This is a genomic window from Streptomyces sp. NPDC057950 (genome assembly GCF_042887295.1).
Classification (GTDB): Bacteria; Actinomycetota; Actinomycetes; order Streptomycetales; family Streptomycetaceae; genus Streptomyces; species Streptomyces kaempferi.
The window spans coordinates 477795-534698 of the sequence record NZ_JBHVPP010000001.1 but is presented as its reverse complement, the minus strand read 5'-3'; the positions used below and the strand labels follow the sequence as shown (position 1 = coordinate 534698).

At 71.2% G+C, this 56904-nt stretch carries 47 protein-coding genes and 3 pseudogenes (1 of these 50 cut by a window edge); 28 read left to right on the top strand and 22 right to left on the bottom strand.

What is annotated here, in order from left to right; translation table 11 throughout:
• Together ACFVTC_RS02420 and ACFVTC_RS02415 are read right to left on the bottom strand one after the other, a co-directional pair.
• A protein-coding gene (locus ACFVTC_RS02420; protein ID WP_390123086.1) for an MFS transporter crosses the window boundary here: on the bottom strand, positions 1 to 270 show its beginning. The gene continues 954 nt to the left of window position 1, outside the view; the window shows 270 of its 1224 coding nt (coding positions 1-270); it begins with the start codon at positions 268 to 270; the stop codon falls past the left edge of the window.
• Positions 271 to 863: 593 nt separating this feature from the next.
• A complete protein-coding gene (locus ACFVTC_RS02415) occupies positions 864 to 1616 on the bottom strand; it encodes an SDR family oxidoreductase (protein WP_390123084.1) in 753 nt (250 codons plus the stop codon).
• 90 nt (positions 1617 to 1706) lie between these two features.
• Here ACFVTC_RS02415 and ACFVTC_RS02410 point away from each other — a divergent pair, with 90 nt between their 5' ends.
• The 7 genes and pseudogenes from ACFVTC_RS02410 to ACFVTC_RS02380 all read left to right on the top strand — a co-directional run bounded on the left by ACFVTC_RS02410 (position 1707) and on the right by ACFVTC_RS02380 (position 9851).
• A complete protein-coding gene (locus tag ACFVTC_RS02410) occupies positions 1707 to 2303 on the top strand; it encodes a TetR/AcrR family transcriptional regulator (RefSeq protein WP_390123082.1) in 597 nt (198 codons plus the stop codon).
• 193 nt (positions 2304 to 2496) lie between these two features.
• Positions 2497 to 2691 (top strand): annotated as a pseudogene (locus ACFVTC_RS02405) (SDR family NAD(P)-dependent oxidoreductase); the annotation flags it as partial.
• A 733-nt stretch (positions 2692 to 3424) separates the two neighbouring features.
• Entirely contained in the window at positions 3425 to 4915 is a 1491-nt protein-coding gene (locus ACFVTC_RS02400) for an FAD-dependent monooxygenase (protein ID WP_390123080.1), read from the top strand.
• A gap of 416 nt (positions 4916 to 5331) precedes the next feature.
• Positions 5332 to 6777, top strand: a complete 1446-nt coding sequence (locus ACFVTC_RS02395) for an aldehyde dehydrogenase family protein (RefSeq protein ID WP_390123743.1) — start codon at positions 5332 to 5334, stop codon at positions 6775 to 6777.
• A gap of 292 nt (positions 6778 to 7069) precedes the next feature.
• A complete protein-coding gene (locus ACFVTC_RS02390; protein WP_390123078.1) occupies positions 7070 to 8041 on the top strand; it encodes a TDT family transporter in 972 nt (323 codons plus the stop codon).
• 340 nt (positions 8042 to 8381) lie between these two features.
• On the top strand, positions 8382 to 9293 hold the full coding sequence (locus ACFVTC_RS02385) for a pirin family protein (protein ID WP_390123076.1): 912 nt from the start codon (positions 8382 to 8384) through the stop codon (positions 9291 to 9293).
• A gap of 210 nt (positions 9294 to 9503) precedes the next feature.
• Complete coding sequence (locus tag ACFVTC_RS02380) at positions 9504 to 9851, top strand: VOC family protein (protein WP_390123074.1); 348 nt, start codon at positions 9504 to 9506, stop codon at positions 9849 to 9851.
• A gap of 156 nt (positions 9852 to 10007) precedes the next feature.
• Here ACFVTC_RS02380 and ACFVTC_RS02375 read toward each other — a convergent pair whose 3' ends face one another.
• The 4 genes from ACFVTC_RS02375 to ACFVTC_RS02360 form a co-directional block, all read right to left on the bottom strand.
• Complete coding sequence (locus ACFVTC_RS02375) at positions 10008 to 10808, bottom strand: alpha/beta hydrolase (protein ID WP_390123072.1); 801 nt, start codon at positions 10806 to 10808, stop codon at positions 10008 to 10010.
• Between the two features lie 34 nt (positions 10809 to 10842).
• On the bottom strand, positions 10843 to 11898 hold the full coding sequence (locus ACFVTC_RS02370; RefSeq protein WP_390123070.1) for an MBL fold metallo-hydrolase: 1056 nt from the start codon (positions 11896 to 11898) through the stop codon (positions 10843 to 10845).
• Between the two features lie 35 nt (positions 11899 to 11933).
• A complete protein-coding gene (locus ACFVTC_RS02365; protein ID WP_390123068.1) occupies positions 11934 to 12476 on the bottom strand; it encodes a carbonic anhydrase in 543 nt (180 codons plus the stop codon).
• A gap of 96 nt (positions 12477 to 12572) precedes the next feature.
• Positions 12573 to 13088: a carbonic anhydrase gene (locus ACFVTC_RS02360; protein ID WP_390123066.1), complete on the bottom strand. Its 516-nt coding sequence runs from the start codon at positions 13086 to 13088 to the stop codon at positions 12573 to 12575.
• A gap of 60 nt (positions 13089 to 13148) precedes the next feature.
• On the opposite strand from ACFVTC_RS02360, the gene ACFVTC_RS02355 reads away from it, so the two are divergent.
• A complete protein-coding gene (locus ACFVTC_RS02355) occupies positions 13149 to 13610 on the top strand; it encodes a winged helix-turn-helix transcriptional regulator (protein ID WP_390123064.1) in 462 nt (153 codons plus the stop codon).
• Between the two features lie 176 nt (positions 13611 to 13786).
• Here ACFVTC_RS02355 and ACFVTC_RS02350 read toward each other — a convergent pair whose 3' ends face one another.
• Positions 13787 to 14674 carry an NmrA family NAD(P)-binding protein gene (locus ACFVTC_RS02350; RefSeq protein WP_390123061.1) on the bottom strand — a complete coding sequence of 296 codons (888 nt, stop codon included), beginning with the start codon at positions 14672 to 14674 and terminating at the stop codon, positions 13787 to 13789.
• Between the two features lie 564 nt (positions 14675 to 15238).
• Between ACFVTC_RS02350 and ACFVTC_RS02345 the strand changes: the two genes are divergently transcribed.
• The 4 genes from ACFVTC_RS02345 to ACFVTC_RS02330 all read left to right on the top strand — a co-directional run bounded on the left by ACFVTC_RS02345 (position 15239) and on the right by ACFVTC_RS02330 (position 20862).
• Positions 15239 to 16132 carry an NmrA family NAD(P)-binding protein gene (locus ACFVTC_RS02345; RefSeq protein ID WP_390123059.1) on the top strand — a complete coding sequence of 298 codons (894 nt, stop codon included), beginning with the start codon at positions 15239 to 15241 and terminating at the stop codon, positions 16130 to 16132.
• 508 nt (positions 16133 to 16640) lie between these two features.
• Positions 16641 to 17210, top strand: a complete 570-nt coding sequence (locus tag ACFVTC_RS02340) for a TetR/AcrR family transcriptional regulator (RefSeq protein ID WP_390123057.1) — start codon at positions 16641 to 16643, stop codon at positions 17208 to 17210.
• An 884-nt stretch (positions 17211 to 18094) separates the two neighbouring features.
• The gene (locus ACFVTC_RS02335) at positions 18095 to 18982 is read left to right on the top strand and encodes an NmrA family NAD(P)-binding protein (protein ID WP_390123055.1); all 888 of its coding nucleotides are present in this window, start codon (positions 18095 to 18097) and stop codon (positions 18980 to 18982) included.
• A 494-nt stretch (positions 18983 to 19476) separates the two neighbouring features.
• The gene (locus ACFVTC_RS02330; RefSeq protein ID WP_390123053.1) at positions 19477 to 20862 is read left to right on the top strand and encodes an MFS transporter; all 1386 of its coding nucleotides are present in this window, start codon (positions 19477 to 19479) and stop codon (positions 20860 to 20862) included.
• A 45-nt stretch (positions 20863 to 20907) separates the two neighbouring features.
• Here the strand turns inward: ACFVTC_RS02330 and ACFVTC_RS02325 are convergent, their stop codons facing one another.
• The 4 genes from ACFVTC_RS02325 to lnt form a co-directional block, all read right to left on the bottom strand.
• Positions 20908 to 22830: a helix-turn-helix domain-containing protein gene (locus ACFVTC_RS02325; RefSeq protein WP_390123051.1), complete on the bottom strand. Its 1923-nt coding sequence runs from the start codon at positions 22828 to 22830 to the stop codon at positions 20908 to 20910.
• Positions 22831 to 22989: 159 nt separating this feature from the next.
• Complete coding sequence (locus ACFVTC_RS02320) at positions 22990 to 23808, bottom strand: 3-hydroxybutyrate dehydrogenase (protein ID WP_390123049.1); 819 nt, start codon at positions 23806 to 23808, stop codon at positions 22990 to 22992.
• A 61-nt stretch (positions 23809 to 23869) separates the two neighbouring features.
• Positions 23870 to 24343: an NUDIX domain-containing protein gene (locus ACFVTC_RS02315; RefSeq protein WP_390123047.1), complete on the bottom strand. Its 474-nt coding sequence runs from the start codon at positions 24341 to 24343 to the stop codon at positions 23870 to 23872.
• A 9-nt stretch (positions 24344 to 24352) separates the two neighbouring features.
• Positions 24353 to 25969 (bottom strand): apolipoprotein N-acyltransferase, encoded by a 1617-nt coding sequence (gene lnt / locus ACFVTC_RS02310; protein ID WP_390123045.1) that lies wholly within the window; start codon positions 25967 to 25969, stop codon positions 24353 to 24355.
• A gap of 291 nt (positions 25970 to 26260) precedes the next feature.
• Between lnt and ACFVTC_RS02305 the strand changes: the two genes are divergently transcribed.
• Positions 26261 to 27334, top strand: coding sequence for an O-antigen ligase family protein (locus ACFVTC_RS02305; RefSeq protein ID WP_390123043.1), 1074 nt, complete (start codon positions 26261 to 26263; stop codon positions 27332 to 27334).
• 64 nt (positions 27335 to 27398) lie between these two features.
• Here ACFVTC_RS02305 and ACFVTC_RS02300 read toward each other — a convergent pair whose 3' ends face one another.
• Together ACFVTC_RS02300 and ACFVTC_RS02295 are read right to left on the bottom strand one after the other, a co-directional pair.
• Positions 27399 to 27944 (bottom strand): hypothetical protein, encoded by a 546-nt coding sequence (locus tag ACFVTC_RS02300; RefSeq protein WP_390123041.1) that lies wholly within the window; start codon positions 27942 to 27944, stop codon positions 27399 to 27401.
• A 105-nt stretch (positions 27945 to 28049) separates the two neighbouring features.
• Positions 28050 to 28835: a glutamate racemase gene (locus ACFVTC_RS02295; RefSeq protein ID WP_390123040.1), complete on the bottom strand. Its 786-nt coding sequence runs from the start codon at positions 28833 to 28835 to the stop codon at positions 28050 to 28052.
• 58 nt (positions 28836 to 28893) lie between these two features.
• Between ACFVTC_RS02295 and ACFVTC_RS02290 the strand changes: the two genes are divergently transcribed.
• A complete protein-coding gene (locus ACFVTC_RS02290; protein ID WP_390123038.1) occupies positions 28894 to 30069 on the top strand; it encodes a glycosyltransferase in 1176 nt (391 codons plus the stop codon).
• 4 nt (positions 30070 to 30073) lie between these two features.
• On the opposite strand, the gene ACFVTC_RS02285 is transcribed toward ACFVTC_RS02290, so the two are convergent.
• Entirely contained in the window at positions 30074 to 31438 is a 1365-nt protein-coding gene (locus ACFVTC_RS02285; RefSeq protein ID WP_390123036.1) for a TerD family protein, read from the bottom strand.
• A 293-nt stretch (positions 31439 to 31731) separates the two neighbouring features.
• Here ACFVTC_RS02285 and ACFVTC_RS02280 point away from each other — a divergent pair, with 293 nt between their 5' ends.
• The 4 genes from ACFVTC_RS02280 to ACFVTC_RS02265 all read left to right on the top strand — a co-directional run bounded on the left by ACFVTC_RS02280 (position 31732) and on the right by ACFVTC_RS02265 (position 36454).
• Positions 31732 to 32175, top strand: coding sequence for a DUF6643 family protein (locus ACFVTC_RS02280; RefSeq protein WP_385087591.1), 444 nt, complete (start codon positions 31732 to 31734; stop codon positions 32173 to 32175).
• A gap of 44 nt (positions 32176 to 32219) precedes the next feature.
• A complete protein-coding gene (locus ACFVTC_RS02275) occupies positions 32220 to 33047 on the top strand; it encodes an MOSC domain-containing protein (protein ID WP_390123034.1) in 828 nt (275 codons plus the stop codon).
• 213 nt (positions 33048 to 33260) lie between these two features.
• Positions 33261 to 33866, top strand: a complete 606-nt coding sequence (locus ACFVTC_RS02270) for a hypothetical protein (protein WP_390123032.1) — start codon at positions 33261 to 33263, stop codon at positions 33864 to 33866.
• Between the two features lie 158 nt (positions 33867 to 34024).
• Positions 34025 to 36454, top strand: coding sequence for a right-handed parallel beta-helix repeat-containing protein (locus ACFVTC_RS02265; protein WP_390123030.1), 2430 nt, complete (start codon positions 34025 to 34027; stop codon positions 36452 to 36454).
• On the opposite strand, the gene ACFVTC_RS02260 is transcribed toward ACFVTC_RS02265, so the two are convergent.
• On the bottom strand, positions 36424 to 38823 hold the full coding sequence (locus ACFVTC_RS02260) for a hypothetical protein (protein WP_390123028.1): 2400 nt from the start codon (positions 38821 to 38823) through the stop codon (positions 36424 to 36426). The genes ACFVTC_RS02265 and ACFVTC_RS02260 overlap by 31 nt on opposite strands.
• Positions 38824 to 39103: 280 nt before the next feature.
• Between ACFVTC_RS02260 and ACFVTC_RS02255 the strand changes: the two genes are divergently transcribed.
• Positions 39104 to 39934, top strand: coding sequence for a DeoR/GlpR family DNA-binding transcription regulator (locus ACFVTC_RS02255; protein ID WP_390123026.1), 831 nt, complete (start codon positions 39104 to 39106; stop codon positions 39932 to 39934).
• A 110-nt stretch (positions 39935 to 40044) separates the two neighbouring features.
• On the top strand, positions 40045 to 40524 hold the full coding sequence (locus ACFVTC_RS02250) for an SRPBCC family protein (protein WP_390123024.1): 480 nt from the start codon (positions 40045 to 40047) through the stop codon (positions 40522 to 40524).
• A 178-nt stretch (positions 40525 to 40702) separates the two neighbouring features.
• On the opposite strand, the gene ACFVTC_RS02245 is transcribed toward ACFVTC_RS02250, so the two are convergent.
• Positions 40703 to 41827, bottom strand: coding sequence for a PLP-dependent cysteine synthase family protein (locus ACFVTC_RS02245; RefSeq protein ID WP_390123022.1), 1125 nt, complete (start codon positions 41825 to 41827; stop codon positions 40703 to 40705).
• Between the two features lie 363 nt (positions 41828 to 42190).
• Between ACFVTC_RS02245 and ACFVTC_RS02240 the strand changes: the two genes are divergently transcribed.
• Positions 42191 to 42514: a hypothetical protein gene (locus ACFVTC_RS02240; protein ID WP_168526651.1), complete on the top strand. Its 324-nt coding sequence runs from the start codon at positions 42191 to 42193 to the stop codon at positions 42512 to 42514.
• A 262-nt stretch (positions 42515 to 42776) separates the two neighbouring features.
• Positions 42777 to 43301, top strand: a complete 525-nt coding sequence (locus ACFVTC_RS02235) for an ATP-binding protein (RefSeq protein WP_390123020.1) — start codon at positions 42777 to 42779, stop codon at positions 43299 to 43301.
• 65 nt (positions 43302 to 43366) lie between these two features.
• On the opposite strand, the gene ACFVTC_RS02230 is transcribed toward ACFVTC_RS02235, so the two are convergent.
• Genes ACFVTC_RS02230 through ACFVTC_RS02220 form a run of 3 tightly spaced genes read right to left on the bottom strand, consistent with a single transcriptional unit; the run spans position 43367 to position 46988 of the window.
• The gene (locus tag ACFVTC_RS02230; RefSeq protein WP_390123018.1) at positions 43367 to 45928 is read right to left on the bottom strand and encodes an ABC transporter permease; all 2562 of its coding nucleotides are present in this window, start codon (positions 45926 to 45928) and stop codon (positions 43367 to 43369) included.
• A complete protein-coding gene (locus ACFVTC_RS02225; RefSeq protein ID WP_390123016.1) occupies positions 45925 to 46683 on the bottom strand; it encodes an ABC transporter ATP-binding protein in 759 nt (252 codons plus the stop codon). The genes ACFVTC_RS02230 and ACFVTC_RS02225 overlap by 4 nt, the downstream gene beginning before the upstream one ends.
• Positions 46680 to 46988 carry an SHOCT domain-containing protein gene (locus tag ACFVTC_RS02220; RefSeq protein ID WP_390123013.1) on the bottom strand — a complete coding sequence of 103 codons (309 nt, stop codon included), beginning with the start codon at positions 46986 to 46988 and terminating at the stop codon, positions 46680 to 46682. The genes ACFVTC_RS02225 and ACFVTC_RS02220 overlap by 4 nt, the downstream gene beginning before the upstream one ends.
• Positions 46989 to 47223: 235 nt before the next feature.
• On the opposite strand from ACFVTC_RS02220, the pseudogene ACFVTC_RS02215 reads away from it, so the two are divergent.
• Both ACFVTC_RS02215 and ACFVTC_RS02210 read left to right on the top strand, forming a co-directional pair.
• Positions 47224 to 47534 (top strand): annotated as a pseudogene (locus ACFVTC_RS02215) (DUF4865 family protein); the annotation flags it as partial.
• Positions 47535 to 47545: 11 nt separating this feature from the next.
• Positions 47546 to 48081, top strand: a pseudogene (locus ACFVTC_RS02210) (phosphotriesterase); the annotation flags it as partial.
• 191 nt (positions 48082 to 48272) lie between these two features.
• Here the strand turns inward: ACFVTC_RS02210 and ACFVTC_RS02205 are convergent.
• Both ACFVTC_RS02205 and ACFVTC_RS02200 read right to left on the bottom strand, forming a co-directional pair.
• Entirely contained in the window at positions 48273 to 49514 is a 1242-nt protein-coding gene (locus ACFVTC_RS02205) for an ROK family protein (RefSeq protein ID WP_390123011.1), read from the bottom strand.
• A gap of 58 nt (positions 49515 to 49572) precedes the next feature.
• Entirely contained in the window at positions 49573 to 50277 is a 705-nt protein-coding gene (locus ACFVTC_RS02200) for an alpha-ketoglutarate-dependent dioxygenase AlkB family protein (protein ID WP_390123009.1), read from the bottom strand.
• A 216-nt stretch (positions 50278 to 50493) separates the two neighbouring features.
• Here ACFVTC_RS02200 and ACFVTC_RS02195 point away from each other — a divergent pair, with 216 nt between their 5' ends.
• A complete protein-coding gene (locus ACFVTC_RS02195) occupies positions 50494 to 51630 on the top strand; it encodes a methyltransferase (RefSeq protein WP_390123007.1) in 1137 nt (378 codons plus the stop codon).
• Positions 51631 to 51898: 268 nt separating this feature from the next.
• On the opposite strand, the gene ACFVTC_RS02190 is transcribed toward ACFVTC_RS02195, so the two are convergent.
• On the bottom strand, positions 51899 to 53992 hold the full coding sequence (locus ACFVTC_RS02190; RefSeq protein WP_390123005.1) for a GH92 family glycosyl hydrolase: 2094 nt from the start codon (positions 53990 to 53992) through the stop codon (positions 51899 to 51901).
• Between the two features lie 292 nt (positions 53993 to 54284).
• Here ACFVTC_RS02190 and ACFVTC_RS02185 point away from each other — a divergent pair, with 292 nt between their 5' ends.
• The 3 genes from ACFVTC_RS02185 to ACFVTC_RS02175 are packed head-to-tail and all read left to right on the top strand — an operon-like array spanning position 54285 to position 56799.
• The gene (locus tag ACFVTC_RS02185; RefSeq protein ID WP_390123003.1) at positions 54285 to 55424 is read left to right on the top strand and encodes an ABC transporter ATP-binding protein; all 1140 of its coding nucleotides are present in this window, start codon (positions 54285 to 54287) and stop codon (positions 55422 to 55424) included.
• On the top strand, positions 55421 to 56128 hold the full coding sequence (locus ACFVTC_RS02180) for an ABC transporter permease (protein WP_390123000.1): 708 nt from the start codon (positions 55421 to 55423) through the stop codon (positions 56126 to 56128). Before ACFVTC_RS02185 ends, ACFVTC_RS02180 begins: the two co-directional genes overlap by 4 nt.
• Positions 56125 to 56799 (top strand): ABC transporter permease, encoded by a 675-nt coding sequence (locus ACFVTC_RS02175; RefSeq protein ID WP_390122998.1) that lies wholly within the window; start codon positions 56125 to 56127, stop codon positions 56797 to 56799. The genes ACFVTC_RS02180 and ACFVTC_RS02175 overlap by 4 nt, the downstream gene beginning before the upstream one ends.
• The last annotated feature ends 105 nt before the right edge of the window (positions 56800 to 56904 follow it).

Below are 56904 nucleotides of genomic sequence, written 5' to 3'. Positions count from 1 at the left end.
GGCGACGGTGAGCACAGGCGCGGTGACGGCCGCCGCCAGGCCGGGTACGACCACGACCAGGCCCACGGTGCCGACGGAGACGTGGAGGCTGGATCCGATGACGGGCAGGAGCCCGATCGGCAGGAACTCCGAGAGCACCAGCACGAAGGACATCAAGGCGACCGAGGCGACGGCCGGCCAGTTGCTCCGCGGCGAGGGTGTGGCGTGAGCTGCTGCTCGTAGCGGTTCCGGCCGACCGACGACCGTTGCCGTGCTGGAGTGGTCACTCATGCTTTTTCTCTCCTGGAAGGATCGGGGGCCGCGGGTGGCCCGTACCGCGTTGTCGCGCGGCGGCTGTGCCGCGGCCATGGCGGGGAGCGGCAGGGGTCACAGCGGCGTGACCTGAGAAGGGGGCGAGCGCTGGGCCGGTGGATCGCCGGGCGGCTCCACTGCTCGATGTGACGTCCTTGATCACATCGAGAATTCGAGTGGGCAGGGCAGCTGGGTAGGAGCGGGGACGGCGTGGCCGGTGGGTGCTTCCTCCAGCCCTGAAGGAAGCAGGGGCCACGGTTTCGGGCGGCTCTCGTGCCGGGCCAGGAGCTTGGGCCGAGCAACTTCGCCTCACAGCGATGAGGCACTGCGTTCGCGTCTCCCGCCCGGCGCAGCATCCGTCCGGCGGCCGCGTGGAGGGCCACCCGAGCGGCGAACCAGAGCGAACGTGATCGATATCGCCGGCCGGGTGTCGCGTAACGCGGCGGCGATGGCGACCTTCTTCGTCGTTCGGGCAGCATCTGCCCAGGCCGACGAGGTCACGCGGCGGGCGGATCCTGGGATCCTGCGGGTGGGGACCCGCTTCGGCCCACCGTCGCGGGGCGCAGGGTCACTCAGATCTGGTTCAGGCCACCGTCGACGTAGAGCTCGGTCCCGGTGACGAAACTGCTCTGGTCGGACGCGAGGAAGAGGGCTGCCGCAGCCGCCTCCGCGGGGTCGCCCATGCGGCCGAGGGGAACCTGCTGCGCGAAGAAGGCGTGGAGCGACTTGGCCTCTTCCTCACTGGGTGCCAGGCCGGTGATTCCCGGGGTCTTGATCGGTCCGGGCACCAGGGTGTTGACGCGGATGCCACGGCCGCGCAGCTCGTTGGCCCAGGTGCGGGAGAAGGAGCGGACGGCGGCCTTCGAGGCGGCGTAGACGCCGAACGCCTCTCCGCCGGTGGTGGCGGCGGTGGAACCGGTCAGGATCACCGAGGCGCCGTCGTTCAGGAGCGGCAGCGCCTTCTGCACGGTGAAGAGCGTCCCCCGGACGTTGGTGTTGAACGTGTCGTCGAAGTGCTGCTCCGTCACGTCCTCCAGGGTCGCGAACTCCCCGCCGCCCGCGTTCGCGAAAAGCACGTCGATGCGGCGGCCCTGCTCGGCGACGACCGCGAAGAGCCCGTCGAGGTCGGCGGGATTCGCTATGTCTCCGCGAACGGCGGTGACGTTGTGGCCGATCTCGGCCGCGGCCGCGTCCAGCGCGTCCTGACGCCGACCAGTGATGATCACGTGAGCGCCCTCAGCGGCGAAACGCTGCGCGGCGGCCAGTCCGATTCCGCTGTTCGCACCGGTGACCACGGCCACTTTGCCTGCGAGTACTTCCGTCATGGCGTGCTGCTCCTCGATAGTTATTGACCCGTTCGTCCATAAAGTTAGCCGTTGTGGACGAATGGGTCAAGTAAGCGTAGGCTCGCCGGCATGGGGCGACCTCGGAAGTTCGACGAGCAGCAGGTACTGGACACGGCCCGGGAGCAGTTCTGGGCGGGTGGATACGCCGCCACGCGCATGGACGACATCGCGGCGGCGACGGGCCTCGGCAAGGGCAGCCTGTACGGCGCGTTCGGCGGCAAGCAGGATCTCTTCCACCGTGTGTTCGACGACTACTGCAGGTCGGTCGTCGATGCCACCGCCCAGCAGCTGCGCGGCGACGACGAGCACGCGTACGCACGGCTGTCCGCGCACCTCCACGCGGTGGCCGCGGCCACGGCCGCGGACACCGCCCAGCGCGGGTGCCTGCTGGCCAAGGGCGCCGCCGAGCTGGCCGAACACGACAAGACCGTGGCCGAGCGGGCACACGCGGCCGTCGAGGCACTGAGCGCGCTGCTGGAGGACGACATCGCCGCCTGCCAGCGCAACGGCGACCTCGCCCCGGACGCGGACCCCGGAAAGCTGGCCGCGCTGGTGCTCGCCGTACTGCGCGGCATCGAAGCACTGGGCAAGGCCGGGACCGACGAGGAGACGCTGACGGACATCGCCAGCACCGCCCTCGCCGTACTGCCCCGCCCCACGGACTGACGGTCCCACCGGACCACTCCGTCGGTCACGAGGAGGACGAGGGGTCTAACAGTTCGACCACATGGACGTCATTCATTGGGTGAGTCCGCGCCGCTCATTGGGTGAGTCCGCGCCGCGTGGCCGATGACGAGCGGGCCGATGGCGTCGGCGCCTCGCCTGCACCGCAGCATCGCGGCGTGTCGCCACCTCAGGCGCAGAAGCCTTCGGCGTCCACGCTGCCTCGAAGGCCGCGATCCGCTCCTTCTCCCGTGCCTGGGCCAATGAGTCGCGTGACCGAGGCATCCCGGTCGACACTCTGGTGCCCGGACCGATCAAGGCCCCGGGAAACGCCGGCATGGCGCCCAACACAGCCGGGGCCAAGGCGCCCCACGACGCGACGGTGGCCTGAATCAGGTCTCAGGCCTGAGTGATTCTCCGTTCCCGATCGGTGTTCAACGAGGCGAGCTGGACATTGGACGCCTCCGCGCGGACTCTGCGTGGTGCGTCGGAAATGGCGCGGAGGTGCCCAGTTCTGTCCGCTCCTGCTGCCGGGGCCGGGGCCGTTGCCGGGGAATTCACGGCGCGCCGATGCGATGCTTCTCGGGTAGCGTGGGTGAGTCGAGGCGCACCGTCCGATCGCATTGCCCCGAGGGAATCAGCCGCCGAGGAAAGGCCGTCCTCCGCTGGTTCGAACGGATTCCCCGGTGACGATGGGAAGGAACGGGCATCTTCCATCAGGACTGGGCATCCGAGGACTCCACGCTCAATGTGCACCCGGGGCGTCCCGCACGGTTTGGCGATGGTCTGCGCCGACCGGTTCAACGCCACGCCGACCTGGGGGAGTTCGCCCGCGGATGAGCCACACGGAGCCCCTCGTCCGGCCCGGGTGACGACACGCGCAGAGAGCCGAGCGGGAATCCGCGCCCCTGTATGTCGCTGAGGTTCTCACCAGCCGGCGGACAAGAGACTCAACACTCGAACCAGTGGACGGCGGATCCAAACGAAACCGTCCACTGCCACGCAAGACGACGGGAATGGAAACGCGCTCTGTAGGACTCGAAAATCGAGGAGGGTGAATGTCGCCGAGCCCGCCGAGGCGGCCCCACTCCTGAATTCCCAGTCGATCGATGCGGAGGACGCACATGGGCTCCGACGAAGGCGTGCTGATCGTGGGGGCAGGCCCTGCGGGGCTGATGCTCGCGGGCGATCTGGCCGAGGCAGGGATCGCCTGCACCGTGGTGGAGCGACGTGAAGGGGAGTCGAAGCTCACCCGGGCGTTCGCCGTGCACGCCCGGACGATGGAGCAACTCGACGCCCGCGGGATCGCCGACGACCTGCTCAAGACGGGGCTGCGCAATCCGGTTCTGCAGTTCTTGCAGATCGACCTGTCGCGGCTGCCCACCCGCTACCCGCACGTGCTGGTGACACCGCAGTACAACACCGAGCGGCTGCTCCGCTCCCGCGCCCTCACCCACGGAGTGGACATCATGAGCGGCTGCGAGGCGACCGGCCTCCGGCAGGACTCCACGGGCGTCGACGTCGAGGTACGCGCCGCGGACGGCACCGTACAAACCTTGCGCGCCGCCTACGTGGTGGGCGCCGACGGCCGAAACAGCAAGGTGCGTGAGTCCCTCGGCCTGCCCTTTCCCGGCCGGTCCGCGGTTCGGTCGATGATGCTTGCCGACGTACGCCTGGCCGAGCCGCCGAGAAAACCTCCCACCGTCGGGGCGGTCGGGGACGCCTTTGCCATCGTCGTACCCTTCGGCGACGGCTGGTTCCGCGTCATGGCCTGGAACCGTCGCCACGACATGCCTGACAACACGGCCGTCGATCTGGACGAGATCCGCGCGGTCGCCCAACGCGCGCTCGGCAACGATTTCGGCATGCGGGACGCACGCTGGCTCTCCCGGTTCCACAGCGACGAACGCCAGTGCCCCCGCTACCGCGTCGACAGGGTATTTCTCGTCGGCGACGCCGCGCACGTTCACTCGCCTGCCGGCGGGATGGGCCTCAACACCAGCATCCAGGACTCAGCCAACCTCAGCTGGAAACTAGCGGCCGTCCTGCGCGGCCGGGCTCCGGACGCCCTGCTCGACACATATGAGGCCGAGCGGCATCCCGTGGGCCGCCGGGTGCTTCGGATGAGCGGCGCCCTGCTGCGCGGGGTACTGACGACGCCAAAGGCGATGTGCGGATTCCGTGACCTCTTCGCCCGCACGGTGCTGCGCATTCCGCCCGTGGCTCAGCGGGCGGCCCGGGCGATCTCCGGTATCGACATCGCCTATGCCGCTCCGAGTGGAGCACCCCCGCTGGTCGGCAAGCGCGTTCCCGACCTGCCGCTGACCGACGGAAGGCGGCTGTACGAGGTTCTTCGCACCCGGCGCTTCGTGCTCGTCACCGCCGCGGATACGGCGCTCCCCGCCGCGGTGGCTGAAGGCTGGGCCGACGAGGTCGAGTTCGTGTCCGCGCCGGGCCTGACACGAAAGGCCGTACTGGTCAGGCCGGACGCGTACATCGCGTGGACCACCTCCGAGGAGCACGCGGAACGCCGGGCCGAGGACGTCCGACGGGCTCTGACGGACTGGTGTGGTGCGGGCACTCCTGCCCATCAGGGCACCCCCACCTTCGGATAGGCCGGCCCCTGACACGGCGCGACGCGGCCGCCGCCCCTCCGGCCACGGTCCGGTGCCCACGGCTGCGACGGAACAGCCACTCGCCGCCACGCCACTCCCCCGGCTCGGGCGTGGTCGCGGGTGCGCGCTGGTCCGGACACCACGCCACCGCCCGGACGAGTGCTCGTGCCCGCTACGGCCGAGGCGTCTGACGCGAGTCCACGAAGGAATTCCCCGGCAGAGGCCACAGCTGGCGTGCCGAGAGCACCCGATCAACAGGTCGGCAAGCAGACGCGAGCTGAAACCTCTTCATACCAAACAGGAGCGTGCCATCAACCCACTCCGACAGGTCGCACAAACCAGGGCGGCTGGGCACGCACCTACGGTGAATGACACGCCGTTCGAAATTCCATTGCGCGAAAGAGCCGGAGCCCCCCATGACTTCTATCCATTCCTTCTGGCTCGCAGGACGCTCAGCCGAAGGCGACAGCGCCTTCGACGTGACTTCTCCGTGGGACAGCCGCCTGGTCGGAAGGGTTTCCGTGCCGACCGACGCACAGATCGAAGAGGCTGTCGCCACCGCTTATGCGGTGCGGAACGAGTTTGCCGCCACTCCGGCGCACCTGCGGGCCGCCGCCCTGGACCATGTGGCCAAGCGCCTGGCCGAGCGAACCGAGGAGATGGCGCAGCTGATCTCCGCCGAGAACGGCAAGCCGATCAAGTGGGCGCGAGGCGAGGTCGGCCGGGCCGTCTCCGTCTTCCGCTTCGCCTCTGAGGAGGCCCGGCGCTTCAACGGTGGCGATGCCCAGCGCCTGGACACCGACGCGGGCGGCCGGGGGCGCCTCGCACTGACCCGCCGCTTTCCCAGGGGCGTGGTACTCGGCATCACCCCGTTCAACTTCCCGCTGAACCAGGGCGCGCACAAGGTGGCCCCCGCCATCGCCGCCGGTGTGCCGATCATCCTCAAGCCCGCTCCGAACACTCCTCTTTCCGCGCTGGTACTCGGCGAGGTGCTGGCCGAGACCGACCTGCCGGCCGGCTCCTGGTCGATCCTGCCGGTCGACAACGACCGTATGCCCGCACTGGTCCAGGACGAGCGCCTTCCGGTGATCTCCTTCACCGGCTCGGAGAAGGTCGGCTACGCGATCCTGGACTCGGTGCCGCGTAAGCACTGCACCCTGGAGCTCGGCGGCAACGGCGCAGCGGTCGTCCTGGCTGACTACGCCTCCGACGAAGAGCTGGACTGGGCCGCGACCCGCATCGCGACCTACTCCAACTACCAGGGCGGCCAGTCGTGCATCTCCGTGCAACGCGTCATCGCGGATGCCGCCATCTACGACCGCCTGCTGCCGCGGATCGTCGCGGCCGTCGAAGCCCAGGTCACCGGTGACCCGTCGGACGCCGCCACAGACGTCGGCCCGCTCGTCAGCGAAGGGGCCGCCATGCGTGTCGAGTCGTGGGTCGACGAGGCAGTGACGTCAGGCGCCAAGCTCCATACCGGTGGCACACGCGAAGGCGCGTCCTACGCACCCACCGTGCTCACCGGCGTCCCGACGGACACCACCCTCGCCTGCGAGGAAGTGTTCGGCCCGGTCCTGACCGGGCCGAAGGTGAATGGCGAGGCAGAGGCGTTCGCCGCGGTCAACGATTCCAAATACGGCCTCCACGCGGGGGTGTTCACCCGCAATGTGCAGGTCGCCTTCCGCGCGCAGCGCGCGCTCGAGGTCGGCGGCGTGATCATCGGTGACGTCCCGTCCTACCGCGCCGACCAAATGCCCTACGGCGGCGCCAAGCAGTCGGGCGTAGGACGCGAAGGCGTGAGGTTCGCGATGGAGGACTACACCTACGAGCGAGTCCTGGTTCTCACCGACCTCGAACTCTGACGAGTCGGTGCGTGCCGGCAGGGATCGCCCGGCCGGCATCCCGCAGAGCGTTGACCTCGGGGTTTCACATGCCGGGGATTCACAGATGCCGGGGTTTCGCACCTGCCGCGAGCTGCACCGCACTGCGCGGGCGGTGCGGCTCCTATCGATGCAGACTCGATAGAGCCAACGGATTCGGGGACGGCATTCTGCGGCGGCGAACGCGTCGTGGGGGCCGTCCCCGCCTGGCCGGGTCCCGCACGACGGGACACGGCGAAGCCCGTCATGATCCTTGGAACCAGGGGTTTTGGATATGGCCGTGCCGCGCATACCTCTCGCCTTCTTCGGAATATCTCTGGGCCTCGCGGGCCTGGCCGGCACCTGGCTCACGGCGGCCCATGAAGGCCACGTGCCGATCGACGTGGGCCGTGCCCTGGTCGCGCTCGCCGCAGCCGTCTGGTGCGTGACGCTGCTGCTGTATCTGCGATACGCGGTGTCTGTCCGGGGAGCCTTCGCGGCCGACATGCTGGACAGTGTCGGGAGCCCGTTCGGCTCACTGGCGGTGATCACGCCGATGCTCCTCGCAGCGCAAGGCATAGCCCCGTACGCCCCCGACGCCGGCCGCATTGTGGTGGACGTCTTCATCGTCCTGACGCTGCTCGTGGGCGGCTGGTACACCGGGCAGTGGATATACGGCCCGCTCGAGCTGGACCAGCTTCATCCGGGCTACTTTCTGCCCGCTACCGGCGGTGGTCTCGTTGCCGCCTTCTGTGCCGTGCAGGTCGGGCAGGAGCGCGTGGCCGAGGTCATGTTCGGTCTGGGCATCATCTCGTGGGTCGTCCTGGGCTCCATGATCCTGGCCCGGCTCTTCTTCCGGCCTCCGATGCCGCCGGGCCTCACGCCGACGCTCGCCATCGAGGTAGTGCCGGCCTCCATGGCGAGCGTCGCCTGCTTCGCTCTCAACCACGACCGTATCGACCGGCTCTCGGCCGTGCTCGCCGGCTATTGCCTGCTGATGATCCTCGCCCAGGTACGTCTGCTCCCCTTGTTTCTCCGCCTGAAGTTCACGCCTGGCTTCTGGGCTTTCACCTTCTCCTGGTCGACCGTGGCAACCACCGGACTGCACTGGACCAGCACCGGCCACCCTCCCGGCGAACTCGTTCTCTCCTACCTCATCCTGGCCGCCGCGACCGCACTCGTGGGAGCCATCGCGGTACGGACGCTGGTGGCCATGGCGCGACACCAGTTCCTGCCCCCGGCGGCGCCACCGCTTCCCTCTGCGTAGGGGCGGCCCACTGGATCAGGGGAGGACGGCACGGGGCCGCGGCATCCGCGGACGTCCGAGGGACCTGAGCCGAGCCCTCCCCGCGCGCGGTTCATGAACGAGCCGAGCGAGGCGGAGCCTCGCGGTTCCGCACCAGGCATCATCGCGCGCACGGTGCCGGGAGCGGCCGCGAAGGTGACCTGCACGACAGCGCCGACCCATTCTTGACCCGATCGTCCATATGTGTTTTCCTGATCGTGAGGCCGAGGCGCTTATGCCCCGGTATGCGGTCCCCGCATCGCTGAATCCGGCGAGCTCCGACCGGGCCGTAGGTAAGCCCCACGCGAATGACGTCGCGTTCATGACCACACGTGCGGTCGCCGTGGACGCACCGGAGCCCTACCAGGACCGACTCAGAGCCCGTCCCGAAATCGAGCAGTGGCCGCCTGACGCCCCCGCTCCGCAATACATCCACGAGCAGCCCCTGTCCTCACCCTCCAAGGAAGCCACCTTGCGCGCCGCCATCGACATTCGTCGCTCCCCCTCCCGCCATCTCGCGCGCACCGAGTGGCTGCGATCGCTCAACTCCTTCTCCTTCGGCGCTCACTCCGACAGCGACAACACGCACTTCGGGCTGCTGCTCGTGTCGAACGAGGACACCGTCGAGCCGGGCACCGGATTCGACACCCATCCCCACCGGGACATGGAGATCGTGACCTGGGTCCTGGAGGGAGCCCTCGTCCACAAGGACTCGACCGGCCACAACGGAATCATCTATCCCGGGCTGGCCCAACGCATGACGGCCGGTTCCGGCATTCTGCACAGCGAGAAGAATGACTCCTGGACACTGACTGGTGACCAGGAACACGCGAATCCAGTGCACTTCATCCAGATGTGGGTACTCCCGGACACGGCCAACGTGACTCCGGGGTACGAGCAGTTGGACATCAACGCGCCGCTCGATCAGGGCGGATGGGTGACCCTGGCCTCAGGTATGCCCAAGCACTCCGGCGCCCGCGCCATCTCCATCCGGCAGAAGCACGCGGCTCTGCACGTCGCCCGGCTCCGCCCGGCCGAGACGGTGCAGGTGGCTACGGCACCGTTCGTACACCTCTTCATGGCTCACGGCAGCATCTCCCTCGAAGGCTCCGGCGCCCTCGCCCAAGGGGATGCGGCACGCATCACGGGCTCCGAAGGCCGGCGGATCAGTGCAGGCGCTGAAGGCGCGGAGGTACTGATGTGGGAAATGGACACCACCCTCAGTTTCCGGTGACCCCATCTCCATGACGCTGTCACGTGCGGCCGGCCCGGAGACGAAAGACCCGATTCCCGGCGCACGAATAGCACCGGACTCGCTCGACCAGGTGAGCGTCGTCCAGGGATTCCAAGTTTCCACCGCCAGGCGATCAGACATGCCGCTGCACGCCAAAAGTGCACCGGCGGTGCCACCATCCAGAACCGTAACCAAAAAGGGAGCAACACTATGAGCAGCAACATCCACGCAATGGTCGCGAACGTCGAGGTAGAAAACCTTGAGGACGCGATCCCTCTGTACCAGGAATTGACCGGAGAGACGGAAGTCCGCCGATTCCCGTACCGTGAGCTCGAGCTGGCACTCGTAGGGCCCTTCCTGCTCTACTCGGGGCCGCTCGAGAACTACGTCTCACAGAACGCCACCGTGATCGTGGGCTCCCTCGCCCCCGTTCTCGAAGCCCTCGGCAAGGCGGGCGCCGAGATCCTCGAAGCGCCCAACGAAGTTCCCAACGGCACCAGGATCGTCGCCCGCCACCCGGACGGCTCCGTCTTCGAGTACATGCAGCTTCGCGCCTGAGCCCTGCGCGTCCAGCACCACTGCGGTGCTCTGGGGACGGCATCAGGCCGGCCGCAGAGCACCGCCACCAGTAAGCCTGGGCGAACGCCTTGGAGTTGGTGGCGAGTGTGCTGCGGGCCGTTCGGTCCGGGCGTGGCGCCCTGGAGTGATGAGCTGTCAGAAGCCCTTGTTCTGCAGCCACTTGAGGGAGTACTCGGCGATCTCGCGCCATCCGTGGTCGATGGTGAGGGAGTGGCCGCGGTCGGAGAATTCCTTGAGGTCGGTGACGGCCCTGGAATTGCGGTACCGCTTGAAGGTGGCTTTCGAGATGGCGGGCGGTACGGTGCGGTCCTTGCCGCCCATGATCAGCAGCAGGGGGCCGCGGCGGTCGTTGCGGGTGTCGACCTTCAGGGGAGAGTTCGGCGAGAAGTTCATCACCGACGCCTCGAACAGCGGCTTCGCGGGGCCGGGAATGCTCCACTGCTCATACAGCGCGTCCGACTCCTGTGCGCTGACGGCGTTCCCGAAGCCGTAGCGGAACTGCTCCCGCGTCAGGGAGACGGCGCGTTGGCTGTTCGCCGGGTTCCTCAGGCCGGGAAGGGCGCTGCGCAGCATCGTGAGGGGTACGGGCAGGACGCCCTTGATCTGTGCGGCGTCCACCGCGACGGCCGCGGCGGCTCGGTTGAGTCCCAGGAGCTTCTCGGTGACGGCCCCGCCGAAGGAGTGTCCGATGAGGATCGGCGGTGTCTCCAGGCTGTCGATGAGCCGCTGGTAGTGGGCGACGACGGTGCCGAAGCTGTGGCCCGCCAGGTCTTCGGGGCGAAGCCTGCTCTCTTCGACGGTGGCGGCCTGGCCTGGCCACCCAGGTGCTATCGGGTCGTAGCCGGCGTTCTGAAAAAGTTCTGTCCAGGGTGTCCAGGACGTGCTGTGCAGCCAGAGTCCCGGAACGAAGATGACGGGGGTGCGCGGGGAGGACATGGAGAGCTCGTTTCGGTGAGGGGTGCGCCTGGTGTCAGGCGGAGGTGAGGCGGTGAGTGGTGCCGCTGCTGCTGGCACTCCAGGCTTCGGGCATCGCCGCCGCCAGGGCGTGCTGGGCCCGCCAGCCGGTGCAGTGGCCCGGGGCGATGAGGTGGGGGGCGAGGTCGGTCAGGGTGGCGACGGTGGGGGCGATGACGGGTTCGAAGGTGGGACCGCTGAGGTGGAAGCCGCCCAGCAGAGCGTGGAGTGACGCGACGCCGGTCAGTCGTCGGGCATGGCGGACGATGTTGATGACGCCCGCGTGACCGCATCCGGTGAGTACGACCAGGCCGCGGCCCTCGAGGTGCACCACGAGCGCCTGGTCGTCGATGACCTGGGGATCGTGTTGCCACTGGCCGTCGTGCCATGCCTGGTGTCCGGCCGGCATGCCGCGTTCGAAATCGGTGGTGCGGTCCACCTCTCCGGTGATCAATACGCTGTTGTCGACGAGGAGGGAGGGCTGCCTGCGCTCGATGATCTCGAATCCCTCCGCGTTGAGGGCCTTCTTGCTGAGGGTGGGCATGTCGAAGGTGTCGTGTGGAGCCCGGATGCGGCGTCGCGTCCAGGCGTGGGGGTGGACGACCATGGGCATCCTGCGGGGGCCGAGCCTGTCGGCCAGGCCGCTGAGCCCTCCCGCATGGTCGAAGTGGCCGTGGCTGAGGACGACGCCCCGCAGGCCTTCCAGCGCGATGCCGAGGCGGTCGGCGTTGGTGATCATGCCGGTCGGCGACAGCCCGGCATCGAACAGCAGTGTGGTCTCCTGCTCGCCACGCCGGACCGTGACGAGGGCGGAGAACCCGTGTTCGGCCAGCAGGCCCACTGCTGTTCGTCCCGTCTCGAACTGGGCGGCAGCTGTGGCGGCGGGCTCGAACCCGGTCCTGGTCGTGTGTTCGTCGCCGGTCAGCAGGGCGTCGTAGGTGTTGTCCATCAGCACCGTGACCCGGACCTCGTCGACGGGCTGGAGGGTGATGGGGTCCACCGCGCTGCCCGGCGCCTGCCGGGGGCCGGAGAGCACGGCGTCGTGAGCGGTGGCGTGGGTGGTGTCGCACATGACGTTCCGAAGTCTGTTCGCGCAGGAGCCTGGGGTCAGGCGACTGGGACGGCGGTGGGCGGGACGACGACCTCGACGGTGCCGGTGGAGACGTCGTACACGGCGCCGGAGACCAGGAAGTCGGAACTGCGGACTTCCTGCCGGATGATGTCGACGTCGACGCGGACGGATCCGTAGGGGTCGCTGACGGACTTTGCGGCGAGCGCGTCCGGGGAGACCTCAAAGTACTCGGCCAGGAGGCCGTCGAAGGGGGCCAGGTCGAGCATCCCGCAGTCGGTGTGGTGGAGGATGACCAGGTTCCAGGGACCCTCGGCCCTGCCGTCCGCATGTGCCTGGCCGACTTTGCCGAGCATCTGCATGGTCCGCAGGGTCGCGGGAGTGATGCGGCCGCCCACATTGCGGATCACGGCCGCCTCGCCGCGACGCAGGCCCAGGACATGTGAGGGGTCCACACGCGGGTCGACGCAACCGACGATCATCATGTTGCCCGTCGGGTTGATGGTCAGACCCGGCGCGGTCAGGAACTCTTCGGCGACGAAGTCGGCGTTGCGGGAAACCAGTTCGGCAACGTCGGTCATGGCATCTCCTGAGGTTGTTCGCAGGGACCGCGGACCCGCCCGGTACGGGCGGAGCGCTCGGGGAGGGGAGGCGATGCGTCCTCGGTCGTGCCGGGACTACGGGGCGACGACGGTCTCGATCTCGCCGGTGGCCACGTCGTAGAGGAGCCCGGACACGCGCACCCCTTCCAGGCGCGTCTCGGCACGCAGGGCGGCCACGTCGTGGGTGATGGCCGCGCGCGGATCGCTGACCGCCTGCTCGGCCAGTCCCTCCTCGTCGGTCGCGAAGTAGGAGGTGAGGAGCTCGGGCTGGTCCTCGAGCAGGGTGATCCCGCAGTGCGTGTGCTGCAGGACGATCAGCTCCCAGCCCGGACCGAGGTCGGCGCCGGCCGCCTGCGTCACCCTGCGGAGCATCACCAGTTCTTCCAGCGTCCGCTTCGTGACCCGGCCGCCCACGTTGCGGATGGCCGCGATGTCTCCCTGCTCGGCACCCAGGACCGAGGCCGGGTCGACGCGCGGGTCCACACAGCCGATCACGATCGCCTTCAGGTTCGGCATCATGCGCAGGCCTTCGGTGAACCGCGTCCTGGCGAAGTCGGCGTTGCGGTCGGCGAGGGTTTCGACGACACCCATGACATGCTCCTTCAGCTGGAGAGTCCACTTTCTGGACTCACTGAGGTGTACTCTAGCAGTGTGAGTCCAGAATCGATACCCACCCCACGGCAGTGCACGATGAACGACGCGCTCGAAGTCCTCGGCGACCGCTACTCACTGCCCGTTCTCCGGGAGCTGCTCTACGGCTTCCACCGCTTCTCCGACCTCGCCAAGCTCACCGGCGCGCCGCGCACCCTGCTGTCCGGGCGTCTGCGACGGCTCGAGGAAGCGGGGGTCGTCGTGCGGCGGCAGTACTCGGAGCGTCCGGCACGCTTCGAGTACCACCTCACCCAGGCCGGGGTGGACCTCATCCCGGTGATCCTCACGCTCAAGGACTGGGGCGAGCGCCACACCGGCGACCAGGAGCCCAAGGCCGTGTTCCGGCACCATTGCGGCGCCGAACTGCATCCGCTGACGACATGCAGCAGCTGCCGCGAGGAGATCCGCCCCGGGGAATTCGACGTCGCGGGCGGTACGCACCCGCCGGTGCTGCAGGGGTAGAGACACTTCCCGTGCCGCGCGGTACTGGGCGGCACGGGGCGCGATCAAGACCTGCCGGTCCACATCCATGCCGCGATGTCGACGCATGCGCGTGTCCCGCGTGGATCGACATACGCGGTCGGTCCGGGGGCCTGCCCGGATCCACCGTCCGGCAGGTGCGCAGAGGCCGGAACGTCTCAGGTCGCCGCCACGGCGTAGGGGAGTTCGAAGTGTGAGCGGTGCTCGTTGACGAAGTCCTCGACCGTCTGCATCGGCTGTCCGGTGATGCGGGCGGCGGTGTCGGTGACGCCGGCCAGGCGGCCTTCCTGCTGGTCGATGGTGACCGCCTCGAAGTGCTTCAGTTTCGCGATGTCATCGGGCTCACCGATCAGCTCCAGGAACGTCGTCACGGTGACCCGCTCGAAGGGGAGGTCGCGGCCCAGGACCCGGCCGACCTCGGCCGCGAGTTCTTCGTGGCTGTACTCGACCGGACCGGTGAGCGTGTATATCTGGCCGGCGTGCCCCTCGGGCCGGGTGAGGATCTTGGCGGCGGTCAGGGCGATGTCGTGGCCGGTGATCGGTGCGAAGCGGCTGTCCGCGTCGAAGGGCATGACGTAGCGGCCGTAGCGGATGAGGCCGGAGATGTAGAGCAGCCACTGCGTGAAGAACGTGATCCGCAGGTGGGTGGTGGGTACTCCGGACCAGGTGAAGACCTGCTCGGTCAGCCAGTGGTTCTGCGTCGCCTTGCTGCGCGCGTCGGGGCGCGACTGGATGTGCGACATGCTGACGATGAGATCGAGGTGTTCCTCCCTGGCGGCCTGCGCGAACATCACCGCGGCTTCCACCATGCCGTCGCCGACCGGGTAGTTGAAATAGGCGCGCCGCACGCCCTTCAGGGCCGCGCGGACGTCGCGGAAGGTGAGCAGGTCTCCGAAGACGACCTCGGCACCCTTGTCGCGCAGGCGCTGCGCCCGCTCGTCGTCCGTGCGGACCATGGCGCGAACGTGGAAGCCCTCCTTGAGGAGGTGGTCCACCATCGGCCGGCCGGTGTCGCCGTTCGCCGTTGTGACCAGGATCGTGGTCATGCCCTCACCTCTTCGCTCCGCGGGTCCGGTGGAGCCGGCGGGGCGGATCAGATCCGGAGGGGCTGTCATAGGTGGTCGTGGGCGTCGCGGCTTTCGCGGCACCACACACTCCGCGCCCTCTGACTCCGCGGCGCCCACGCGGGGATCCCTCTCGGGAAAACGGGTCCGCCGTGCCTGACGGGCCCGCGTCCGGACGTTTGCGTCCAGCTCACCGGTTACGTACGCACCGCCCCGGGCCTCGCCTGTTCTCATCGTAGGGGTTCAGGACGGAGGGTGGTCCGTCGAGCCCGTGCATGGCGTGCGCTGTTGCCGAAGGCTCCGCGGTGGCAGACGCTTCGACAGCGCTCCGCCCGGCCGTCCCGGGTGTGCGGACATGGGCCGGAAGCCTCCTGACCAGCCTCCCGCCGTTCGCGGTGAGCATGCGGGGCGCCGGCTTGGACCGCGCCCGTTTGCGCTTTTAGATTAGATAGGTAATCTAAAAGCGCGGTGAGGCCACGCCCACCCCAAAAAAACCAGGCGCTGACGGGCCTGGCGGCAAGACACTCAAAGCAAGTGGAGGAAACCATGTCGGCTGAAGCGAAGACCGTCCTGATCTCGGGGGCGACCGGGGACACCGGGCGGGCGGCGGTCCGTGAATCACTCGCGCTGGGGATGAACGTCCGCGCTCTGGTGCACCGTATCGACGAGCGGTCGGACGCCCTGGCGAGGCTGGGCGCGCAGATCGTGGTCGGTGACCTGCTGGACATCAACACGGTCCGCCCGGCCATGGAGGGAGTGTCGGCCGCGTACCTGGTGTGGCCGGTCCAGCCGGACCTGATCCATGCGACGGTGAACTTCGCGCAGGCCGCGAAGGAAGCGGGCGTCAGGACGGTGCTCAACCTGTCGCAGCGTTCGGCCAACCGGGAGTCCGCCAGCGACTCGTGCCGCGACACCTTCATCGCCGAGGAGGTCCTCAACTGGTCGGGGCTGGATGTCATCCACCTGCGACCGACCTACTTCCTGGAGTGGCTCCTGTACCCGTGGCAACTCCCCTACCTGCAGCAGGGCATCCTGCGCATGCCCGTGGGCAAGGGCAGGCACTCCCCGATCGCCGCGGACGACCAGGGACGCGCCATCGCCGCGCTGCTGCTCGCCCCCGAAAGCCACATCGGCACGACCATCCCGCTCTCCGGCCCCGTCGAGATGGACCACGAACAGATGGCCGCCGAGCTCTCCGCGGCACTCGGCCGGAAGATCGTTTTCCAGGACCTGCCCGTCGAGGAGTACGTCACCTCTCTCACAGCGATGGGCGTTCCCCCCTACGTCGTCCAGCACCTCGGCGGAGCCATGGTCGACTACCAGAACGGCCGAATGTCCGGCGCCGACGACAACGTCGAGAAGCTCACCGGACGCCGCTCGATGACCGTGGGCGAGTTCGCCCGCGCGCACGCCGACATCCTCAACGGCGTCAGCCATTGAAGCGCCACCTCCTGGCCACGTCCCGGCTTTCGCCGTCACCGCGGGCGAAGCGGGAATGCTTCATCACCCGCCCGTGGCCAGGAGGCGTGGACGGCGTTGCCGGACCGGCAGGACGACAACCGCTCACCCCGGTCCGCTCCCGGCAGGCCCCACACGGCCAGGGCCCGACGGACCCGTTCGCCCGCACACCGAACAGCCCAGGTGTGCCCGCAGGGCGGACGCGGACAACGACTCCCCTGCGTCCCACACTCGCCGAAGACCGGGACCGTCTCGCGGGGACGCTCCACTCCGTTCAGAGCCTCACCACCCGGGAACCAGCCGACCTCGACGACCGACCGGCCCGGCACACCTACCTGCGTCAGCTTTCGGTCAGGCACGTATCGCGTGTGACGTGCCGGGAGCAACGGCCGATCGGCCGGCTGAGGCGCGGCGCTGCGGCTCCGGGGAAGGGTCCGGATGAGTTAGCATAGATGTCACTCAGAATATAAGCGATTGGGCGGGTGCTCACATGAGTCGAGTGTCGAGGGCTCAGGCCGAGGAGAACCGGGCCGGCATTGTCGCTGCGGCCGCTCGGCTCTTCCGCGAGCGAGGCATCCAGGGCGTCAGCCTGACGGATCTGACGAAGTCCGTGGGCTTGACGAACGGCGGGTTCTACAAGCAGTTCGCCTCCAAGGAAGCGCTGGTGACCGAGGCCGCCGCGCAGGCGTTCAACGACCGGGACAGCTACCTGGCGGGCCTGGACGAAGGGCACCCCGGCCGCCCCGACGCACGTAGGGCCATGGTCGAGGAATATCTGTCACCCGAGCACCGCGACGATCCGGGGACGGGCTGCCCTTCGGCCGGGTTCGCCGGCGACCTGGCGCAGGCCGCGTATGACGGGAACGTCACTTCGCAGCGAACCTACGCCGACGGCGTGCGGCGGTTCGTGGACTGGATGACCGAGGACGGAGACGAGGGGCTGGTCGCCACCTGCACCTTGGTCGGGGCCATCCTGCTGGCCCGTGCGACCTCGTCGACCGAGCTGTCCGAAGAGATCTTGCAGGCTGCCCGCCGCTCCATCACCGACTCCCTGTCCTAATGGTTGCGGGTAAGCCACCGACCCGTGACGGACCCATGACGCTCGGCCGATTCGCCGTTCGACCGAGCCGGGCGTGACACGAGGAAGGGGCCCAGGCCGACACCCTGGCCTTCCGAAGCGCGCAGGGGAGAACCTGGCTCGGGCACCGCACCCTCCCACCGGCCGCGTCGACGGCGCGCTGCGCGAGACGCCGCATCTGCGGTGATCGTCCCATGAGGCGCCCCCTTCGCGCGCCGCCATACCGTAAGGCGGCTTCGGCCGCCCTGCCGAGATTGCCCATGCCGGCGCAGCGCCTTCTACGACTGCGGGCCACGGATGGGCTGGTGACGTGCGCAGCGGTCGTGCCGAATTCACGCCCGCACTCCTCGCGGCGCTGCGCATGGATCCAGCTCACCAGAGGAACACCCGGCCGCCGCAGGCTCGTACAGGGAACGCACCGAGACGTGCCCGCCCTGTGAGACCGGCCTGCGGGTCGGACAGGCCACACGAGGGTCGCTGTGCACGGAGCGACAGTGCCGGGCTGTCCGTAGGGACCGACCCACGACTTCAGGCATGCCGACCGGAGCGCGCGCGAATCCAGGCCGGCGGTCGCCTCCTCGCCGGGTGTTCACCCCACGGCGCCCGGGAGAACGCGAGGCGTGTCATGCGGTGCACCTCTCGGTTCTGCCTTCTCAGGGCCTTCTGAGGCGAGCGGACGGACATATGTGCAGGTCACGTCCGCTTCACAGATGACTTGCCGCGTTTAGATTAGAGAGGTAATCTAAAAACAGTTGCCGCACCCGCCAAAGATCACGCGGTGACCGCACCTCATGACAACGAAGACGTGGCGTGCACTCAGACCGCCCCCGCCAATGGCATCGGCGACACATCTCGAGGAAACCAACATGACCACGATTCTGATCACGACCGCCGCCGGCGAGACCGGCCGGCCGATGGTGGACCACCTCCTCAAGGAGGGCTTCCACGTTCGCGCCATGGTCCGCACGGACGACGAGCGGGCGCAGCGCCTGCGCGACAAGGGTGCCGAGGTCGTCTTCGGAGACCTGCTCACCTTCCGCGACGTCCGCGCGGCCCTGAAGGGCGTGCAGCGCGCCTACTTCAACTACCCGGTCGGCGAAGGCCTGGTGGAAGCGGCCGTGATGTTCGCGCAGGCCGCCAAGGAACAGAACATCGAGTACGTGGTGAACATGTCGCACATCCAGTCGCGCCCCGACGCGCGCAGCAAGGCGACGCAGAACCACTGGCTGACCGAGCAGGTCTTCACCTGGTCCGGAGTACCCACCACCCACCTGCGGATCACGTTCTTCACGCAGTGGCTGCTCTACATCTCCGGCCTCATCCGCTACGGGCGCTACGTCATGCCCTTCGACGCGGACAGCCGCTTCGCACCGATCACCGGCCACGACATCGCCCTGACGGCGGCGAAGCTGTTCACCAAGCCTGCCGAGCACGCCGGACAGGCGCTGACTCTCACCGGTCCGGTCGAGTACAGCCACGAGGAACTCGCGGCCGAGGTCGGCCGGGTCCTGGGCCGCGACCTCCCCTTCGAGCGGGTCACCGTGGCGCCGTTCCTGGAGCTGATCGGCATCCCGGACGACAAGGCCAAGCTGAAGCACTTCGAGGCGGTCACCATCGACCAGCAGGAAGGCCGCCTGGCCGGCGTCACCGACACCGCCGCCCGCATCACCGCACAGCCCCTCCAGACCGTCGAGGACTTCATCAACGAGCACCGCTCACTGTTCGAGCTCCCCTACTCGACCAAGGCCGCATAGCCACTGGTCACACCGGCCGAGCAGGCACCTCCGCGTCACGGTGCCTGCTCGGCCGGCGCGTTGTATACCGTCCGTACAGCGGGTTCCTGTCCCCTGCGTCCGGATGAAGGCATGAAGGCCGCCCGCCGGACCTGGAACCGCTCCTGCCGAGAGCCGCGGTCCACGGGTTCCGCGCCCTGCTCGTCCATCAACGGCCTCGGGGCAAACCACCAGCCGGAGTCCACACGCCAAGGACGACGTGCCGTCCCGAACTCATGGCTCACGCCGCCAAGGCCCCCCTCGGCCGCCGCGGTTTCTCTCTGACAATGACGTCCCAGGGCGCGCTCGTTCGGGCCCTCCAAAGCCGCTGAACCACCCTTCCGTGAGCAGGCATAGGCGCCGCACGCACAAGTCGCCCTCAAAGTATGGTGCCCCACCACATGTGCCCCTGACCTGCATCTTCCTACGGTGTGCCACACGTACCCGTCCCCACGGCACACAAGGAAGTGGCGCACATGGCCTCCGCAGCAACCGCTCCCCCACCACCCGCCAACCTCAAGCGCATCGTCGCCGCCAGCCTCATCGGCACCACCATCGAGTGGTACGACTTCTTCCTGTACGGCTCGGCGGCCGCGCTCGTCTTCAACAAGCTCTTCTTTCCCGGCTCCGACCCGCTCGTCGGCACGCTGCTGTCGTTCCTCACGTACGCGGTCGGCTTCGCGGCGCGGCCCCTCGGCGCGCTGGTCTTCGGACACTACGGGGACCGGCTCGGCCGTAAGAAACTGCTGGTGCTCAGCCTGTTGCTGATGGGCGGGGCGACGTTCGCGATCGGTCTGCTGCCGACGCACGCGACAGTCGGCGCGGCGGCCCCCGTGCTGCTGACGGTACTGCGCCTCGTCCAGGGATTCGCGCTGGGCGGCGAGTGGGGTGGCGCCGTCCTGCTGGTGTCCGAACACGGGGACGCGGAGCGGCGCGGGTTCTGGGCCTCCTGGCCGCAGACCGGAGCTCCCGCGGGGCAGCTCCTGGCGACCGGCGTGCTCTCGCTGCTGACCGCCACGCTGTCGGACGCTTCCTTCGTCGCCTGGGGCTGGCGCATCCCGTTCCTGCTGTCCGGCGTGCTGGTCCTCGTCGGTTTGTGGATACGTCTGTCTGTCGACGAATCACCTGTGTTCCGGGAGGCGTTGGCGCGGGCCGAGGAGCGCGGGCGGACACCGGACTCCGCCGCGGAGAAGCTGCCGCTGGTGTCCGTGCTGCGCCACCACTGGCGCGATGTCCTTGTCGCGATGGGCGCTCGGATGGCGGAGAACATCAGCTACTACGTGATCACCGCCTTCATCCTCGTGTACGCCACCACGTCCGCCGGTGTCTCCCGGCAGACCGCGCTCAACGCGGTACTGATCGCCTCCGCGGTCCACTTCGCCGTCATCCCCGCCTGGGGCGCGCTGTCGGACCGGATCGGCCGCCGGCCCGTCTATCTGCTGGGTGCCGCCGGAGTGGGCCTGTGGATGTTCCCCTTCTTCTCGCTCATCGACACGGGCGGCTTCGGCAACCTGGTCCTCGCCGTCACCGTCGGACTCGTCCTGCACGGCGCGATGTACGCGCCCCAGGCCGCCTTCTTCTCCGAGATGTTCGCGACGCGGATGCGTTACTCCGGTGCCTCGATCGGTGCCCAGTTCGCCTCGGTCGCCGCGGGCGCTCCCGCCCCGCTGATCGCGACCGCGCTGCTGTCCGACTACGGCAGCTCCACACCGATCTCCCTGTACGTCATCGGGGCGGCCGTGCTCACCCTGATCTCGGTGGGTGTCGCCAAGGAGACCCGGCACCGTGATCTGGCCGATGTCGCGGACCACGGCGAGGCGGAGGTCTCCGTGCCGGCGGCGGATGCGCGTTCCACGGCCTGACTCCGCACGTCCTCATCTCCCGGCCCCCGTACGCGCGTACGGGGGTCAGTGCCGTGCGGCCGTGGACAACCGGTGCAGTCGCAGGGCGAGTTGGATCTCGAGCACACGGGCCGGGCTCTGCCAGTCCTCCCCCAGCAGCCGGCCCACCCGCTCCAACCGCTGGGCCACCGTGTTCACATGGACGTGCAGGTCGTCCTTGGTGCGCGCCGGACTCATCCCGCACGCGAAGTAGGCGTCGAGGGTGCGCAACAGGTCGGTGCCGCGCTGCTGGTCGTAGGCCACGACCTGGCCGATGGTCCGGTCGACGAAACCGGGGATGTCACGGTCCCCGGCGAGCAACAGCCCCAGGAACCCGAAGTCCTCGGCTGCGGCACCGCCCCCGGCGCGCCCGAGCAGGCGCAGCGCTTCGAGACAGCGCTGCCCCTCCGCGTACGCCGCGGCCACCGCTTCGGGGTGCGCGACGAGCCCTTCGAGGGGTGCCGAGGCGCCGACCGTGACGGCCTCGTGGACCGCGGTGCCCAGTTGTCCGGCCGTGCGGCGGGCCAGGTCGGTGGCCGTCTCGTCCGGGCCGAGCGGGAGCAGCAGGACCGTGCCGCCGTCCCGCGCGGCGGCCAGTCCGTGTCCGGTCGCGGCCAGATGGGACGCGGCGGACCACAGCCGTCGGCGTGCGTCCGCCTCGCGGTCGGCATCGGCGGCGGTGTCCAGGCGGGCGGCGAGCACCACATGGACGGCGTCCAGGTCGGCGTGGAGGCGGGTCGCGCGCTCGCGCAGCAGACGTGGGTCGCGGTCCCGGGCGTCCAGCAGATCGTCCAGCAGTTCCCCGCGCACGCGCTGTTCGGCCTCTGCGGCCGAGCGTCTGGCGAGCAGGAGGAGTGAGGTGACCATCGCGGCGCGTTCCAGGGTGCGCTGGTCGACGGGGTCGAGACCTGGTTGCCCGCCCAGTACCAGCGCGCCGAGCAGCTCGCCCCCGGCCGCCACGGCCGCGACCCAGTCCTGGCCGTGCCGCACCGCGTGTCCCTCGGCGCGGGAGGTCTGGAGGGCGGCACCCGGCGCCGTGTCCGTCCCGGCGAACTCGACCGTGCCGTCGAGCACTTCGGAGACCGCGGCGGCCACGTCGTGGACCCCGCCGCCGCGCAGTACCAGCTCGGCGAGGCGGTCGTGGACGTCCGAGGCGCGCTCGATCACTCCGCTGCGGTCCCGGATGATCTCGTTGGCACGGCCCAGGCGGTCGAGGGCCGAGCGGGTCTCCAAGAGCCGGTTCGCCGTGTCGATGGCCGCCGCGGCCAGTGCCGCGAACGAGCCCAGGAGGGCGATCTGCTCACGCTCGAAGACCCGTGCCCGGCGGTCCGCGGCGAACAGCACCCCGATGACATGGCGCCCGATCATGAGGGGCACGCCGAGGATGGCGACCAGGCCTTCGTCACGGACGCCCGCGTCGATGGCGCGGGTGTGCTGGAAGCGGTCGTCCTTGAAGTAGTCGTCGGTGACGTACGGGCGGGCGGTCTGGGCGACGAGCCCACCGAGCCCCTCCCCCATGCCGAGCCGCAGTTGCTGGAAGCGTGCCGCGACCGAGCCCTCGGTGACCCGCATGTACGTGTCTCCCTCGGCCTCGTCGTGCAGGCTGAGGTAGGCGACGTCCGTGCCCAGCAGTGACCGGGCCCGCTGCACGATCGCGCGCAGTACGGCGTCGAGGTCGCGCAGGCCCGCCAGGTCGTGGGCGGTCTCGAAGAGCGCGGACAGTTCGGCCTCGCGACGGCGCCGGCCCTCCATCTCGGAGCGCACGCGCAGGGCGAGCAGCTTGGCCTCTTCGAGCGCGGCGACGCGGGCGGCCGGACAACTCTCGGCGCGGGCGAGCAGGACCGGCTGCTCGTACGCCTCGGCGGGGGCGCCTCTGGCCAACAGGTGGAGGAAGGGCGTCTCGGCGTTGTCGGCGGAGCGTTCGGCGGACTGCACGTGATCGCGGGACATGTTCAAAGGATGACCTGTCGTCGGGCCGGCCCGGCCGGCCCTGTGGACAACTCGGCGGCGACGGTACCGGCCAGGACGTGTCGCGAGAGTCCCGCCCGCCTCGCGACGCCTGGCACACCTTCCGGGCGGACGACGGGACAACGCTCGTGATCCATACAGCTAGTGCGCCGTCCAGCCGCCGTCCATGACCAGCGACGTGCCGGTGACGAACGAGGCCTGGGGCCCGCACAGATAGGCCACCGCCTCGGCGACCTCCTCGGGTTCGACGAGCCGTTTGACCGCGCTGTCCCGCAGCAGCACCTCGGACAGCACCCGCTCCTCGGGAACATCGTGGGCCCGCGCCTGGTCCGCGAGCTGTTTCTCGACCAGTGGGGTGCGCACATAGGCGGGGTTCACACAGTTCGAGGTCACTCCGTGGGGGGCGCCTTCCAGGGCGGCTGTTTTCGACAGCCCCTCCAGCCCATGTTTCGCGGCCACATACGCCGACTTGAAGGCGGACGCGCGCAACCCATGGACGGAGGACACATTGACAATGCGGCCCCAGCCCTGCCCGTACATGTGTGGCAGTGCGCCGCGGATCAGCCGGAACGGGGCCTCCAGCATCACCGTCAGCATGGTGTGGAAGACCTCCGGCGGAAACTCCTCGATGGGCCGCACCGTCTGCAGTCCGGCGTTGTTGACGAGGACGTCGGTGCCCGCGGCGGCGAGCTCCGCGGCGTCGAGGTCGGTGAGGTCGAGCGGATGCGGCTCGACGGTGCCCGGGAGACCTCGCGCCAGCTCGGCGAGTGCGTCCAGTCCCGCGCTGTCCAGGTCGACCGCCCGTACCTTGGCCCCGTCGGCGGCCAGCCGCAGCACGCACGCTCGGCCGATGCCGCCGGCGGCGCCGGTGACCAGGGCGGTGCGGCCGTCGAGGCCGGACGAGTGGGTACGGGGACCCGGGAGGTCATGAGGGCCCGGGAGGGCGCTGGGGGCGGTCATGGCTCGACCCTAGGCAGCCCTACCCACCCCCACCCATGTGGTCACCTCACACAGTTCCACTTCAACTCGTGGTGTCGAACCATGCCGGTGCGTGGGACAGAGCCTGCTTGATCCGGAACATCGCGAACTCGTGAAGCTCCGGGAGGGCGTCGACCGGGAACCAGCCGACCTCCAGCGACTCGTCGTCATTGACCCGCGCCTCGCCGCCGACGGCCCGGCAGCGGAAGGTGACGTCCATGAACTGGCAGGTGTCGTCGTTCGCGTAGGTGACCGGGTCCAGCGCCTGGACGAGTACGACGCGCTCGACGACGCAGTGCACCGCCGTCTCCTCGAAGACCTCCCGCACCGCGCAGGCCGCGGGCTGCTCGCCCGGATCCGGGATGCCACCGATGACCGACCACTTGCCGGTGTCCGTACGCCGGCCCAGCAGCACTCTGCCCTCGTCGTCGAAGACGATGGCGGTGACTCCGGGGAGCCAGAGCAGCTGATGCCCCGCGGAGGCCCGGATCGTACGGATGAAGTCAGGAGTAGCCATGGCCCGACCCTAACGGTCCGCTTTCGCCATCCGCCCGCGGACCGCCCTGGCTCCGGCCCATCCGAGCCCGCCCGCCGCGACCAGCACCAGGAACATCTCGGGGAGGATCCCCAGCCGCGTGGCGGGGGTCTCGGAGGAACGCAGCGGCACCTTCTGGACCAGCGAGTCCGCCACGAACATCCCGGTCCGCTGGGTGATCCTCCCGTCCGGCATGATGACGGCGCTGACGCCGCTGGTCACCGGCACCGTGACCGTACGGCTGTGCTCCACGGCGCGGACCCGGGACATGGCCAGCTGCTGGTACGTCATCTCACTGCGGTCGAAGGTCGCGTTGTTGCTCGGCACCGAGATGATCTGCGCCCCGTCCGTCACGGTGCTGCGCACGGCCCAGTCGAAGGCGGCCTCGTAGCAGGTGACGAGTCCGACCCCGGTGCCGTCCATCGCGAAGACGCCCGGCTTGTGACCCCGGCTGAAGTCCTGGCGCACCATCGACGTCCAGTTCTTGTTGATCGCGCCGAGCAGCGAACGCAGCGGAAGGTACTCGCCGAACGGCTGGACCTGCCGCTTGTCGTACGTGTCCAGGGGCCCCTTCACCGGGTCCCACAGGATCTGCTCGTTGTAGAGCTTGCCGTCGCGCTCCACGACACCGCCGACCGAGATGGGCGCGCCGATGGCCTTGGCCGCGGTGTCGATGACGGCGCGGGCGTCGGCGTTGGTGAACGGGTCGACGTCGGAGGAGTTCTCCGGCCACAGCACGAAGTCGGGCCGGGCGACCTTGCCCGCCTTCACCTCGGCGGCCAGCCGCTCGGTCTCCCGCGCGTGGTGGTCGAGGACCGCGCGCCGCTGGGCGTTGAACTCGAGTCCCGCGCGCGGAACGTTGCCCTGGATCACCGCGACGGTCGCCGTGCCGTCCTCGGCCTTGTCGCTCACCAGCGCACGCGCCGCGAGCGCCCCCACCACGGGGACCGCGACGGCGAGCAGCGCCACCGCTGCGGCACCCCGTCGTACGACACCGGCGCGACGACCCTCGACGACCTGGCGCACGATCTCGTACAGCCCGAAGCCGCAGAGCACCACCCCGAATCCGAGGACCGGAGTCCCGCCCAGCGCGGCCAGCGGCAGGAAGACACCGTCCGCCTGCCCGAAGGCGATCTTCCCCCAGGGGAAGCCGCCGAACGGCGCACGCGCGCGTGCCGCCTCTCCCGCGATCCACACGGCGGCGGCCCACAGGGGCCAGCCGGGCAGCCGGGACACCAGGGTGATGCCCGCGCCGACGAGCGCGATGTAGACCGCTTCCACGGCGACCAGGGCCAGCCAGGGCCCGGGGCCGACCTCGACGCCGGTCCACACGAGCAGCGGCAGCAGGAATCCGAGGCCGAACAGGTAGCCGAGGCCGAGCCCCGCCTTCCACGAGCGACCGCGCAGGACCCAGGCGAAGACCGCGAAGGCGGGCAGGGCCAGCCACGACACCGTGCGCGGCGGGAAACTGACATAGAGCAGCACGCCGGAGAGGGCCGCGACGGCGGCCGGAGCGTATCGCCGTGCCAGTCCGGCCACGCGCGATGCGGGCGCGGCCTGGGGTTCGAGCTGTTCCGGCTCGTCTACGGAGGTTGCGGTGGCGGTCACCCGGGGAGTGTACGGCGCGTGACCTGGGCTCCGACAAGCACGGTCCGGCCCGGGGCTCTTGAAGCTCCCGTTGTTCCCGGTGGGCCCCGGCCCCGGGTTCCGCGCCGCCCCGGGGACGGCCCACCCGTCCCGGGCGCCGCTCGCCGCCCGTGCGTCGTTTTTCTGCGCAACTCATCCACAAACCGGCGCATCAGCCGTTACGGTGTGCCCGAGCCTGCGACGTGGCCGGATGTGGCCGCGGTGGTCGGGGTCCGTCACAGGTCGGGGGGCGACGGGGTGGGTTCCACAGGGATGACGTCCGCGGCCGGTGCCACGTCCGCGAACGAGAGCCGAAACGTTTCGGACGCGGCGGGCGTGATCGTGCTCGGGGCCTGCGCGGCCTGGTCACTGATCACTGCGGCCGTGCACGACGGACGCCCCGAGGGCGTCCTGCTCGCGGTGCTGGCGATGGCCGCCGGCTACGCCTCGGGCCGGATCCTGGGCGCGGTCGCGCCGGTCGCCGCTCCCTGCGCCGGGGCCCTCGTGGGACTCGGCCTCGCCCTCACCGAGCGGTACACCACCCCGGGCCCGCAGATCACGGCGCCGCTCGGGCAAGCCGGCGCCACGGCCGCACTGCTGATCCTGTCGATCGCGGCGGCGTCCTGCGCGGCCCGTGCGGCGCGCCCGCCGGCACTTCGGCTCGCGCTGCACCTGCTGGCCGTCGGAATCACGGTGACCGCCGCGGTCCTCGGCTCGGCCGCTGGATGCGCCCTGGGCGCCGCGGTGCTGCTGTGCTCGCTCGCCGCCGACCGCGTGCGGCTCCGCGGCCTCGGTCTCGGAGCCTTCGCGCTCACCGCGGCATTGGTCACGTCGACGACCTGGGCCGTCGCCGAGGACGCCCTCCCGGACGGGCTGACCGCCTCCCTCGAAGGTCAGCTCACCGAGCACCGGGTGCTGCTCTGGCAGGACGCGCTCCATCTGGTCGGCCGCAGTCCGGCACTGGGAGTGGGTCCGGGTCGCTATGGGGAGCTCAGCCCGACGATCGCGCTGGCGCCGCTGCCCGACGGCAAGCCCCACTCCGCCGTACTGCAGCAGGTGGCCGAGCAGGGCGTGGTCGGCGCTCTGCTGCTCGCCCTGCTCTTCTGCTGGGTCCTCTACTCACTCTGGCGTTCTCCGCAGTCCACGGCGATCGTGCTGACGGCGGGGGCGGGCCTGACCGCGCTGGCCGTGATCGCGTCGGTGGGCAACGCGCTGAGTTTCACCACGGTGACGGCCGGCGCGGGGCTGCTCGCGGGGCTCGCGACGGCACGGCCGTTGGCAGACGGGTGTCCGCAGCAGGTCCTGCGGGAGGACGACCATCTCTGGGCGCACCGGCTCGAACCGTGACCCCGCAAGGCGGCACCCCGGCCCCATGGCCGTACGGGCGCACATGCCTGACAGGCGTGCTGGATCAGATCACGGCGCCGGGAGTGGCCGGCCTCAGCCTGTCCCGGATCACTCGTACGGCCGCCTCCGCGTTGTCCACCGTGATGGTGAACGTATGGCCGTCACCGAGTCTGAGCACCATGCCCTCGCCGCGACGGACGACGACGGCGGTGCCCTTCTCGGGACGCCAGCGGTAGCCCCAGCCGCCCCACTGCCATGGAGTGACGCTGGGCGCGAAGTCGGCGCCGACCACTTCCGAGAGCGGGATGCGGCGCCGGGGCAGACCGACGTGACCGCAGCGCACTTCGAGGCAGTCCTTGTCGACCTTCACGGCGACGTGCACGAAGGCGAGCGTGCCGAAGAGAACGAGCAGTCCCGCGGCGATGCAGCCGACGACGGACATGGCGAGCGCGGCGACACCCGAGGTCCAGGTGGACTCGACGGCCAGCTCGATGCCGAGCGCGATACAGGCGGCGCCGGCGAGCGCCGGAAGCCACTGGACGCGATTGGTCGCACGCCCGGTCCAGACATCGGAGTGCGGGATGTATTCGCCGTGGGGGTCGTCCCTCATGCCTAAGAGACTACTCATGTTCCGCAGCGCGGGCACCGGCTCGCAGAGCGTCAGCACTCCGGCCGCACCGTCGCGGACGGAGGGCGCCCGAGCGGTGACAGGCGGTCAGCGGGCCGGGCTGACCGCCTGCAGGAGGCGGCCTTCCCCGTACTCCAGCGCGGGCCGGGGCAGAGCCCCCACCCGGCCGCTGAGAAGGACGGTGACGGTGCCGTCGGCGGCCGCTCCCGGGTCCGGGAAGGCGCCGATCCTGCGCAGCGCCTGCGCGGCGACCGCGCCGGCGGAGGCGTGCAGGACGAGCGGCGGAAGGCCGGGCCGCTGCACGGCCGCGCGGATCCGTTCGGCGACCAGCTCGTAATGGGTGCACCCCAGGACGACGGCCCTTACATCGTCGGGGGTCCGGGCGGCGGCCGCGGCGATCGCGGTGTCGATACCCGCCTGGTCCCCGTGTTCCACGGCGTCGGCGAGCCCGGGGCAGGGCACCTCGGTGACGGCGACCCCCTCGGCGAACTCACGGATGAGTCCCCGCTGGTACGGGCTGCCGGTGGTGGCGGGGGTGGCCCAGATCGCGACGGGACCGCCGCCGGCCGCGGCCGGCTTGATCGCCGGGACCGTGCCGATCACGGGCACGGCCGGCTCCAGGCGGGCACGCAGGGCGGGCAGCGCGTGCACGGAGGCGGTGTTGCAGGCGACGATCAGCGCGTCGGGGTGGTGTCCGGCCGCCGCCTCGGCGACCGCGAGCGCGCGCTCGGTCACCTCTTGGGGCGCAAGGGGTCCCCACGGCATGGTGTCGGGCGCCGAGGAGAGGACCAGATCGGCGTCGGGCCGCAGTCTACGTACCGCGGTGGCAGCGGCGAGCAGTCCGATTCCGGAGTCCATGAGCGCGATCTTCACCCGGTCACCATAGACGATCCGCCCCGACGGGCCCCCGGGGTGGGGCAGACTGCCGCGCGTGAGTGCCGTCGCGTGGACCGCCGTGGGATCACTGGCCGCCTGGCTGTGGCTGCTGCTCGGGCAGGGCTTCTTCTGGCGTACGGATCTGCGGTTGCCACCGCGCCGGGAGCCGGACGACTGGCCGTCTGTCTGTGTCGTCGTCCCCGCACGTGACGAGGCGGGTGTCCTGCCCGCGAGCCTGCCGACCCTCCTCGCGCAGGACTATCCGGGGCGGGCCGAGGTCTTCCTCGTCGACGACGGCAGCTCGGACGGCACTGGGGAACTGGCCCGTGAACTGGCTCGCGCGCACGGGGGGCTCCCGCTCACCGTGGACTCGCCCGGGGAGCCGCCCGCGGGCTGGACCGGCAAGCTGTGGGCCGTACGGCACGGCATCGCCCTGGCCCGCACCCGCGAGCCCGTGTACCTGCTGCTGACGGACGCGGACATCGCCCACGCCCCCGACAGTCTGCGGACGCTGGTGGCCGCGGCGCACACCGGCGGTCTCGACCTCGTCTCCCAGATGGCGCGGCTGAGAGTGGCGAGCGTGTGGGAGCGGCTCGTCGTGCCCGCGTTCGTCTACTTCTTCGCCCAGCTGTATCCCTTCCGGTGGATCGCGGTGCGCGGTTCACGCACGGCGGCCGCGGCCGGTGGCTGCGTGCTGCTGCGCGCCGACGCCGCCGAGCGGGCGCGGATTCCGGACGCCATCCGGCACGCCGTCATCGACGACGTGGCGCTCGCCCGGGCGGTCAAGGGCGCCGGCGGTCACATCTGGCTGGGGCTCGCCGAGCGGGTGGACAGCGTGCGTCCCTACCCGCGGCTGCACGACCTGTGGCGCATGGTCTCGCGCAGCGCGTACGCCCAGCTGCGGCACAACCCGTTGCTGCTCCTGGGGACGGTCGTCGGCCTCGCCGTCGTCTACCTGGTGCCGCCGCTCGCGTTCGTCACCGGCCCGGTGGTGGGGAGCGCGGCCGTCACGGCGGCCGGAGGGCTCGCGTGGCTGCTGATGACGGCGACGTATCTGCCGATGCTGCGCTACTACCGGCAGCCCTGGTGGCTCGCGCCCCTGCTGCCGGTCACCGCGTTCCTGTACCTCCTCATGACGGTCGATTCCGCGGTGCAGCACTACAGGGGGCGCGGTGCGGCCTGGAAGGGCCGCACCTACGCCCGGCCCGACACCGCGCTCGACGAGCACTGACCGCTCACTTCCTGCCGGGCGTCCAGTTCATGCCCCACCCGTAGACGTGGTCGACGGTGCGCTGCGGGCTCACGCCGCGTTCGGGCACGAGGTAGCGGGCCTCGCGCTGGACGATCAGGTCGCCGCCGCTGTTGGTGATCAGAGCGAGGGCGCAGACGGTCGAGGGCACGGTGCACTCGTCGAGCGAGAAGTCGACCTGCGCGCCGTTCGTCGGCTGGAGGGTGACCGTGGCGTGCAGGTCGGCGAAGGAGCGCGCTCCTTCGTAGATGGTCACGAAGATGAGGATGCGCCGGAAACTCTGGCGGTGGTCGAGGTTGACGGTGAGGTTCTCGCCGCTCTCGACGGCACCGGTGCGGTCGTCGCCGTCGAGATGGATGTACGGCGGCTGGTGGAGCGCTCCGAAGGCGTTGCCGAGCGCCTGGACGACTCCCTTGCGGCCGTCGGACAGTTCGTAGAGGGCGCACAGGTCGAGGTCGAGGTCCGCGTGCATCGCGACGGCCCGGCCCCGTTTGCTGCCCCACCCCGAGAACTGTTTGCGTACCTGCCAGTTGAGGTTCACCCGCATGGAACCGGAGGTTCCGCCCTGTTTGGCCAGCGACACCGAGGGGGCCTCTTTGGTGAGGGTGACCTTGGACAGACGCACGGGAGCCTGGGGCGGGGCGGGCGGTGGCGGTGGCGGCGGCGTGGGGGGCGTCACGGCGGCGGGCGGGGCGACCGGCGGGGGCGGACCGGCCACACGCGTGCCGGGCTCGGGCGGCGGGGAGGCGGCGGGCAGTGGAGCAGCCGGCCGAGGGGGCGGGGGCAGCGGGGCGGGAGGCACCGCGGCGGGCGGTCCCGTGTGCTGCGGCTCGTCCACCGTGATCCCGTAGTCCGTGGCCAGTCCCTCCAGGCCGCTGCCGTACCCCTGTCCGACCGCGCGGAACTTCCAGGCGCCCTGGCGCCGGTAGAACTCCCCCAGCACGAAGGCCGTTTCGACCGTCGCGTCCCTGCTGTCGAAGCGGGCGACCTCCGTGCCCCGGCCCGCGTCGAGCACCCGGACGTGCAGGCCGGGCACCTGCCCGAAGGTGCCGCCGTCGGCGGAGGCGGCCAGCACCACGGTCTCGATGGCGGGCTCCACGCGCGCGAGGTCGACGAGCAACGTGTCGGTCACCTGACCGCCCGCGTCACGCTTGCCTTCGTGCCGCACGGCGCCGGAGGAGTGCGCCGGCTGGTTGTAGAACACGAAGTCTGCGTCGGAACGCACCTTCCCGGAGACGAGCAGCAGCGCCGACGCGTCCGCGTCGGGCACCCCTGGGCCCGAGCTCCAGCCCATTTCGACGCGCAGCGCACCCGTCGGCACTGGAACATTTGATCCTTTAGACATTGTCATGTCCGCCCCCATCACGTGTCACCGCGCCAGGCCGTGCCCCCGGGCCGCCTCTCCGGCCCGTTGCCGACCAACCTATTCCCCCGGGGCCGGGAAGCGCCCGGACTGCCTCGGAAGACCAATGGTCAACCCCCGGTAACCCCTTGGGAACTCGGCCTTTACACGATCTGAACCCGGTTTGGCGCCCTTTTTTGCCGAGTTCGCTCGCATTGGGGATCCCGAGGTGTCGCCGACACGGAAAACAACCCTCTTATCGGTCTCCCCAACCAGCACATCGTGGGCTTAACTTATGTCCCATGACCTCCCCCCGCTCCACCTATGGCGGCGGTTACTACTCCGCGCCGTCCTTCCCGGACACCCCGATCTACGACTCGCTCGTCGCCGAGCGGGGCACCCCCCAGATCGCCCCGATCCGGGTTCCCGCCGCCTACGACACGAGCAGCAGTTACCTGCCCGCGCTCCCGTCGGCACTCCCGGCCCTGCCGGCCGGACCCTCCCACCAGGTCCCCGCCTACGGCGGCTACCCGCAGGCCCAGCAGCCGTCCCCGCTGCAGCAGGCCCCCGCTCCGTACATCCCGCAGCAGGCCGGCGCCCCGCGCGGCTACCCGGGCCCCCAGCAGCAGCCGCAGCGCCCGATGGCGACCGGCACCGGCTACGAGGCGATGCGCCCCGCCGCTCCCCGCCCCGCCCCGGCCCCGTACCAGGACCCGTACAACAACCAGCAGTACCGCGGCTACTGAGGTCTCAGCACGGGATGGTCGGCGCCTACTGGCACGATGGCGCCATGGGGAACGCGGAGCTGCACTCGATCCACGTCCATCCGGTCAAGGCGTTCCGTGGCCAGGCGCCACGGGACGCCGTCGTGGAGCCCTGGGGGCTGGCCGGGGACCGGCGCTGGGCCCTGATCGACGGCGGGGGAAAGGTCGTCACCCAGCGCCAGCAACCACGTCTGGCGCTGGCCGCCGCCGAGCTGATGCCCGGCGGCGTTCGGCTGTCCGCTCCCGGCCGTACGTCACTCGGTGTCCCGGTGCCGGATCCGACCACCGCGGACAGGGCCACACTGGACCTCTTCGGCGACAAGGTCGAGGCGGTCCTCGCCGGCCCCGCCGCGCACGCCTGGTGCAGCGAGTACCTGGGATCCGAGACGCGCCTCGTCCACATGGACGACCCGGCCACCCGCAGGCCGGTGGACCCGGAGTACGGACGTCCGGGCGAGACCGTCAGCCTCGCGGACGGCTATCCGCTGCTGCTCACCACTCTCGCCTCGCTGGACGCGCTCAACTCCTTGATCGCCCGGGGTGACCGTGCCCACGAGGGCCCGCTCCCGATGAACCGCTTCCGGCCGAACGTGGTGGTGGCGGGTACCACGGCATGGGCCGAGGACGACTGGACCCGCGTCACCATCGGTGAGGTCGCCTTCCGGGTCGCCAAGATGTGCGGCCGCTGCGTCGTCACCACCACCGACCAGGACACCGCCGAGCGCGGCCGGGAACCCCTGCGCACGCTCGGGCGTCATCGCCGCTTCGGGTCACACCTGATCTTCGGGCAGAACCTGGTGCCGGAGTCCACCGGCATCGTGCGCGTCGGCGATCCGGTCACGGTCGTCTCCTGACCGGCGCGATCGGTTTCCGGTCACCCTTCCGATCCTGGTGAGCCAGAGCCTCCCACGCGGGAACCCGAGCCCCGGGCACGGTCGTTGAGGCTGTGTGAGAAGTTCATGAGAGGACCGCGGCAGGGGGGATTCCGCTCTCGCCCTCCCCGGTCCACGGGTGAACGGCTCGCAGGGGGCAGCACGGACGCGGAGGGCGGAAGGGGGTGCGCGGTCATGCGCACAATCGGCGGGCTCTGGCGCTGGCGGCGCAATCCGCTGCGCCGCGGGACCGATCTGGCCGAGGCCTGGCTGGCGCTGCTGGCCCTCCTGCTGATCGCCGTCGTCGCTCCCCTGACCGGCGTGGCCGCCGGAGCCGCCGCCGAGCACGCCCTCCAGCAGTCCGTCCGGGACCAGCACAGGGCCCGGCACGAGGTGGTGGCCACCGTGGTCAGGAAGCTGACGCGCGCCCCGCTGGAACCCGACCCCGAGGCCTCGTCGGCGCAGGACCCGCGCAGCCGCGTCCTCGCCGGCTGGACCGCCCCGGACGGCTCCGCCCACCGAGGCAAGGTGATCACGGTGCTCAGGTCCCCGCACCGGGGCGACCACTTCCCGCTCTGGACCGACCGGCACGGCCGGCTGGTCGGCCGCCCCCTGGACCCGGCCGCCGCGACGACGCACGCGGTGCTGGCGGGGGTCGCCGCGGCCCTCATGACCGCGGTGCTCCTGGAGGCCGCACGCCGTGTGATCGTCTGGCGCATGATCCTTGGCCGGTACGCCCGTTGGGATCAGGCATGGGACCGCGCGGGCCCGGACTGGGGCAGGACAGGCACCGGCAGCTGACCGCCTTCCCGCTCCGGTCAACCCACCGTCCCCGCGCACGCTACGGTGGGACGGCCGGACTGTTCGGCATCGTCGTGAGAAGCTGTTCTTGATCGCGACGGCGTTTCAGCACGGCCTCGCAGGACCCGCGTACGACGAGGTGGGGGCAGAACAGCGCCATGGCACAGGGCACGGTCCAGGTGACGCACACCGGCACCTCGCGGTGGCGGCGCCGCACGGGAGAGTACGCATCACTGGCCGCGGCCCTGGAAGCGGCCGCCGACGGCGACGTGCTCACCGTCGCCCCCGGTACGTACCGGGAGAACCTCGTCGTCCAGCGCGCGGTGACACTGCGCGGTCCCGAGGGCTCGCCCGGCTCCGTGCGCATCGCGCCCGTGGACGGCGTGCCGTTGACCGTCCGCGCCTCCGCCGTCGTCCAGGACCTGCACGTGGAGGGCCAGGACTCGGCCGCGCCCGCGCTGCTCGTCGAGGAGGGCACCCCGGAGCTGCTGGACATGCGGATCGTCACCCGGTCCTCGGCCGGCATCGAGGTGCGCGGCGGCGCGCGTCCGACGGTGCGCCGCTGCACGGTCGACAATCCGGCCGGCGTCGGCATCGCCGTACTCGACGGCGGCGGCGGGGTGTTCGAGGAGTGCGAGGTCGTCGCGGCCGGGCAGTCGGGCATCGCGGTCCGCGGGGGCGGCCGCCCCCGCCTGGAGCGCTGCCGGGTGCACCACGCCTCCGGCGCGGGCCTGTCGGCGACCGGCGAGAACTCCTCGCTGGAGGCGGTCGGTTGCGAGGTCTACGAGGTCAAGGGCTCCGGTGTGCAGATCACCGGGCGGGCCGCCGCCCACCTCACCGACTGCGATGTCCACCGTACGACCTCGGACGGCGTCACGCTGGACACGGACGCGGTGCTCACGCTCGCCGACTGCCGCATCCACGACATCCCGGAGAACGCGGTCGACCTGCGCTCCCGCTCGGTCCTCACCCTCACCCGCACCACCGTCCGCAAGTTCGGGCGCAACGGCCTGTCGGTGTGGGACCCGGGCACCCGTGTGGACGCCAACCAGTGCGAGATCTTCGACAGCACGGGCGACTACCCCGCGGTCTGGGTCAGCGACGGCGCCACCGCCGTACTGGAGTCGTGCCGGGTGCACGACGTGCCGGACGCCCTCTTCGTCCTCGACCGCGGTTCGCGCGTGGACGTCGTCGACAGCGACCTCTCCCAAGTGCGCAACACGGCCGTCTCGGTGAGCGACGGCGCCACCGCGCAGCTCGACGACTGCCGCATCCGCGACGCCGCGACGGGCGCCTGGTTCCGTGACCACGGAAGCGGCGGAACGCTGTCCGGCTGCACCGTGGACGGCACCCAGACCGGTGTCATCGTCACCAAGGGCGCCGACCCCACCTTCGAGCGCTGCACGGTCGACTCCCCCGCGGAGGCGGGCTTCTACGTGTCGGCGGGCGGGCGCGGCAGCTTCCACCACTGCCGCGTGACGGGCAGCGGGGGCTACGGCTTCCATGTCATCGACGGCTGCCGCGCGACGCTGAAGAAGTGCCGTACGGAGCGGTGCGCGCGCGGGGGCTACGAGTTCGCCGACGGCGGCAACGCCGCGGGCGGCGGCCCGGTCGTCGAGGACTGCACGAGCGACGAGAGCGCAGGAGCACGGTCCCCGGCACCCGAGACGGCCGTACAGACGTCCGGTCCGTCCGCCGGTCTGCTGGGCGCGATCCCCGGCCAGCGCACCACCGAACAGGAGTCGCCCGCCGGTTCCCCCCTGCCCGAGGAACCCGCCCGCTCCTCCAAGGCCGTCCTCGGCGAACTCGACGCGCTGGTGGGCCTGGAGAGCGTCAAGCGCGAGGTACGGGCCCTCACCGACATGATCGAAGTGGGCCGTCGGCGTCAGGAGGCGGGTCTCAAGGCGGCCTCGGCGCGACGCCATCTGGTCTTCACGGGCTCCCCGGGCACCGGCAAGACGACGGTCGCCCGCCTGTACGGCGAGATCCTCGCCTCCCTCGGTGTCCTGGAGAAGGGACATCTGGTCGAGGTCTCCCGCGTGGATCTGGTCGGCGAGCACATCGGCTCCACGGCGATCCGCACCCAGGAGGCGTTCGACCGCGCTCGCGGTGGTGTGCTCTTCATCGACGAGGCGTACGCGCTGTCGCCGGAGGACTCGGGACGCGACTTCGGCCGCGAGGCCATCGACACGCTCGTCAAGCTCATGGAGGACCACCGGGACGCGGTCGTCGTGATCGTCGCGGGCTACACGGCCGAGATGGAGCGCTTCCTCACGGTCAACCCCGGTGTGGCGTCCCGCTTCTCGCGGACCATCACCTTCAGCGACTACCTCCCCGAGGAGCTCCTGCGGATCGTGGAGCAGCAGGCCGAGGAGCACGAGTACAGCCTCGGGTCCGGCGCGTCCGAGGCACTGCTCAAGTACTTCACGGCCATCCCGAAGGGACCCGCTTTCGGCAACGGCCGCACCGCGCGGCAGACCTTCGAGGCGATGGTCGAGCGGCACGCGGGCCGGGTCGCCCAGCTCGACGAACCGAGCACGGACGATCTGACCCTGCTCTACGCGGACGATCTTCCGGAGCTGCCCTGAGCGTCGCCGTCGGGACGCGGGCCCGGCACCTCGTGCCTCAGCCGCGCCAGCAGGCGTTCCCGCTCCTCCGCGAAGGCCGGATCGGACTGGTAGTCCGAGTGTCCGAGGATCGGGGCGGGCAGCGGATGCTCGAGGGTGCGTCCGTAGACGAGGGGGTCCTCCAGGGGCGCGCGGTCGACCTGGGGGCCGCAGTCCCCGGGCAGGCGTACGGGGCCGCCGATGGGGTCGGTGAGCCGGTACAGATTGCGCCAGCAGTCGACCTCGCGGTGCAGCGAGGCGAGGGCCGCCGGGCCGAAGTGGGCGGGGAACCAGCGCCCGTAGAGCCGTTCCAGCGGTGAGCCGTAGGTGAGCAGGGCGACCCGTCCGCGGACCGAGGGCTTCAGCTGCCAGGCCGCGGCGGCCGCCAGCACACTGCCCTGGGAGTGCCCGGACAGCACGAGGCGTCCGCCGGTGGCGCGGGTCCAGGTGACCATGCGCCAGGTCAGGTCGGGCACGGCGCGCTCGGCGTAGCAGGGCGGTGCGAAGGGGTGGGCGGCGCGCGGCCAGAAGGTGCCGACGTCCCAGAGGATGCCGATGGTGCGGCGGGCGGCGGGGTCCTTGTAGGCGCGCCGGCCGGAGGTGACGAGCAGTATGAAGCCGAGGCCGATCAGCCAGGATCCGAGGGACTGCGCGGATTCGGCCGCGCCGTGTACGAAGGCGTACGAGCCCCGCGCCGCCCGGGTCGGCGTGTCGCCGGTCGTCAGTGCGCCCACCAGGGCCGCGGACGCCAGGAGCAACGTCACGAGTGAGGTGACCCCGACGACAAGGGGTGCCTGGTCGGTGAGGGCGGCCACGGCCCGGGTGCCGGCGATGCGGCGGGTGCGGGCGCTGTCCTTGGGCTCTCCCCGGTAGTCGTGTTCCACCGCGCGCATCTCACGGGCGCGCAGACGCCAGGTGCGCAGGGCGAGTCGGCCGCAGAGTCCGAGCAGCACGAGCAGCGCCGGCGGGATCACGGACGCCTGCCAGGTCAGCAGGACGGGCGGACCCGGCAGCGAGCCCTGGGTGCCGTCCAGCCAGTCGGCGACGCGTTGGGCCACTCCGCCGGACATCACACCGCCCAGCGCGCAGGCCAGCATCGCGACGGCGGGTCCGGCCAGACCGCGCATCGCCGTCCGCGTGTCGACGGGGGTGTCCCCTGTTCGCGCGGCACCGACGCCCCGCGGGAGGGCGCGGTGCAGGACGCCGGCCACCACACCGAGCGCGACGACGAGCACGCCCTGCGCGAGGGCGAGCCCGCCGAAGACAGCGTCGCCGGGGAGCCGTCCCGTCGACTGCCAGCCCGGCCGCGACCAGCCGGCGTACACCAGGGTGAGGGCGAGCAGGACGACCGCGCCCACGGGCAGCGCCCGCACCAGCGTCGCGTCCAGTTCCCGGTCGAGCCGGTGTTCGCTGCGGCCGCGGCGGCAGACCACCCACAGCACGACGAACGCGCCGACGGCCAGGGCCGTGTACAGCAAGTGGCCCAGGAATCCGAGCAGGACGGGTCCCGCGGCCTCGCTGTCGAAGCGGGCCGCGGGGGCGCCGACCGCCGCGCCGACCGTCAGCAGACCCGCGGCGGTGTGCGCGGCACGCAGCCGGGCCACCAGGCGGCGCCCGTACCAGAAACCGGGGCGGGCGAGCGCGGTGGGGTCGGTCTCCTCCTCGGGTTCGGCCGCGCGGGACACCGGCTGCTGGGACTCGTAGGCGCTCCAGGTGCGGTGGGACAGGTACCACAGCAGGCAGGTCAGGGCCGTGGGCACCAGACTGGCCAGGGCGAGGCGGCGGCCGGGCCTGCTCCACCAGCCGTCGTGGGACAGGTCCGGGGAGAGGAAGGCCAGCCAGGAGTGTTCCTCGGCGCACGCGCGCGTGCCCGCGCACTGCCAGGCGGCCAGGTCGAGGGCGACCTCGCAGGCCGCGGCGACCAGCAGCACGGTCAGGGTGAGGCCGGTCAGCCGGACGAGCAGACCGTACAGCCGGACCGTGCCGCGGCGACCGCGGCCGGCGGGGCGCATCCAGTGCGCGAGGTTGACGACCATGAAGGGCAGCAGCAACAACCACAGGGCACGGGTGCCGTTGCCGGAGGTGAGGTTGCACCACACATATGCCTCGGGGACCGGTCTGCCGCGGTAGTCGTCGGGGCGCCGCTCCGCGTCGGCGTCTTCTCGGCGACGGTGGACCGCCGCGACCTCGTCGCCGCTGATCCGCACCGTGCGCGGGTCGTCCAGCATCTCCTCGGGTGTGGTGCCGCCGACTCCGTGGACCAGGAGTTCGAGGGCGGTGTCGGCCGCTTCGGGCCGTTGTGCGGGGCCGGTGAGCTCTCCCGCCGAGGTCTGTTCCCGTGCGCGCTCCACAGTCTCTGTGCTTCCCCCGTGCCGTGTCCGTCACCTGCGTCATGGAAGGCACAAGGATCTCGACCGGGGACCGCGCCCGCACCGATGGTCACGGAATCTCCCCGATATGTGTGACAGCACCGCGAAGGGAGAGGAACGGAGACCTCACAGGGAGTGGCGCGACTGTCGGTGCCCCGTGCGAGGATGGGTCGTCCTGCAGGCCTCGGAGAGGGAGAACGGCCACGTGGGAGTGGGTTCGGACGGAGTGTCGGGCAGGTCGGACGAAAGGACCGGAGCGGACGTGAGTGAGAATCAGAACCTCCTCGCGGAGCAGCGTCGCGCCCTGATCCTCGACGAGGTGAGGCGCCGGGGCGGCGTCAGGGTGAACGAACTGACGCGCAAACTCGGGGTCTCCGACATGACGGTCCGCCGCGACCTCGACGCTCTCGCGCGCCAGGGCGTGGTGGAGAAGGTGCACGGCGGAGCGGTGCCGGTGGCCGAGGCGAGTACGCACGAGCCGGGTTTCGAGGCCAAGTCGGGTCTGGAGCTGACCGCCAAGGAGGACATCGCGCGGGCCGCCGCCCAGCTGGTCGTGCCGGGCACCGCGATCGCGCTCTCGGGCGGTACGACGACGTACGCGCTGGCCCATCGGCTCCTGGACGTGCCGGACCTGACCGTGGTCACCAACTCGGTGCGGGTGGCCGACGTGTTCCACGCCGCGCAGCGCGTCTCCGGTCAGCGACAGGGCGCGGCCACGGTCGTCCTGACCGGCGGGGTGCGTACGCCGTCCGACTCGCTCGTCGGTCCGGTGGCCGATCAGGCCATCGCCGCGCTCCACTTCGACGTGCTGTTCCTGGGGGTGCACGGGATATCCGTGGAGGCGGGCCTGTCCACCCCGAACCTGGCGGAGGCGGAGACCAACCGGCGGCTGGTGCAGTCGGCACGGCGTGTCGTGGTGGTCGCCGACCACACCAAGTGGGGCACAGTGGGGCTGAGTTCGTTCGCCGCGCTGGAACAGGTCGACACGCTGGTGACGGACGCCGGGCTGTCGGCCGAGGCACGCGCGGAGATCGCCGAACACCCGACACACCTCGTGGTGGCCGGTGAGCCGGCGGACGGTACAGACATCTGACGGGCCGCCAGCTAGGGTGACGCTGCTCGTGCGGCGGTCGGCGGTACGGGCGCGCTCCGGTCCCTGGCCGCCCGCGCCCGGGACGCCGTTCCCATCAGGGGGTTTCGCCCATGGCACGCCGTCTGCGCCCGGTGGGTCCCGAATTCGCCGGGACCGCTCCCCTGCGCCTGGTCTTCGCCCGCGAGATGACCGCTCCTCCGGGGGCCGTCTTCCGGGCCCTGGCCGAGGACGTGTCCGGCTGGAGCGAGTGGTTCTCGGCCGTGACGCTCGCGCGGCCGAGCGGGGACGGCACCGGGCGTGAGGTCCGGCTCCGTGGCGGCACCCGTTTCCAGGAGACCGTACTCGTGTCCCGGGCCCCCGAGGTGTACGCGTACCGGGTGGACGTCACGAACGCGCCCGGCGCCCGTGCCCTGGTCGAGGAGTGGCGGCTGACGCCGGCCGGGAGGGGCACACGGGTCCAGTGGACCTTCGCCGCCGACGGGACGGCTCCCTTCCGGGTGGCTCTGAAGGTGGGCCGGGCGGGTCTCGGCCGGGCCTTCCGGGACGCGCTCACGGCGCTGGACCGGCGGCTGGCGGCGACACCCGCGTAGAACCGGCGTGTGCGTCGCCTGTCGCGTGTCGTGCGTCGTGTGTCGTGCGTCGCCTGCCGCCTGCCGCCTGCCGCCTGCCGCCTGCCGCCTGCCGCCTGCCGCCTGCCGCCTGCCGCCTGCCGCCTGCCGCCTGCCGCCTGCCGCGACGGTACGCCCGGCGCGCGTACGCGACTCGGGTTCAGTCGGGCCAGACGCCCGTCTTCAGGAGTGACGCGATGGCGGTCGTGTAGGGCGTGATGTCCAGGCCCTGGTCGGCCAGCCACGTGTCCGAGTAGTACTTGTCCAGATACCGGTCCCCCGGGTCGCACAGCAGGGTCACGACACTGCCGTTGCGTCCCTCGGTCACCATCTCGGCGACGATCTTCAGCGCGCTCCACAGTCCGGTGCCGGTCGAACCGCCCGCCTTGCGGCCGATGGCCTGTTCCAGTGCCCGTACGGCCGCCACGGTCGCGGCGTCGGGCACCTTCATCATCCGGTCGATGGCGCCGGGTACGAAACTCGGTTCCATCCGGGGCCTGCCGATGCCCTCGATCCGCGAGCCGCAGTCGCAGGTGACGTCCGGATCGCCGGTGGTCCAGCCCTCGAAGAAGCACGAGTTCTCCGGGTCGGCGACGCAGATGCGGGTGTCGTACTGCATGTAGTGGACGTAGCGCGCGAGGGTCGCCGAGGTGCCGCCGGTGCCGGCCGTGGCGACGATCCACGCGGGCTCCGGAAAACGTTCCAACTCCAGCTGCCGGAAGATGGATTCGGCGATGTTGTTGTTCCCGCGCCAGTCCGTGGCGCGTTCCGCGTAGGTGAACTGGTCCATGTAGTGGCCGCCGGTCTCGACCGCGAGGGCGGCGGACTCCTCGTACATCCTGCGGGAGTCGTCCACGAAGTGGCACTGCCCGCCGTGGAACTCGATCAGGCGGCACTTCTCGGCGCTCGTCGTGCGCGGCATCACCGCGATGAAAGGCACTCCGACGAGCTTCGCGAAGTATGCCTCGGAGACGGCCGTCGAGCCGCTGGACGCCTCGATCACCGGACGGCCCGGACGGATCCAGCCGTTGCACAGGCCGTAGAGGAAGAGCGAACGGGCGAGCCGGTGCTTGAGGCTCCCGGTGGGGTGGGTCGACTCGTCCTTCAGATACAGGTCGATGCCCCACGCCTCGGGCAGCGGGAAGCGCAGCAGGTGCGTGTCGGCGGAGCGGTTCGCGTCGGCGTGCACCTTGCGGACGGCCTCTTTGAGCCAGGTCCGGTACCGCGCGTCGCTGTGGTCGACGTCGAGGGTTTCGCCGGTCCGGATCTGCTGAGGGCTGCTCACGGCGGGGCTCCTTACGCATCGCGCCGACGCCGGTTCAGATGGTCGGACGCCCCGATCATAGACACCTTGCACACGCTTCTCACCTGCATAAACACGTCTTTGAGCGGCTCAAAGGGACCCCTGGGGCAGGATGTCCGAAGCGATGGGGGCGCACCCGGGCGAGTGCTCCCGTCCCCGCTGTCACCTCGTCGCGCGCACTGGTGCTCGCCGCTGCCTGCGGGCAGACTGCACCGCACGGGACGCTGCCCGCGTCCGACCGCACCGCACGGGACGACCCTCCCGCGCCGGGTGCGCACACCGGACCGCAGCACGCGCGGGATCCGGGACAGGGCACAGCCGAGGCGCACAAGGGGGCGGGGCATCATGGCGGAGCCGGAGTTCACGGCCACGGGCGTGCGGATCGGGAAGAGGCTGCGCTCGCTCACCCGGGCCGGACAGGTCAGGATCAGCGACGGCAGGCTGGAGCTGCTCACCAGCTACGGCAGCGAGATCGACAGTGCCCCGGTGCAGGCGGTGCGGGCCTCACGGCCCTGGTTCGCACCCGAGGACCGGGCGTTGGCGGACGTCAACGGCACGCGTTACTCGCTCACGCTCGGCGAGCACGATCCCGCGCCGGGAAAACCGGGTCCGCCTTCGGCACGCCGGTTCATCGAGGCGGTACGCAGGGCGGCGGGGAGCAGCGGCTGACGTGGTGGCCGTGACGGCCGCGACGGGAGCCCCTTCGCTCCGGCCACGCGACGGCCCGGCGCACGGGCCGTGTCCGCCGAACGTGCCGCGAGTTGCGGGACGGCACCCTCTGAGTCACGCTGTTCTCACATCACTCTGGGTTTACCGGCGATAACGCTGCGAACCAGCCGCCGGTCACCACAGCAGGCGGCTGCCCCACTCAGCCACTCTGCTGGATTCGATCTCCGCCTTCTTCCGGACCTCAATTCGGGGAGTCGCAGCCGTGATCAGCCAGCCGAACAGGCATTGCACGGTGGAGCTCCAAGCCCTGCCGTCGCGGATCGGCCAGGTCCGCAGAATCGTTTCTGCGCAATTGCGCTACTGGCATCTGGACCCCTTGATCGACCGCGCCGCGCTCGGCGTGACCGAACTGCTGACCAACGTTCACCTGCACGCCCAGCCGGACAAGGTGTGCACCGTGGAGATCGAGCTGCTGCTCGACCGGCTCACGGTCTCGGTGCACGACCACGACCCCCGCCTGCCCGAACTGCGGGACGCCGGCCCCACCGCCACCGGCGGGCGGGGCCTGGCGATGGTCGCCGCCGTCAGCGAGAGCTGGGGCGTGCGACCGGACGGGGAGTCGGGCAAGGTCGTGTGGTTCACCCTTCCGGCGCCCTCGCCAGCGGTGGCGCCGCCCGTCCTCGCGCCGTACGACACGCTCCGCGAGCCCACCCTCCGGCACGCCGTCGACCCGCTGGACGGGCGCAGGTCCGAACACGCTCCCGCCCGGTCGGCCGTTGTCGGCTGACCGGGCGGTGACCCCCTTCCCGTACGCCACGGACCGGAGCGGGGGGCACGACGGTCCCCGGCGGCTCACTCCGTGCCGATGGCCCGCAGCACGTCCAGGCGTGCCGCCCGTCGGGCCGGACGCACACCCGCGAGGGCTCCGGCCGCGAGGCCCACCAGCGCCACCACGAGGAGTCGGACGGACGGCACCGCGAAGGTGAAGGCGCTGTCCGACGCGCCGTCGGACGCCTTCACCAGGACCCAGCCGAGGAAGGCACCGAGGGCGAGGCCGCCCGCCGTGCCGAAGGCGGCGACGAGGACCGACTCCCAGCGGACCATGGCGCGCAGTTGCGCACGGGTCTGTCCGACCGCCCGCAACAGACCGAGTTCCCGGGTGCGTTCGTGGATCGCGAGGGTCAGGGTGTTGGCGATACCGAGCAGGGCGATGAGCACCGCGAGCGCGAGCAGCGCGTAGACCAGGGTCAGCATCATGTCGACGCCGCCGGCCGAGGACTGTGCGTACTCGTCACGGGTCTGCACCTCGGGGTCGCCGTACCGGGCGGCCACCCGCTTCACCGCGGCCTTGCCGTCGGCCGCGCTCACCCCGTCCCGGAAGGTGACGGCGACGAGCGTGTCGGCGTCCTGGGTGCGGTGCGGAGCCCAAGCGGCGCGGGTGATGACGTAGTCGCCCGCGAGTTCCGAACGCCCGTACACCGCGCGGACGGTGAAATCCACCTGCCTGCCGTCGGTGAAGGCCAGCCGGGCGGTGTCACCGGTCGTGAGGTGCTGCCTGACGGCCTCGCTCCTGGTGACGGCGATCCCGTCGGCACCGAGGTGGTCGAGCGAGCCGCGTACCGCGCCGAGGTCGAAGACCCTGCCGAGCACCGCCGGATCGGTGACGGTCAGGGCGCGGCCCTTCCCGTCGACCTCGGCGACGCCACGGCCCAGTCCGACGGCGTACTTCACGGCGGGCTGCCGCGCGATCGCGGGGGCCAGCCCCGGGCTCAGCCCGCTGCCGCCCGCGCCGAACGACGGTGTGCTCACGGCCACGTCCCCTGCGAAGGACCGGGAGACCGTGTGGTCCATGGTGGCCTTCAACGAGGCGCCGAAGACCGTGAAGAGCGAGACGACGGCGACGCCGACCATCAGGGCGCTCGCGGTGGCCGCGGTCCGTTCGGGGCTGCGCAGCGCGTTGCGCCGGGCGAGTGAACCCGTGATGCCCCGCAACCGGTCGAGGGGGACGCCGATGACACGTACGGCCGTCGAGGACGCGACCGGGCCGAGGACCACGAAGGCGGCGAGCGCCAGTACGGCGCCGAGGCCCGCGAGCCACAGGGAGGGGCCGGCCAGTACGCCGGTCAGGGTGGCCCCCGCCGCGAGCACGGCCAGCGCCGCACCCACGGCGGTCCGTGCCCGTGAGGCCCCGGACCGGTCGACGGCTGTCTCGCGCAGCGCCGCCAGGGGTGCGGTGCGTCCGGCGCGTACGGCGGGCAGCAGCGCGGAGCCGAGACAGACCACCACCCCGACCGCGAGGGGCAGCAGCAGGGACAGCCCGCTGATCACCAGGTCACCGGACGGGAAGGGGAAACCGATGGCCGGGAAGAGCGCCTGGAGTCCGGCAGCGATGCCGATACCGCCCCCGAGGCCGACGGCCGACGCGGTCACGGCGACGACGCTCGCCTCCACCAGGGTCGAGACGGTCACCTGGCGGCGGGAGGCGCCGAGAGCACGCAACAGGGCGTTCTCGCGCGTGCGTTGGGCGACGACGATCGCGAAGGTGTTGTGGATGGAGAAGGTCGCGACGAGCAGGGCGACGCCGGAGAAGACGAGCAGGAAGGTGGTGAAGACGGTCAGGAAACGGCTGGAGATCATGTCGGTGTTCTCCTGCGCCGACGCCTGACCGGTGATCGCCTCGACGCCGGCGGGCAGCTGCCGCGTCAGACCGGCGACGAGCTCCTCCTGGCCGACTCCGGGGGCCGCCCGTACCCGGATGCCCGCGGCCTCGCCGGGCTTCGCGGTGAGGTACTTCTCGGCGTCGGCCCGTGTCATGCCGGTGAAGGTCACCTGCGCCATGCCGTCCTCACCGCCGAAGGTCGCGAGGCCCACGATCGTCACCCTGACGGGGTCGGGGGTGCGCAGCGTCGTGGTGTCGCCGATCCCCAGGCCGCCCTTCTTCGCGGCGCCTCGGTTGACCACGACCTCGCCGGACTTCGCGGGGGCGCGGCCTTCGGCGATCCGGTACGCGTTGAGCCCGGGGTCCTCGATCCAGTTGCCCGCGAGGGTGGGCGGGCCCTGGCCGCCGATGGGCTTGCCGTGCGCGTCGACGAGCTGGCCCGCGCCCTCGATGTCGGGCTCGGCGGCGGCCACTCCGGGGACCTTCTCGATCGTCCTGACCAGGGCGATGTCCACGGGCCGCCGGACGCCCTGGCTCTCGCCGGGCGTGGTGATGGTGTCGGCGCCGCGGACGACCGCGTCGGTGCCCTTGGCCGCGTTGCCGAACATGGTGTCGAAACTGGCCCGCAGGGTGTCGCCCATGACCAGCGTTCCGGTCAGGAAGGCGACGCCGAGGAACACCGCCACGAACGTACCGGCGAAGCGTCGTCCGTGGGCGCGCAGGGAGGCGACGCTGACGCGGAGCGAGGCGTTCACGCGGGCGCCCCCTTGGTGTCGAGGGCCTTCATGCGGTCCAGCACCTTGTCGGCGGTCGGGGACCGCAACCGGTCCACGAGGCGGCCGTCCGCGAGGAAGACGACCTCGTCGGCGTGGGCCGCGGCCACCGGATCGTGGGTGACCATGACGACCGTGCGGTTCATCCGGCGGACGGCGGTGCCCAGCAGGTCGAGGACCTCACCGCCGGCCCGCGAGTCGAGGTTCCCGGTGGGTTCGTCGGCGAAGACGACGTCGGGCCGGCCGGCGAACGCCCGTGCCACGGCGACGCGTTGCTGCTGCCCGCCGGAGAGCTCGGAGGGGCGGTGGTGGAGCCGGTCGCGCAGGCCCACGACGTCGATGAGTCCGTCGATCCACTCGGGGGACCCCTTGGCCCCGGCGAGGTCCAGGGGCAGCGTGATGTTCTCCGCGACGGTGAGCGTCGGGACCAGGTTGAACGCCTGGAAGACGAAGCCCACGTGATCGCGGCGCAGCAGGGTGAGGCGCCGGTCGTCGAGCGTGCTCAACTCGGTGCCCCCGATGAAAGCGGTGCCGGCGGTGAGCGTGTCCAGGCCCGCCGCGCAGTGCATCAGGGTGGACTTGCCGGAGCCCGAGGGCCCCATGATCGCGGTGAAGCGGCCGGCCGGAAAGCCGACGCTCACCCCGTCGAGGGCCCGTACGGCGGTGTCGCCGCCGCCGTACACCTTCACGGCGTCGGTGACGCCCGCGGCCGGACGTGTCGAGTTCAGCGTGCTCATGCCGCTCCGCCCTTGCCGGTGAGCCCGAACTGCTCGTCGAGCACGGAGAGCCGGCGCCAGTACTCGTCCTCGTCGATCTCGCCGGATGCGAAGCGGCGGCCGAGCACGGCGACCGGCGAGTCGCCGGTCACCCGGGAGGCCCCGGCCGGACCGAGGTCGCCCCGCGCGCGCCACGGTCCGCGGCCACCGCGCCAGGCAGTACGGCGAAGAACGGTCACCACGCCGATGACGGCGGCCGCCCACACCAGGGGAAGGAAGAGGATCCACGGCCCGGGGCCGCCGTCCCAGTTCGCCAGGGTCTGCATCTCGGGTCATCTCCTCGTCGGGGTCCGCTGTATCGCCTAGAGAGTCGCTCTCTCGGGGCCCCCGGGTCGTCGTACGGCCGGCGGCAGTTCGCGTACCTCAGCGGGAGTACGCGGGGCGGCCTCGGCTGCTTCCGCCGGTCCGGCCCGTGGCTTCCTCCTCACCGGCCTGTGGCTGCCTCCTCACCCGACCAGCGTCTGTACCTACTGGTATGCACTTCTGTACTTACTGGTCTGTACGCATCTGATGCGCGAGCGCGGGGTGCACGGGTCGTCGGTCAACCGGTACGCGCCGTGCTACCTGTGGAACACCGTCGAGGGCATGAACTCCTTCCTCTGGGGCGGCGCCTTCCAGGGGCTCGTCGACGACTTCGAGAGGCCGGTGGTGCAGCGCTGGACGGGCCTCGCGTACGAGGAGGGCTCCGCCGCCGGCGCCCGGCGCGGGTCGCGGTGCGGGTCGCGGTCCGGCGCAGGCTGACCGTGCCGGAGGGAACGGAGCTGTCCGGGGTGATGGCGGACGCGGCGGCCGGGGCCGGGCGGCCGGCCGGTCTCGGGCCGACTTCCACGGCCTGGACGCGCGCGCCCGCTGGACGGTGACCGCCACGGCCGAGGCCCACCGGGCCACGGGGGCACCGATCGCCGTGCACCTGGAACCGGGCACGGCCGGTCTCGACGTACTCGACCTGCTGTGCGGGGAGTTGGACGTTCCCCCGCACCGGGTGATCCTGGGCAACCTGAACCGTTCGCCGGACTTCGTGGTGCGCCGTCAGGCCGCCGAGGCCGGTGCGTACCTGGCCTTCGACGGCCCCTCCCGGGCCAACCACGCCACCGACTGGCGCATGCCCGACGCCCTCCGGGCGCTCACCGACGCGGACTTCGGCGACCGCCTGCTGCTGGGGGGCGACACGACCACCGCGGGAGCGCGCTCGGTCAACGGCGGTCCGGGACTGCCGTATCCGCCGCGCCGCGTCCGGCCGGGACTCGAACTCGTCCTGGGAAGCGAGCTGGTGGAACGCGTCCTCACCGAGAACCCCGGGCAACCTTCGCCGTGGAGTGGCATCGCCACTTCCCCGCCGTCGGACCGGCCGAGAGGTGACCGGCGCCTGCGCCGATGGGTCGCCCGCGCGAGCCCGGCATCGGACGGACACCTGCGCGAGCCGACGTCAAACGGACACCTGCGGTCACCTGCGTGAGCAGGCGTTCCAGCGGATCGCGTCGGGGGTGGGCAGGCGGCGCCGCGGGGCCGCGGGGCCGCGCAAGAGTTGAACCGGTCTCGCCTCGGTCGTCTCAGGCGGGGGCCAGCGCCGAGGGCGGATCGTCCAGCACCGGCTGCCACGCCAACTCGGCGGCTCCCACCAGGCTGTTGTGGTCCAGTGTGCAGGCGAGGATCGGGACGCCGCCGCTCTGGCCCCACAGGCTGCGGTCGGCGACGACGGCGCGCAGTCGGTCCGGGTCGGCGTCGAGGAGGGTGCGGTGCAGCCCGCCGAGGATGATCCGGTCGGGATTGAGGATGTTGACCAGTCCCGCGAGTCCGAGGCCCAGCCGGTCGATCAGCGCCTCGGTGGCCGTGCGTACGGAGAGGTCGGTGTAGTGGTTGCGGATGAGGGCGTTGGACTCCTCGAGCAGTGACACCTCGGGGCCCGGGTCGCGGCCCGCCGCCGTGAGGAACGCGAGGGGATCGGCCTCGACGTCCAGGCAGCCGCGGCTGCCGCAGTAGCAGGGGCGGCCCTCGGGGTTGACGGTGAGGTGGCCGACTTCGAGGGCGAGGCCCGAACTGCCGGTGTGCAGGCGTCCGTCGAGCACCAGCGCGCCACCGACGCCCCGGTGCCCGGTGGCGACGCAGAGCAGGTCGCGGGAGCCGCGGCCTGCTCCGTGCCGGTGTTCGGCGAGGGCGGCGAGGTTGACGTCGTTGGCCGCGAAGGCCGGCCCCTCGATGCCCGCCGCGCGCACCCGCTCGGCGAAGATCTGACGTACAGGGGCGCCCGCGGGCCAAGCCAGGTGCAGCGGGTTGAGGGCGAGTCCGTCCGGTTCGGCGACCGCCGACGGCACGGCCAGTCCGGCGCCCACGCAGCGCCGTCCGGTCGCGCGCAGCAGTTCGGCGCCCGCCTCGACGACGGAGCCGAGCACCTTCGCCGGATCGGCGTCGACGGTCTCGCAGCCCGGCGCGGTGGCGACGATCCGGCCGCCGAGACCGACCAACGCGGCCCGGAAGCCGTCGGCGTGCACCTGCGCGGCGAGCGCGACCGGCCCGTCCTCGGCGACTTCGAGACGGTGCGAGGGCCGCCCCTGCGAACCGGCCGCCGCCCCCGGACGCGCGTCGACCCGGATCAGCCCCAGCGCCTCGAGCTCCGCGGCCACCGCGCCCGCGGTCGCCCGGGTCACCCCCAGCTCGGCGGTGAGCACGGCTCGCGTCGGCGCACGTCCGGTGTGCACCAGCTCGAGCGCCGGCCCGAGCGCGCCGCGCCCCCGGTCCAGCCGCGTCCGCGTGTTCCCTTCCCCCGCCACCCGGGGGCCCGCCTTGCCGTTCATGAGGGCGAGTCTCCCATGATCCGCTCGAACGGTGACCCGCCCGGCCGCCTGGAAACCCTCACCGCCGACGTGACGTTCCGCTCACCGTCCCGTCACCCGCGGTGCCCGGCCCGGCCGGGAAGCCGCTCACCCGGAGGGTGATGTTCAGGCGCCCGGTCAGCCCGAGTTCGGGCGGCGCCGTGCCCGCGTACACCCGGGGCACCCCGTGGTAGGCCGACCGGGAGGCCCCGCCGAACACGAAGAGGTCCCCGCTGCGCAGTTCCACGTCCGTGTAGGGCTTCGTCCGCGACTCGGCGTTCCCGAACCGGAAGACGCAGGTGTCGCCGAGGCTCAGCGACACGACCGGCGCGTCCGACCGCTCGTCGGCGTCGCGGTGCATGCCCATACGGGCGTCCGCGCCGTAGAAGTTGATCAGCGCAATGTCGTACGCCTCCGTCACCGCGTCGGCGCCGAGCGCGTCCGTCACCGCGCGCCGCCCCAGCTCTCCCAGCCACGCCGGGAAGGGCTTCACGGGGGTGCCGTCGCCGTCAACGGCCGTGCGCGCGTACCGGTACGGGTACCAGTGCCAGCCGAGACACACCTGGCGTGAGGTCATCGTGCCGCCGCCGGGAGTGCGGACCGTGCGCAGTCCGGCCGGTGGACGGGCCCAGGCCCGGCATGCCTCCAGCAGCTCCCGCCGGAGGCCGGCGTCGAGCCAGTCGGGCAGGTGCACCGCGCCCGGCGCGACCTCCGTCCGGGTACGGGGAAACAGCTCACCGTCCATGGACCCCATCATCACGCATCGCCCGAGCCTCCCCCGTCTCCTCCGTTTCCCCCGTCTCCTCCGTTTCCCCCGTCTCCTCCGTTTCCCCCGTCTCCTCCGTCTCCCCCGTCTCCCCCGTCTCCCCCCTCTCCGGGAACGTTCTCCGTCGGCCCGTGGTGCTCGCCGGCCGGGGGCGGGGCCGTGCTCGGATAGCCTGGACCCACGATGAACGACCGGATGACGACACCCTGGGCCGAGTACGCGCTGACCCGCTTCCCCGAGGACCCCCGCGACCAGCTGCGTGCCTGGGACGCGGCCGACACGTATCTGCTGCGACACCTCGCGGAGAGCGGCACCGCGCTGTCCGGGACGGTCGTGGTGGCCGGTGACCGCTGGGGCGCGCTCACCACGGCGCTGTCGGAGCACCGGCCCACGCAGATCACCGACTCGTTCCTCACCCAGGAGGCGACCCGCGCGAACCTGGCCCGCAACGGCGCCACCGCGGACGCGGTACGCCTCCTCACCACCCAGGACGCACCGCCGGACCGCATCGACGTGCTCCTCGTCCGGGTACCGAGGAGCCTCGCCCTGCTGGAGGACCAGCTGCACCGGCTGGCACCCGGCGTGCACGAGGGAACCGTCGTCGTCGGCACGGGCATGGTCAAGGAGATCCACACGTCGACGCTGCGCCTCTTCGAGCGCGTCCTCGGCCCGACCCGCACCTCGCTGGCCGAGAAGAAGGCCCGGCTGATCTTCTGCACCCCGTTCCAGGGACTCGCGCGCGAAGCCAACCCGTGGCCGTACCGCTACCAGCTGCCCGACGGCGTCGGCCCGGTCTCCGGCCGCACCGTGACCAACCACGCGGGTGTGTTCTGCGCCGACCGTCTCGACGTCGGCACCCGGTTCCTCCTCCAGCACCTGCCGCGCAGCCGCGGCGCCGAGCGTGTCGTGGATCTGGGCTGCGGCAACGGGGTCGTCGGTACGGCGATCGCGCTGGCCAATCCGGCGGCCGAGGTGCTGTTCGTGGACGAGTCGTACCAGGCCGTCGCCTCCGCGCGCGAGACGTACCGGGCGAACGCCGGGGACGGCGACGGCGCGGAGTTCCGCGTCGGCGACGGACTGACCGGGATCCCGGCGGAGAGCGTGGACCTCGTCGTGAACAATCCGCCGTTCCACTCGCACCAGGCGACGACCGACGCCACCGCCTGGCGGATGTTCGCGGAGGCGCGCCGCGCGCTGCGGCCCGGGGGCGAGCTGTGGGTGATCGGGAATCGTCACCTCGGCTATCACCTGAAGCTGCGCCGGCTGTTCGGCAACAGTGAACTCGTGGCCAGCGACGCGAAGTTCGTGGTGCTGCGGGCCGTCAGGAAGTAACACCGCGCCGCATTCGGCCGCGTCGTCATCCGTCGCGTGGTGGAGGTGCGCCGACGACGCCGACGAGACGCGTCACCGCCCGTGCCATCGACTCCCGCCCCACAGTCAGACAGCTGCGGGAGTCGACCGCCTCGGAGCGGCCCGCGAGGTAGGCGGACAACGTCCGCCCTTCAGGGACCGGCGTCCGGTGCGTGCTCTCGGTGTGCCGGCCGGAAGTCCTCGTGGCGGGGCTGGCGTTGCCCGGCGCGGCACTGGGCCGCCTCGTTCGTCACAGGCCCTTGCGCGTGTCCGCCGTGCGGGTGAGCGTGCTCAGGTCGAGGGTGGTGGCCGAGGCGTCGGGCGCCTTGATCGCGATCTTGGGGCTGCCCGGTCGGTGCAGGGTGATGGTGGGGAAGAGGGGCTCCGCCAGGGCCAGTCGCCCGGTGCCGGGCGTCTGCGGGTACATGCCCAGGGCGGCCCAGACCGCCCAGGAGGACATCGCGCCGAGGTCGTCGTTGCCGACGAGCCCGTCCGGGCGGTCGGCGAACAGACCGGCCAGGGCGCGGCGGACGGTGGCACGGGCTCGGTCGGGACGGCCCGCGTAGTCGTACGCCCAAGGGGTGTCGAAGGAGGGCTCGTTGCCCAGGTAGGCGTACGGCTCGGTACCGCCCGCGTTGAGCCGGGAGAAGAAGGTGTCGAGGCGGCCCGTGACCGCGGCGCTGCCGCCCATCAGACGGAAGAGGCCGGGCAGGTCGTGCGGGACCATCCAGGTGTACTGGGCGGCGTTGCCCTCCACGTAGTCGGTGGTCTGGGCGGGGTGGAAGGCCGGCCAGCTGCCGTCGGCGGCACGCGGCTGGAGGTAGCCGGTGGCAGGGTTGAAGAGGTTGCGCCAGTTCCCGGACGCCTTCGACAGGGTGCGGTACGCGGCGGTGTCGCCGAGCCGCTCGGCGAGCTGGGCCAACGCGTAGTCGCAGACGGCGTATTCGAGCGTGGTGGCCGCCGGACCCCACACACCCTTGGCGCCGGCGGGAACGTAGCCGAGGGTGTCGTACTGCTGGTGTCCGGGCCGCTGGCGCTCGTCCTCGCGGCCCGCCATGGCGGCGCGCAGCAGGCCGCGGGCGTCGAAGCCGGTGGCGCCGAAGGCGTGCACGGCGGCGGCGATCACCGGCAGCGGATCGCCGACCATGACGCCGGTGCCGCCGTTCGCGACGGTCCAGCGGTCGAAGTAGCCGGCCTGGAGGCCCTGGTCGAGGACGGACTGGGCGATATCCGAGGCCTCGCCCGGGGCCAGCAGGGCGAGCAGCTGGACCTGGGAGCGGTAGACGTCCCAGCCGGAGAAGTCGGCGTACTGGACGTGTCCCGCGCGGGTGCGGTGCACGGCGCCGTCCGTGCCGGGGTACCGGCCGTCGGTGTCGCTGAACGCGCTGGGGTGCAGGAGCGCGTGGTAGAGGGCGGTGTAGAAGACACGGCGCTGGACCTCGGTGCCGCCGCCGACGGCGATCCGGCCGAGCCAGTCGTTCCAGCGGGCGCGGGCGGCCCGCCGGACCTCGTCGTACGGGCGCCCCCGCTGCTCGGCCGTGACGTTGCGCAGCGCGCCCTCGGTGTCGACGAACGAGACGCCGACCCGCACGGTCACCGTGCGGACCCCGGGGCCGAAGGAGACCAGGGCCGCGCCGGGTCGGCCGTCCGGGTGGGCGGCGCGGGCGAAGGGGTGGTCGAACGTGGCGTGGAAGTGGAGCCGGTAGCGGTTGTGCGACTTGCAGAAGCCTCCGCTGTCCGTGTAGCCGGACAGGGTGTTGGTGCCGATGTCGACCGTTCCGGTGGCCGCGTTGAACGCCTTGCCCGCGTCGACGCTCAGCGCCGCGGGCCGGCCGGCGGTGGCCGGGTAGGTGAAGCGGGCGACGCCGGAGCGCTGGGTGGCGGCGAGTTCGGTGCGGATGCCGTTGTCGAACGTGACCCGGTAACTGCCGGGCGACGCCTGCTCATGGGTGTGGGAGAAGGTGGCCTGCCCGGTCGTGTCGCCGTCGAGCAGGGGCATGAAGGGCACGTTGCCGTAGTCCTTGCACCCGGCTCCGGAGAGGTGGGTGAGGCTGAACCCTCTGATCCGGTTGTCCCCGTACGCGTAGCCGCCATGCTGGTAGACCACCGTGTCCGGGCTCCACTGCACTCCGCCGAGCGGTGCCGTCGCTCCGGGGAAGGTGTTCCCGGCACCGCCGCCGTGGCCGAAATCGGCTCCTCCGGGCGCGGTGCCGACGAAGGGGTTCACATACCGCGCCGGATCGGCGACCGTGTCGTCCGCGACGGCGGGCGTGGTCGGAGCGGTCGTCGACACGACGAGGACGGCGGCGCCGGCCAGCGCGGCCCGGTGAAAGGGGATTCGCACGAGGTCTCTCCGGGCTGTGGCAGGGACTGCGTCCCCGGGCGGCGGGCGTGAGGGCGACAGTCTCACCGGGCACCGGCGACCGCGCGGCGCCGCCACGCCCGGAGGTCACCCGCCCGGTGGAGAGCGCGCCGGCCGCGGCCGCTCCCGTCGCGCGGTGCACTCCACCTGGGCGTCACGCGACGGAGAACCCCCTGCGGTGACCGAACGTACGGACCAACTGGCTAGACTACGCACCCTCGTGCACGTGATTCGGTCACGTCCGGTCACAGCCGTTCCCGAAGGGTTTCGACGCTTGATAGCCATCGAAGATGTCAGCAAGCGATACGCCGACGGCACGGTGGCCGTCGATCGCCTGTCCCTAGAAATACCGAACCACTCCATCACCGTGCTCGTCGGACCGTCGGGGTGCGGCAAGACCACCACGTTGCGCATGATCAACCGCATGGTCGAGCCCAGCAGCGGCACGATCCGGGTCGACGGCGAGGACATCACGCGCCGGCCGGTCAACGCCCTGCGCCAGTCCATGGGTTACGTCATCCAGAACGCCGGGCTCTTCCAGCACCGTACGATCCTCGACAACATCGCCACGGTGCCGCGGCTGCTCGGCTGGTCCAAGGAGCGTGCCCGCGCCCGTGCGGCGGAGCTGATGGAACGGGTCGGGCTCGACCCGGGCATGGCCCGCCGCTACCCGTACCAGCTCTCCGGCGGTCAGCAGCAACGCGTCGGCGTCGCCCGCGCGCTGGCGGCGGACCCGCCGATCCTGCTGATGGACGAGCCCTTCTCCGCGGTCGACCCTGTCGTCCGCCGGGGGCTGCAGGAGGAGTTGCTGCGCATCCAGGGCGAACTGGGCAAGGCCATCGTGTTCGTCACCCACGACATGGACGAGGCCATCACCGTCGGCGACCGAGTGGCCGTGCTGCGCACCGGTGGCAAACTCGCCCAGTTCGCCGCCCCCGACGAACTGCTGTCGGCGCCCGCCGACGCGTTCGTGGAGGAGTTCCTCGGCGGCGACCGCGGCATCCGCGGTCTGTCGTTCCTGTCCACGCGCGATCTGGCGCTCGACCGCTCCCAGGTCTTCCCGGTCGGCACCGACTGGAAGCAGCTGGCCGGACAGAAGACCGCTCAAGCACCGGTCCTGGTCACCGACGCCGACGGAAAGCCCCTGGGCTGGGCCGACTTGACGGTGTGGACGGGTGAGGTGCAGACCCTGGAGCCGTACGGGCAGGGCTTCGAGGTGGGACGCGACTCGCTGCGGGTCGCGCTGGACCGGGCCGTGCTGTCCCCCACGGGTCAGGCGGTCGGCGTGGACGCGTCCGGACGGGTGCTGGGGCTCGCCGGACAGGAGACGGTCGCCACGGCGATCCGCGCGGCGAGGCAGCGGCGCGCCGCCGACACCCCGCAGGAGTCCGCTCCCACGAAGGCCGTTCGATGAACGGCTTCTTCGACATCCCGAGCGATCTCCAGAGCAGCTACGCCGGCCTGATCGGCGGCCACATGCTGGAGGCGCTGGTCCCCGTGCTCGTCGGTCTCCTGCTGGCGCTGCCGGTCGGACTGGCCTGCGTCCGTTTCGGCTGGATCTATCCGCCGGTGCTGTGGACCACCACGGTGCTGTACGCGATCCCGTCGATCGCCTTCTTCGTGGTGCTCATCGACTACACGGGTCTGAGCCGGACCACCGTGATGATCCCGCTGTGCCTGTACAGCCTCGTGGTGATCGTCCCGGCGGTCGTCGACGGCGTCCGCTCGGTCCCCGAGGAGACGAACGCGGCCGCGGCCGCGATGGGCATCGGAACCGTGCGCCGCTACCTCCAGGTCCAACTGCCCATTGCCGTACCGGCGATCATGGCGGGGCTGCGGGTGGCGACGGCCTCCAGCATCAGTCTGGTCAGCGTCGGGTCGCTGATCGGCAACCAGGGGGCGCTCGGCAATCTGCTGACCACCGCGATGCTCTACCACCGCCCGCTGCTCGCCGTGAACTCGGTGGTCACCACCGCCGTGCTCGCGGTGCTGGTCGACGCCCTGCTCGTGCTGCTCCAGCGGGTCCTCACCCCCTGGCAGCCGCCCTCGTCCCGCAGGGCCGGGCGCGGTACGTCCACGATCCCGGGCCCCACCCGCACACCGGAGAACGCCTCGTGAACGTACTGAACTTCATGCAGTCCTTCTTCACCGACGGGTCCCACTGGCACGGCTACGACGGGATCCCGCAGCGCGTGTGGGAGCACGTCCAGTACACGGCCGGGGCGCTCGCCATCGCCGCGGCCATCGGTCTGCCGATCGGCCTGGCCACCGGTCACACCGGCCGGGGCGGCAACGCGCTCGCGTTCGTGTCGGCGGGCGCCCGCGCGCTGCCCACCTTCGGGCTGCTGGTGCTGATGTTCGTCTGGCTGGGCCTCGGCATCGTGCCGGTGATGATCCCGCTCGTGGTACTGGCGATCCCCCCGATCCTCATCACCACCTACGAGGCGATCCGTACCGTGGACCCGTCGCCCGTCGACGCCGCCCGGGGCATGGGCATGGCGGAGCACAAGATCCTGTTCCAGGTCGAGGTGCCCGCGGCGCTGCCACTGATCCTCAGCGGCCTGCGTTCGGCCGCGATCCAGATCGTGTCGACGGCGACGATCGCGGCCTATGTGAGTCTGGGCGGGGTCGGCCGCTACATCCTGGACGGCCTGTACCAGCGCAACTACGAGAAGGTGGCGGGCGGTGCCGCGCTCACCGCGGTGCTGGCGCTGCTCGTGCTCGTCCTGTTCTGGGCCATCACCCGGGTGGCCGTGTCCCCCGGGGTGCGCAGGCGCCGTACGGCCTGACGAGAAGCGTGGGGTGAGCGTAACAGGGGGGCCGGCGGGGGCCGGCCCCCCACAAGCGTCCCCTCGCCCACCCAAGCCCCCCCGGCCAGCCCCGGCCACACGAAG

Excerpts from the sequence above, each read along its gene's own strand:
- ACFVTC_RS02415 (WP_390123084.1), bottom strand. The coding sequence starts at position 1,616 with ATGACGGAAGTACTCGCAGGCAAAGTGGCCGTGGTCACCGGTGCGAAC.
- ACFVTC_RS02395 (WP_390123743.1), top strand. The coding sequence starts at position 5,332 with ATGACTTCTATCCATTCCTTCTGGCTCGCAGGACGCTCAGCCGAAGGC.
- ACFVTC_RS02320 (WP_390123049.1), bottom strand. The coding sequence starts at position 23,808 with ATGACCGCCCCCAGCGCCCTCCCGGGCCCTCATGACCTCCCGGGTCCC.
- ACFVTC_RS02205 (WP_390123011.1), bottom strand. The coding sequence starts at position 49,514 with ATGAACGGCAAGGCGGGCCCCCGGGTGGCGGGGGAAGGGAACACGCGG.
- ACFVTC_RS02315 (WP_390123047.1), bottom strand. The coding sequence starts at position 24,343 with ATGGCTACTCCTGACTTCATCCGTACGATCCGGGCCTCCGCGGGGCAT.
- ACFVTC_RS02305 (WP_390123043.1), top strand. The coding sequence starts at position 26,261 with ATGACGTCCGCGGCCGGTGCCACGTCCGCGAACGAGAGCCGAAACGTT.
- ACFVTC_RS02360 (WP_390123066.1), bottom strand. The coding sequence starts at position 13,088 with ATGGGTGTCGTCGAAACCCTCGCCGACCGCAACGCCGACTTCGCCAGG.
- ACFVTC_RS02335 (WP_390123055.1), top strand. The coding sequence starts at position 18,095 with ATGACCACGATTCTGATCACGACCGCCGCCGGCGAGACCGGCCGGCCG.
- ACFVTC_RS02275 (WP_390123034.1), top strand. The coding sequence starts at position 32,220 with ATGGGGAACGCGGAGCTGCACTCGATCCACGTCCATCCGGTCAAGGCG.
- ACFVTC_RS02385 (WP_390123076.1), top strand. The coding sequence starts at position 8,382 with ATGACCACACGTGCGGTCGCCGTGGACGCACCGGAGCCCTACCAGGAC.
- ACFVTC_RS02400 (WP_390123080.1), top strand. The coding sequence starts at position 3,425 with ATGGGCTCCGACGAAGGCGTGCTGATCGTGGGGGCAGGCCCTGCGGGG.
- ACFVTC_RS02330 (WP_390123053.1), top strand. The coding sequence starts at position 19,477 with ATGGCCTCCGCAGCAACCGCTCCCCCACCACCCGCCAACCTCAAGCGC.
- ACFVTC_RS02410 (WP_390123082.1), top strand. The coding sequence starts at position 1,707 with ATGGGGCGACCTCGGAAGTTCGACGAGCAGCAGGTACTGGACACGGCC.
- ACFVTC_RS02250 (WP_390123024.1), top strand. The coding sequence starts at position 40,045 with ATGGCACGCCGTCTGCGCCCGGTGGGTCCCGAATTCGCCGGGACCGCT.
- ACFVTC_RS02180 (WP_390123000.1), top strand. The coding sequence starts at position 55,421 with ATGAACGGCTTCTTCGACATCCCGAGCGATCTCCAGAGCAGCTACGCC.
- ACFVTC_RS02265 (WP_390123030.1), top strand. The coding sequence starts at position 34,025 with ATGGCACAGGGCACGGTCCAGGTGACGCACACCGGCACCTCGCGGTGG.
- ACFVTC_RS02195 (WP_390123007.1), top strand. The coding sequence starts at position 50,494 with ATGACGACACCCTGGGCCGAGTACGCGCTGACCCGCTTCCCCGAGGAC.
- ACFVTC_RS02200 (WP_390123009.1), bottom strand. The coding sequence starts at position 50,277 with ATGGACGGTGAGCTGTTTCCCCGTACCCGGACGGAGGTCGCGCCGGGC.
- ACFVTC_RS02220 (WP_390123013.1), bottom strand. The coding sequence starts at position 46,988 with ATGCAGACCCTGGCGAACTGGGACGGCGGCCCCGGGCCGTGGATCCTC.
- ACFVTC_RS02280 (WP_385087591.1), top strand. The coding sequence starts at position 31,732 with ATGACCTCCCCCCGCTCCACCTATGGCGGCGGTTACTACTCCGCGCCG.
- ACFVTC_RS02350 (WP_390123061.1), bottom strand. The coding sequence starts at position 14,674 with ATGACCACGATCCTGGTCACAACGGCGAACGGCGACACCGGCCGGCCG.
- ACFVTC_RS02345 (WP_390123059.1), top strand. The coding sequence starts at position 15,239 with ATGTCGGCTGAAGCGAAGACCGTCCTGATCTCGGGGGCGACCGGGGAC.
- ACFVTC_RS02225 (WP_390123016.1), bottom strand. The coding sequence starts at position 46,683 with ATGAGCACGCTGAACTCGACACGTCCGGCCGCGGGCGTCACCGACGCC.
- ACFVTC_RS02375 (WP_390123072.1), bottom strand. The coding sequence starts at position 10,808 with ATGTCCTCCCCGCGCACCCCCGTCATCTTCGTTCCGGGACTCTGGCTG.
- ACFVTC_RS02300 (WP_390123041.1), bottom strand. The coding sequence starts at position 27,944 with ATGAGGGACGACCCCCACGGCGAATACATCCCGCACTCCGATGTCTGG.
- ACFVTC_RS02325 (WP_390123051.1), bottom strand. The coding sequence starts at position 22,830 with ATGTCCCGCGATCACGTGCAGTCCGCCGAACGCTCCGCCGACAACGCC.
- ACFVTC_RS02285 (WP_390123036.1), bottom strand. The coding sequence starts at position 31,438 with ATGACAATGTCTAAAGGATCAAATGTTCCAGTGCCGACGGGTGCGCTG.
- ACFVTC_RS02340 (WP_390123057.1), top strand. The coding sequence starts at position 16,641 with ATGAGTCGAGTGTCGAGGGCTCAGGCCGAGGAGAACCGGGCCGGCATT.
- ACFVTC_RS02365 (WP_390123068.1), bottom strand. The coding sequence starts at position 12,476 with ATGACCGACGTTGCCGAACTGGTTTCCCGCAACGCCGACTTCGTCGCC.
- ACFVTC_RS02370 (WP_390123070.1), bottom strand. The coding sequence starts at position 11,898 with ATGTGCGACACCACCCACGCCACCGCTCACGACGCCGTGCTCTCCGGC.
- ACFVTC_RS02380 (WP_390123074.1), top strand. The coding sequence starts at position 9,504 with ATGAGCAGCAACATCCACGCAATGGTCGCGAACGTCGAGGTAGAAAAC.
- ACFVTC_RS02240 (WP_168526651.1), top strand. The coding sequence starts at position 42,191 with ATGGCGGAGCCGGAGTTCACGGCCACGGGCGTGCGGATCGGGAAGAGG.
- ACFVTC_RS02270 (WP_390123032.1), top strand. The coding sequence starts at position 33,261 with ATGCGCACAATCGGCGGGCTCTGGCGCTGGCGGCGCAATCCGCTGCGC.
- ACFVTC_RS02390 (WP_390123078.1), top strand. The coding sequence starts at position 7,070 with ATGGCCGTGCCGCGCATACCTCTCGCCTTCTTCGGAATATCTCTGGGC.